Source organism: Lentzea sp. CA-135723 (genome assembly GCF_050936595.1).
Lineage (GTDB): Bacteria > Actinomycetota > Actinomycetes > Mycobacteriales > Pseudonocardiaceae > Lentzea.
On record NZ_JBNJMK010000002.1, the window covers coordinates 1,863,463 to 1,915,265 of the forward strand.

Genomic DNA, 51,803 nt, shown 5'->3' on the forward strand with positions numbered 1-51,803 from the left:
AAGGTGGAGACGACGTGCGGCGACGGGCGTTCCTGAAGACATCGGCGGCCGGGCTCTCGGTGACCGCGCTCCCACCGGGGGTGGCGGCGGCCGAGCCGGAGGGCAAGGCCGGCGGGGTGAGGGTCGAGCGCACGACCGTCGAGTACGCCGAAACGCTGCTGGGCACCGACGTGGCCAAGCCCAGACTGGCCTGGGTGCTCGCGGCGGAGGGCTCCGGTGCACGCCAGACCGCGTACCAGGTCGAAGTGGGAACGGCCCCCGGCCGGGCGGACGTCTGGCAGTCCGGCCGCGTGACCTCCGACCGCACCACCGGAATCGTGTTCGGCGGCAAGGAGCTGAAGCCGCGCACCCGCTACCACTGGCGCGTGCGGGTGTGGGACGGGGCGGGCAGGCCGTCGCCCTGGAGCACGACCTCCTGGTGGGAGACCGCGCTGCTGGGCACCCCGTGGCAGGCGCGCTGGATCGGTGCGACGGACACCGCGATCGACCTCACCGGCGCCCGCTGGATCTGGTCGGCGACGACACCGGCGGAGAGCAGGTGGTTCCGCGCGTCCCTCGACCTCCCGGCGGACGCGGTGAGCGCACGCCTGGTCGCGACGGCCGACGACGACTTCACGTTGTACGTCAACGGAACCGAGGTCGTGCACGTTCCCCAGCAGGTCGACGTCTGGAAGGTGGGCCAACGCGCCGACGTGACCCGCCTGGCAGGCCGCCGGATCGTGCTGGCCGCACGGGCGACCAACCGCTCGGAGGGCCCGGCCGGTTTGTTGCTGCGACTGGTGGTGGAGCTCGCTGACGGCCGGCGTGAACTGGTCACCGGCCCTGGCTGGAAGGTCTCCGACACCGAGCAGCCGGGCTGGCAGACCTCGGCGTTCGACGACTCGTCCTGGACCCCGGCGACCGTGCTCGACCCGTACGGCCAGGGCCCGTGGGGCGCGAACGTGACGGTCGAGGAACAGCCCGCACCGTTGCTGCGCCGAGAGTTCACGCTGACAAAGCCCGTCACGCGAGCAAGGCTCTACGTCAGCGGCCTCGCCTACCACGAGACCGAGATCAACGGCCGCCGCGTGGGCGACCGCGTCCTGGACCCCGGCTTCACCGACTACGACAACACCGTCCTGTACGCCACGCACGACGTGACGAGCCTGGTCCGGCGCGGCGCCAACGCGATCGGCGTGACGCTCGGCCGCGGCTTCTACGGCATGAAGACGCCGAACGTGTGGAGGTGGGAGCGCCCGCCGTGGCACGACGAGCCGAAACTCCTGGCCCAGCTGGAGATCGACCACCCGGACGGCTCGCGCACCACCGTCGACTCCGACGACCAGTGGCGCCTGACCGACGGCCCCACGGTCTCGAACTCGCTCTACACCGGCGAGACCTACGACGCCCGCCTGGCCCCGCGCGACTGGACCAGGCCGGGCTTCGACGACAGCACGTGGCAGCGGACAACCGTCCGCCCAGCGCCTCGGGGTGTGCTGAAAGCACAGGAGCACGAACCGATTCGCGTGATCGAGTCGGTGACACCCGCGGTGACCCAGCTCAGGCCAGGGGTGTTCGTCGCCGACATGGGCCGCACGATGTCCGGCTGGACACAGCTCACCGTCACCGCCGCGGCCGGCACCGTCGTCCGGCTCAAGCACGGTGAGACCCTGAACTCCGATGGCAGCGTTCACATGGAGAACGGCCACGTCAGCGGCGGCCGCATCCAGCTCGACGAGTACGTGTGCGCGGACGGCACCGGCACCTGGGAGCCGAAGTTCTCGTACAAGGGCTTCCGCTACGTCGAGGTCACCGGCCTGACCACCGCACCCCGCCTGGTGGGCCGCCTCGTGCACTCGGACGTGCCGCGCGCCAGCACGTTCCGCTGCTCCGAACCGCTCTTCGAGCAGTACGACGCCGCCATGCGCCGCACCGTCGCCAACAACCTGCACGGCATCCCGACCGACACCCCGACGTACGAGAAGAACGGCTGGACCGGCGACGCCCAGGTGGGCGCCCCGTCGATGCTGGCCGAGTTCGGCATGGCCCGCTTCTTCACCAAGTGGCTCGGCGACCTCGCCGACAGCCAGGACACCGCGGGCCAGCTGCCGGTGATCGTCCCGTCCGGCGGCTGGGGCTACCGCGAACTGGCGCCCGCGCCCGAGTGGACGACCGTGTACCCGTTCGTGCTGCGCGAGATGTACCGGATCTACGGCGACTCCCGCCTGCCAGAACAGCACTGGCCTGTGCTGACCCGCTATCTCGACTGGGAGATCGCCAGACTGCGCGACGGCCTGGCGATCACCGCCCTGGGCGACTTCCTCCCACCGGGCTCCGGCGGCATCCCGCCGGAGGACACCCGCCTGACCGCCACCGCCTACCTCTACCGAGCCCTGCTGCACACCGCCGAACTCGGTGACGTGATCGGCAAGCCGGTCCCGCACTACCGCACGACGGCCGCTTCTCTGCTGGCAGAGTTCAACAAGACGTTCCTCGACGGCTACTACCGCACCTCCCGCGACCCCGACTACCGCCAGACCTCCAACGCGATCCCGCTGGCGTTCGGCATGGTGCCCGCCGGCTCCGTCCAGACCGTCGCCGACAAACTCGCCACCGAGATCCGCGCCAACGGCAACCACGTCAACGTGGGCTGCCTCGGCGCCAGCGTGCTGCTCCAGGCGTTGAGCGACAACGGACACGCCGACGTCGCCCACGCCATGGCCGTCGAACGCTCGTACCCGAGCTGGGGCCACTGGTTCAGCAACGGCGCCGACACCATGTGGGAGATGTGGGACACCGGCACCCGCTCCCGCAACCACTACTTCAAGGGCACCATCGCCCACTGGCTCTACGAACACGTCGCCGGCCTCCGACCGGGCGACGAGGGCTTCCGGACGTTCGTGGTGCGCCCGACCGCGACCGCGCTGTCGTGGGCACGACTGGAGTTCGACAGCGTGCGCGGCCGGATCGTCGTGGCGTGGACCAAGGTCGACGGCAGGCTGCGCCTGACCGTGGAGGTGCCGGTGGGGTCGACGGCGGAGGTGCACGTGCCCGGCGGAGCGGTGCGAACCGTCCCACATGGACGGTGGGAGTTCTCCGGGCCGGCCGGCCCGCAACCTCGGTGAACACCTCGGCCGACGACTGAGGAGTGGCGCTGTCCCCCGTGAGAGCTACTTCGAGGTGTCCTCTCCGGCGGGATTCCCCGAACCGCCCGGCTTCCTAACGTTGCGGTGTCCCCACAGGCCACCTCAGGAAGTCGGAGTCATGGAGCTCAGTGCCTTTCGGTTGCGCAGGTTCAGGTTCCCGATCCTCTTCGTCGTGCTGTTCGCCGTGATGCTGGCGGTGGTCGGCATCGACACCCTCGTCGCGCCGGTGCCGCTGCTCGCGTTGCCGGTCGGGATCGGGCTCGCCGCGCTCGGGATCCTCTGCTACTGCAGGCTCGCCCGGTTCGTGGAGGGGAGGAGCGAGCTGCCGGAGCTGGCGGGGGACCGGTGGCGCGGGCTCGGCAAGGGCGCGGCGCTCGGGTTCGGGTTGTTCTGCTCGTTGATGGTGTTGATCGCGGTGTTCGGTGGGCTGGACGGCATGACGTGGCACTCGTTCCTGGGGTTCCTCGGGCTCGCCGGGATGATGTTCAGCGTCGCGACCATGGAGGAGTTGCTGTTCCGCGGGGTGTTGTTCCGCATTCTGGAGGAACGCGCCGGGACGGTGGTGTCGTTGGTCGTGTCGTCGTTGCTGTTCGGGATGACGCACCTGGTCAACGTCAACGCCACGTTCTGGGGTGCGCTGTCGATCGGGCTCACCGGTGGGGCGATGCTGGCTGCCGCCTACGTGGTGACGCGGTCGCTGTGGTTTCCGATCGGGCTGCACTTCGCCTGGAACTTCACCCACGCCGGGGTGTTCGGCATCGCGGTGTCCGGGTCTGACGACGTGCCGGACGGGTTGCTGCGCACGACGCTCGACGGGCCGACGGTGCTGACCGGTGGTTCGTTCGGGCCGGAGGCGAGCCTGTTCGCGTTGCTCGTGTGTTCGGTGGCCACGGTGGTGATGGTGCGCCGGGCGGTGCGGAGCGGGCAGGTATTGCGCCGAGGTGCAAAGGCTCGTTAGCGGGCGGGTTCGCGTTGTTAACTGCCGCCCATGGGTTCGAGACGCTTCAGCAAGCTGGTCAGCCGGGTCGCGGTCGCCGCGGTGGCCGCGCTCTCGGTTGTCACCGTGAACACGCCGTCCGCGGGGGCCGCGGCGCAGGAGTTCATCTACTCCGGGCAGGACTACGGGTACGCCGGGGCGACGTTCGACTGGACCGGGCGCAGCTCGGTCGGCAACATCGACCTGATCGTGTCCGACTGGGGTTGTGACGCCAAGCCGGTGTACGCGTACTTCCTGTTCTACAACGGGTCGTTGACGCCGGACTCGACGCCGACCCGCCGTTACGACCACTCCGGTTGTGACAAAGAGGACTACTCGACGTACAACAACCTCACGTGGTCGATCAGCGGCGACTCGATCACGTACATGGGTGTCGTCGTGTGCCGTGACGCGTTCAACGGGCCGTGCAAGGTCGGCGGGCTCTCGGGGCGCAACCCGTACGCGTGAGCGTTCACCTCGGGAGGTAGCGGCGCAGCGGCTGCGACTTCCTGACCATGGTCCTGAGGTCGGTCAGCGTGCCGTGCGCTCCCCCCACGGCACGTGCTTGCACCAGGACGTTGCCCAGCGCGGTGGCCTCCGCCGGTCCCGCGACCACGGGCAGGCCGCACGCGTCGGCGGTGAGCTGGCACAGCAGTTCGTTGTGCGAGCCGCCGCCGACGACGTGCACCACCTCGACCTCCTTGCCGGACAGGCTTTGCGCGTCGGCGATCGCGTCGCGGTGGGCCAGCGCCAGACTGTCCAGGATGGACCGGACGAGCTCCGGGCGGGTCAACGACCTTCCGCACGCGCGTTCGATGCGAGCCGGCATGTCACCGGGTGGGAGGAACGCCGGGTCGTTGGCGTCGAACACCACCCCTTCCGCCGTGGCGGCTTCGCGGAGCAGCGGGCTCAGGTCGGCGTTCCAGGTGCGCAGGCACTCCTGCAGCAGCCAGAGGCCCATCACGTTGCGGAGGTAGCGGATGGTGCCGTCCACACCGCCCTCGTTGGTGAAGTTCGCGGCTCTGCTCGCCTCGGTGAGCACGGGGGCGTCGAGCTCCACGCCCACCAGGGACCAGGTGCCGCACGAGATGTAGGCGAAACGGTCGTGCGCGGCGGGCACGGCGACGACAGCGGACGCGGTGTCGTGCGACCCCACCGCCGTCACCGGGATGCCCTTGAAGGTGCCGGCCGGGTCGCCGGGGCGGCGCAGGTCCGGGAGCAGACCGGGCGGGAGGTCGCTGGTCAGCTCTGGTGACCACTGTCCTGTTCGGACGTCGATCAGGCCCGTCGTGGTCGCGTTGGTGTACTCGGTGCCGCACTGGCCGGTCAGCCAGTAGGAGAGCAGGTCGGGGACCAGCAGGAGCCGGGACGCCTGGGGGAGCAGGGGTTCGGCCATCAGCTGGAACATCGTGTTGAACGGCTGGTGCTGCAGGCCGTTGACCTCGTACAGGCCGTCGGGCGGGGTGATGCCGTCGGTGCGGGGGTCGCGGTAGGCCACGGGGTTGGCCAGGAGCTCACCGGAGGCGTCCAGCAGGCCGTAGTCGACCGCCCAGCTGTCGAGGCCGATGCTCGACACGGTGCCCGCGCGTCTCAGCCCGGTCAGGACCTCGTGGTAGAGCGCGGGCAGGTCCCAGCGCAGGTGGCCGTCGCGGTGCACCGGGCCGTTGGGGAACCGGTGCACCTCCTCGATGTGAACGTTGCCATCGGCGACGGTCCCGCGCACCACCCGGCCGCTGGACGCGCCCAGGTCGACGGCTGCCACGGTTCTCATCGCAGGAACGCCGCTGCCACGCCGGCGTCGACCGGCACGTGCAGACCGGTCGTCAACGACAGTTCCCCTGCTGTTAGCGCGAACACCGCCGCCGCGACGTGGGACGGGAGCACCTCGCGCTTGAGCAGGGTGCGCTGGGCGTAGAACTCGCCGAGCTTCTCCTCGGGCACGCCGTAGACGGCGGCGCGCTGGGCGCCCCAGCCTCCCGCGAAGATGCCGGAGCCGCGCACGACGCCGTCGGGGTTGATGCCGTTGACGCGGATGCCGTCCCCGCCCAGTTCGGCCGCGAGCAACCGCACCTGGTGGGCCTGATCGGCCTTGGCCGCGCCGTACGCGACGTTGTTCGGGCCGGCGAAGACCGCGTTCTTGCTGGAGATGTAGACGATGTCGCCGCCCATGCCCTGGTCGCGCATGACCTTGGCGGCCCGTTGCGAGACCAGGAACGACCCCTTCGCCATCACGTCGTGCTGGAGGTCCCAGTCGGCCTCCGTGGTCTCCGCCAGCGGCTTGGAGATGGACAGACCGGCGTTGTTGACGACCAGGTCCACGCCGCCGAACGCCAGCACAGCCGCTTGGAACGCCTCCAAGATACCGTCGGCAGAGGTGACGTCCACCGTCACCGGGACCGCGACGTCCGAGGAACCGATGCCCTCGGCGACCTCGCGTGCGCTGTCGGCGTTGCGGTCGGCCACGACGACGCACGCGCCCTCGGCCGCGAGGCGCTCGGCCACGGCCCGGCCGATGCCCGATCCGCCGCCGGTCACGAGCGCGACGCGGGTGGCCAGCGGCTTCGGCTTCGGCATGCGCCGGAGCTTGGCCTCTTCGAGGGACCAGTACTCGATGCGGAACTTCTCGCGCTCGTCGATCGGCGCGTAGCGGGAGACCGATTCGGCGCCTCGCATGACGTTGATGGCGTTCACGTAGAACTCGCCGGCCACGCGCGCGGTCTGCTTGTCGCGGCCGAAGCTGAACATGCCGACGCCCGGGACCAGCACGATCGCCGGGTCCGCGCCGCGCATCGGCGGGCTGTCGGGCGAGGCGTTCCGGTCGTAGTAGGAGCGGTAGTCCTCGCGGTACGCGTCGTGGAGCTGCTCCAAGCGCGTGACCACGTCCGCCAGGGGAGCGGTCGGGGGCAGGTCGAGGACGAGCGGCCGGACCTTGGTGCGCAGGAAGTGGTCGGGGCAGGAGGTGCCGAGCGCGGCCAGCTCCGGATGCCGTTCGCGGGCCAGGAAGTCCAGCACCACGCCGGAGTCGGTGAAGTGACCGACCTGCGGGCTGTCGGTGGAGGCGAGGCCGCGGATCACCGGCGCCAGGTCGGCGGCCCGCACCCGCCGTTCACTCGCGGGCAGCGGCTCGTGCACCACCGGCCCGAACGGCTCCGCGCGGCCCTGCTCGTCCAGATACCGTTGCGCGGCTTGGATGATCTCCAACGAGTGCGCCTCGCACTCCTCGCTCGACGCGCCCCACGCCGTGATGCCGTGCCCGCCGAGGATCACGCCGATCGCCTGCGGGTGATCACGCCTGATCGCCGCGATGTCCAGCCCCAGCTGGAAACCGGGCCGCCGCCACGGCACCCACGCCACGCGGTCGCCGAAGCACGCCTTGGTCAGCGCCTCGCCGTCCGTCGCCGTCGCGAACGCGATGCCCGCGTCCGGGTGCAGGTGGTCGACGTGCGGGGCGTCGACCAGCCCGTGCATGGCCGTGTCGATCGACGGCGCCGCTCCTCCCCTGCCGTGCAGGCAGAAGTCGAACGCGGCGACCATCTCGTCCTCGCGCTCGACCCCCGGATACACGTCCACCAGCGCGTGGAGGCGGTCCAATCGCAGCACCGCGAGTCCCGACTCCTTCAGCGTGCCCAGGTCGCCGCCGGACCCCTTGACCCACATCAGGTCCACCGGCTGCCCGGTCACCGGGTCGACGGCGGACCCCTTGGCCGAGGTGTTGCCGCCCGCGTAGTTCGTGTTGCGCGGATCGGCGCCGAGCCGGTTGCTCCGTCCCAGCAACTCTTGGACCTGCTCCATCACGCACCCCACCCGGCGGCCTCGCCGCCGACTCGTTCCGCGACGATCCGCTCCGCGTACCCGGACCGCCGGTACGCGGCCGTCGGGTCGGGATCGAGGCCCATGTCCTCCCGCAGCTCGCGCAGGAGCGGCCGCACATCGGTGTTGTAGGCGTCCATCAGCACGGCGTTGGACTCCAGCACGTCACCGGCCCGTTGAGCGGCGTCCAAGGCGCTGTGGTCGACCAGGAGCGCCTTCGCGGTGGCCTCCTGGACGTTGAGCACCGACCGGATGATCGCCGGGATCTTGGGCTCCAGGTTGTGGCACTGGTCGAGCATGAACGCGATCCCGGCGGCCGGCCTCAGCGCGTCCGCCAGCACGATCTCGTGCATGATCCGGAACAGCTGGAACGGGTCGGCCGCGCCCACCATCAGGTCGTCGTCGGCGTAGAAGCGCGAGTTGAAGTCGAACGCGCCGAGCTTCCCCGCCCGCAGCAGGAACGACACGATGAACTCGATGTTCGTGCCGGGCGCGTGGTGCCCGGTGTCGATCACGACCTGCGCCCGTTCGCCCAGCTGCTGGCAGTGCGCGAACGCGGTGCCCCAGTCCGGCACGTCGGTCACGTAGAACGCGGGCTCGAAGAGCTTGTACTCCACCAACATCCGCTGGTCCGGCCCGAGCCGGTCGTACGTCTCGCGCAACGCCTCGGCGAGCCTGTCCTGCCGGGCGCGGATGTTGTCCTGGCCGGGGTAGTTGAGGCCGTCCGCGAACCACAGCTTGAGGTCGCGCGAGCCTGTCTGGTCCATGATGTGAACGCACTCGAGCAGGTGCCCGATCGCCTTGCGCCGCACCGCCGCGTCCGGGTGGCAGACGCTGCCGAGCTTGTAGTCGTCGTCCTGGAACACGTTGGAGTTGATGGCACCCAGCGCGACACCGCGGTCCCGCGCGTACTCCGCGAGCTTGCCGTAGTCGTCGACCCGGTCCCACGGGATGTGCAACGCGACCGTCGGCGCGACACCGGTGAGCCGGTGCACCACCGCCGCGTCGTCGATCTTCTCGTACGGCGTGCGCGGAACTCCCTGCTGCGCGAACACCTTGAAGCGGGTGCCCGAGTTGCCGTACGCCCACGACGGCGTCTCGATCCGCTGCTCGCGCAGCGCGTCCTTCACGCTCATGTCGTTCTCCCTGAACTCAATCGAGGTGGAAGACCTCGTCGAGGGGCCGCATCCGTTCGTCGGCGTTGCCGTCACCGACGAAGAACTCCGCCATCTCGTGCTGCCAGCGCGCGTTCACCTCGGTGCGGGCCATCTCCGCGAGCGCCGCGTCGAAGTCGTCGCACTCCAGGTAGCCGACGAGCAGGCCGTCCCCGGCGAGGAAGAGTGAGTAGTTCCGCCAACCCGCCTCGCTGAGGGCAGCCCGCATCTCCGGCCACACCTCGCGGTGCCGCGCCCGGTACTCGTCCAGACGATCGGCGCGGACCCGCAAGGTGAAGCAGACGCGCATGATCAGAAGTCGAACTGGTCGATGTTGTCCTTCGTGAACACCGTCGGCGGGCCGAGCACGACCTCGCCCTTGGCGCCGATCGTGTAGTCACCGAGGTCGCCCGCCTTGTACTTCTCGCCCTCGGCGCCGGTGATCTGCCCGGACGCGAGCGCCGCGGCGGTGTAGGTGGCGAGGTAGCCGAGCTTGCTCGGGTCCCACAGCGCGAACGACTTCACCGTGCCGTCCTGCACGAACTTGCGCATCTGGTTCGGCGTGCCCAGGCCCGTGAGCTGGACCTTGCCCTTGTACTCGCTGGAGCTCAGGTACCGGGCGGCGGCCGCGACGCCCACGGTGGTCGGCGAGATGATGCCCTTGAGGTTCGGGTGCGCCTGCAGCAGACCCTGCGTCTTCTGGAACGACGTCTGGTCGTCGTCGTTGCCGTACGCGGTCTCCACGAGCTTCAGCCCCGCGTACTCGGGCTTCGCGAGCTCGGTCTTCATGACCTCGATCCACGCGTTCTGGTTGGTGGCGTTGGGGGTCGCGGACAGGATCGCGATCTCCCCGCTGCCGCCGACCGCCTCGGAGATCAGCTTCACCTGCCCGGCCGCGATCTCGTTCGACGTCGCCTGGTTGATGAACACGTCCCTGGCGTCCGGCGCCGCGTCCGAGTCGAACGTGACGACCTTGAGGCCTTGTGAACGCGCACTCTTCAGCGCGGGCGCCACGGCGTTGGCGTCGTTGGCGGAGATCACCAGCGCGTCCTGCTTCTGCTGCGCGGCCGTGTTGATGTAGGTGACCTGGCTGCTCGCGGCCGCGTCGGACGGTCCGGTGGGCTTGACCTCGGCCTTGATCGCCGTGCCCGCCTGCTCCGCGCCCTTCTGCGCCACGGTGAAGTACGGGTTGTTGACCTGCTTGGGCAGGAACGTGATCTTCAGGCCTTCCTTGAGGGGCGCGTTGGGATCGCCCTTCGCGGCGTTGGTGGCGCCACCGGTGTCGTTGTTAGCGCTCTCCTTCGTGGTGCCACCGCAGGCGGTGAGCGCGACGGCCCCGGACATCACCAGGGCGAGCACTAGGCGTGTTTTCATGGCGAGGCCTTTCGCAGAGTTCCAACGCGACGGGTGATGGAAGGGGCGAGAACGCTCACGAGGAGCAGCAGTCCGGTGACGATCGTGAGGACCTCGGTCGAGGTGTCCCGGAGGATCAGGAGGTTGCGCAGGCCGCCCAGCAGCAGCACGCCCGCGAGCACGCCGAAGAGCGTTCCCCTGCCGCCGAAGATGGACACCCCGCCGAGCAGCACGGCGGCGACGACGGCCAGTTCGAGCCCGAGGCCGTTGTCCGCGCGGGCACTCGAGAAGCGGAACGTGTAGACGATGCCGGCGATCGCGGCCACCGCCCCGGCGAGCACGAACAGCGTCAGCTTCACCCGCTTGACCCGGATGCCCGAGAAGCGCGCACCCTCCTCGTTCGCGCCGATCGCGTAGACGGACCGGCCGAACGAGCTGGCGTGCAGCGCGACGCCGAACAGGATCGCGAGGACCGCGGCCAGCACGATCGGGTACGGGATGTCGGTGCCCGGCACCGGCGTCGTGCCGAACGACGTGTAGCTCGCCGGGAAGTCGGCGACGGCGGTGTCGCCCAGGACCACCAGCGCGAGGCCGCGGTAGAGGGCGAGCGTGCCGATCGTGACCGCGAGGCTCGGCAGGCCGAGCCGGGTGACCAGCAGGCCGTTGAACGCTCCGGCCAGCGCGCCCACGACGACCACGGTCGGCAGGATGGTCTCGAGCGGCCAGCCCGCGTTCCACAGCCAGCCGATCAACGCGCTGGACAGGCCCAGCACCGACGCGACGGACAGGTCGATCTCGCCAGCGACGATCACCAGGGTGAGCGGCAGGGCGATCAGCGCGATCTCGCCGATGTCGAGGCCGAGGTAGAAGAGGTTGCCGCCGGACAGGAACGACCCGTCGGTGCTGATCTGGCCTGTTAGCGCTACCACGATCAGCAGGAACACCAGTGCGGTCTCCCACCGCAGGAGGTTACGCATGGCTGGTCCCTTCCGTGCGGCGCAGGGCTTTCGCCAGCCGCAGCGCGAGGAGCCGGTCGACGGTGATAGCGCTCAACAACAGCGCGCCCGCGATGGCCTGCTGCCAGAACGCGGGGATCTGCAGCACCACCAGACAGCTGGTGATCGTGCCTAGCAGCAGCGCGCCGAGCGCGGCACCGGTGACCGTGCCCGAGCCACCGAAGATCGCGACACCGCCGACCACGACGGCGGCGACCACCTGGAGTTCCAGCCCGGTGCCCGCGGCCGCGTCGACCGTGCCGTAGCGGGCGACCCAGAGCGCGCCGGCCAGGCCCGCGATCAGTCCGGACAGGACGAACGTGGTGAGCGTTCGCTTCGCCACCGGGATGCCGGCGAGGGTGGCGGCCTCCGGGTTCGAGCCGATGGCGTAGAGCTCGCGGCCGGAACGGTAGGAGCGCAGGTAGACGGCGGCGACCGCGATGACCACGAGGGTGATCAGCACCAGGATCGGGACGCCGAGGATCCGGGCGCTGCCGAGGTTCAGCAGGGCGTCGGGGAGGTTGGAGGCGTTGACCTGCTCGCCTTGGGCCAGCGCGAAGTCGACGCCCCGGAACACGTAGAGCGTGCCGAGCGTGACCACGAGGCTGGGCACGTTGCCGAGAGCCACCAGCAGACCGTTGAGCAGACCGCACGCCGCGCCGATCGCGATACCCAGGCCGATGCCCAGCAGGAGCGGGGTGCCGGGGTGGTCGGCGAAGTGCTGGGCGGTGAGGAACGCGGACAGCCCGAGGACCGAGCCGACGGACAGGTCGACGTTGCGGGTGACGACCACGAGGGTCTGGCCGACCGCGAGGAGCGCGACGATCGAGGCGTTGAGGAGGAGGTCGCGCAGGCTCTGGGGCTGGACGAACCTCGGGTTCACGACCGCCGTGGGGATGACGACCAGGGCGAGGGCGACGACGATGCCGAGCTCGCGGACGCGCCCGACCCTGGTGGAGAGGCGGCGGGCGGCGGTGCGGCGCGAGGTGGGCGGGGTGGTGGGAGCGAGTTGAGTGGTCACCGGCGCACCTCCGCCCGGCCGAGGAGGGCGCGGCGTGCGGTGGCCGGGACGTCGCCGGTCCGGCTGAGGAAGGGGTGGCGTGTCGTCGGGCCACTGCCGGTCTGGCTGAGGACGGTGGGGCGGGCCTTCGGGCCGCCGGTCTGACCGGGGAAGGCTGGGCGTGCCGTCTGGTCGCCGCCGGCCTCGCTGAGGAAGGCGCGGCATGCCGTTGGGCCGCCGCCGGTTTGGCCGGGGAGGGTGAGGCGTGCGGTTGTCGTGGCACCGCCGGTTTGGCTGAGGAACGTGGGGCGTGCCGTGGTCCGGTCGCCGCCGGTCTGGCTGGGGAGGGCCGGGCGTGCCGTGGCCGGGACATCGCTGGTTTGGCCGGAGAACGCGTGGTGTGCCGTCATCGGGACACCGCCTGTCCAGCCGCCGCCAGCGCCACCCGTTCTTCCGTCGCCTCCGCGCGGTCGAGCTCCTCCACCAGCCGCCCCTCGTGCATCACCAGCACGCGGTCCGCCATGCCGAGCACCTCCGGCAGCTCCGACGAGATCATCAGCACCGCCACGCCCTGTCCGGCGAGGTCCGACAGCAGGCGGTGGACCTCGGCCTTGGTGCCGACGTCGATGCCGCGCGTCGGTTCGTCGACGATGAGCACGGAAGGGTTGCGCGCCAGCCACTTCGCCAGCACGACCTTCTGCTGGTTGCCGCCGGACAGGACGGCCACCGGGTCGCTCAGGCGCGCGAACTTCAGCCGCAGCTTCACCGCCCAGTCCTGGGCCAGGGCGCTTTCCGAGCGGCGGCGGAGCAGGCCGAACGTCGACAGGCGGCCCAGGGAGGCGAGGGCGGTGTTGCGTTCGATGGACGCGTCCATGACCAGGCCCTGCTGGCGGCGGTCCTCGGGCACGAAGCCGATGCCCGCGGCCATCGCGGCGGTGGGGGAGCCCGGCTTCAGGCGGCGGTTGTGAACGTGCACAGTGCCCGCGTCGGGGCGGTCGATGCCGAAGATCGCGCGTGCCACCTCGCTGCGGCCCGCGCCGACCAGGCCGGAGAGTGCGACGATCTCGCCCGCGCGGACGTCGAACGACACGTCGGTGAAGACGCCCTCGCGGGTCAGCCGAGCCACCGACAGCGCGACCTCACCCGCGGTGGTGGGTTCCTTGGGGTAGAGCTGGGAGAGTTCGCGGCCGACCATGCGGCGAACCAGGGAGTCCGGGGTCTCGTCGTCCAGGGTGCCGGACCACACGAACTCGCCGTCGCGCAGGACGGTGGCGCGCTGGCAGAGCTCGAAGACCTCGTTCAGGCGGTGCGAGACGAAGAGGACGGCGGCGTCCTGCGCGCGAAGTGCCTGGACGACGCCGAAAAGCCGGTCGACCTCGTGGGCGGAGAGGGCGGCGGTGGGCTCGTCCATGACGATCACGCGGGCGTCGAACGAGAGGGCCTTGGCGATCTCGACGAGCTGCTGGTCCGCAATGGACAGTCCGCGGGCCGGGCGGGCCGGGTCGAGGCGGACTCCCAGGCGGGAGAACAGGTCCGAGGTGCGGGTGTGCATCTCGGCGACGTCGATGCGGTGGCCGAAGCCGAGGGGCTGGCGGCCCATGAAGACGTTCTCCGCCACCGACAGGTCGCCGAACAGGGTCGGTTCCTGGTAGATGATCGCGATGCCCGCGGCCAGGGCGTCGGCGGGGCCGGAGAAGCGGTGCGGCTCGTCGTCGACGAGCACCTGGCCCGCGTCCGGGCGGTGGACTCCGGCCAAGGTCTTGATCAGGGTCGACTTGCCGGCGCCGTTCTCCCCGAGCAACGCGTGGGCCTCGCCGGGCAGCAGTCTCAGCGACACCCCGGACAGCGCGCGGACGGCGCCGAAGGACTTGCTCACCTCGTCCAGTGCCACCACGGGAGGTCGGTCCACGTCCGTGTCTCCTCGATGTTGAAACGTTTTAACGCCTGAGTTACGTGCACTCTGGGTGCGGCGGCGCGGCATGTCAAGATGCGAGAGGTACGATTCGTTGTCACGTTTCAACAAAGGAGCCGCCCGTGAAGCCGTCAGTGGGCATCCGCGAGGTCGCGCAGCACGCCGGGGTCTCCAACGCGACCGTGTCGAACGTGCTCAACCGGCCCGACGTCGTCGCTCCCGCCACGCGGCAACGGGTGCTGGCGGCGATCGAGGAACTCGGGTTCGTGCGCAACGAGTCGGCACGCCAGCTCCGCGCCGGCCGCAGCCGGGTGCTCGCCTACGTCGTGCTCGACGCGGCGAACCCGTTCTTCACGGACGTGGCGCGCGGGGTCGAGGACGCGGCGCGCGAGGCCGGCTTCGCGTTGTTCCTGTGCAACAGCGCCTCGGACGGGGGACGCGAACGTGAGTACTTGGAGCTGCTCCAAGAACAACGCGTCGAGGGCATCCTGATCACGCCCGTCGACGCCGAGAATGCCCAGGTCGCCGAACGCGGCACGCCCGTCGTGCTGGTCGACCGCGAGGCGACGGACGGCAGCAGGTGCTCGGTCGCCGTGGACGACGTGCTCGGCGGCGAGCTCGCGGTGACCCACCTGATCGAGAACGGCCACACCCGCATCGCGATGGTCGGCGGCCCGCTGTCTATCCAGCAGGTGCGCGACCGGCGCGAAGGCGCGATGCGAGCGCTCACCAACGCCGGCCTGCCCACGGACGCGCTGACGTTCCTCGAAACTCGCGGTCTGCGGGTCGCCGAGGGCCGGGGCGCGGGGGAGCGGCTCGTCGGACTGCCGGCGTCACGGCGGCCCACGGCGGCGTTCTGCGCGAACGACCTGCTCGCCCTCGGCCTGCTGCAGTCGATGACCCAGCAGGGCCTGCGCGTGCCGGACGACCTGGCCGTCGTGGGCTACGACGACATCGAGTTCGCCGCGGCCGCCGCCGTGCCGCTCACGTCCGTGCGCCAGCCACGCGACCAGCTCGGTCGCACGGCCGCGCAACTGCTGCTCGCCGAGAACGAGCCGGACCACGAGCACCGGCACGTGAAGTTCCAGCCGGAGCTCGTGGTCCGCGCGTCGACCGCGATCAGACGTTAACGGACGAGCATCATTTCGCGGTCTTCCTCGACCGCATTCGAACTGTCCGGCGCGAGGAACACGTTCAGCGCCGCGGAAGTGAACGCGACGCCCGGCCGAAATGCTTTCGTGCGCGACACCACGGTCACGTCGACCTTGTGGTAGTCGCCGGTGCACGGAACGCTCGGCGTGTACTTGTCACCGACCGCCAGCTCACCGCGCACGTTCTGCGTGACCTGCACCCACAACGACGCGGTGGCGCCGTTCGCGCACATCACACGGGTCGGCACGACGACGGCGACCCCGCGCGCCTCCAGCCTCGCCTGCGGCTGCAACGCCACCGCGGCCTCGACCTGCGCGGCCGACGCCGGCAATGCGGTGGCCAATGTCGCGGTCGCGGCCAGGACGATCGCGAAAATTGCACGCACGATTCTTCACCTCGTTCTCGTGGAAGGGCGGATGCGGCCGCGAACCGACATTAACGAGAACGACCGAAACGTAGCGAGGGGCCATTGGGTCCGTGTGGGTGATTGGAACGCCGACCGGGTGGGCACCCCTGGGCGGTCCTGCCCGCGCCGAAAGGTCCAGCCATGCCGACGGACAGTGTTCTGCTCGCCGACCGGTACCGGCTGGGCGAAGTGCTCGGCACGGGCGGCATGGCCGTGGTGCGCCGCGCCACCGACACCCTCCTCGCGCGCGATGTCGCCATCAAGCTCTTCAGCCACCCCGCGGACGCCCGCCGCTTCGACAGCGAGATCCGCACGCTGGCCGGCCTCTCCCATCCCGGCCTGATCGCGATCTACGACGCGGACCTGGAAGCCGAGACGCCGTTCGTCGTCCTGCAACTCGTCGAGGGCCGCACCGTGCGCGATCACATCGCCAAGGGCCCGGTGCCCGTGGACGAGGCACGCCACCTCGGCGCGGCGCTGGCCGACGCGCTTGCGCACGTTCACAACCGAGGGTTCATCCACCGCGACATCAAGCCCTCCAACATCCTGCTGGACGACGAGGACCTCCCGCGGCTGGCCGACTTCGGCCTGGCCAGGGTCGCCGGCGACGCTCACATCACCCTCACCGGCCAGGTCGTGGGCACCGCCGCCTACCTGGCACCGGAGCAGGTGCGCGGCGCGGAGGTCACCGCCGCGGCCGACGTCTACGCGCTGGGCCTGGTGCTGCTGGAATGCCTCACCGGCCGCCGCGAGTACGAGGGCGCGGAGATCGAGGCGGCCGTCGCCCGCCTGCACCGCCCACCCGTGATCCCGGACGACCTGCCGTTCGGCCTGGTGCGGCTGCTGTCGCTGATGACCTCGCTGTCCCCGGCCCGCCGCCCGACCGCCCAAGAGTGCGCGGAAGCCCTGCGCGCCGCGGAAGAACCGCCGACCGTCGTGACCGAACCGGCGACCGTGATCACCGAGCCGCCGACGCTGGTCACGGAACCGGTGTCCCGGCGCCCCCGAGGCATGACCGCGCTGGCCGTGAGCGCCGTCCTCCTCGCCGCGGTCAGCACGGGACTCCTCGCGACGGACCGGTCCTCACCGGCGACCTCTGAGGCACCCGCCCAGGCACCGGTCACGTCCGAGGCGAACAAGACCGAGCAGGCCGTCGTCCCGGTGGCCGACCAGTCGACCGTCGCACCCGCCGCGTCACCCGAGCAGGCCGCGCCTCCCGCCCACGCCGAGCCACCCGCGAAGGTCGCGCCACCCGCGAAGGCGGGGAGCAAGGGCGACAGCGACAAAGGCAAGCCCGACAAGGACAAGCCCGGCGAGGAGCACGGCGGCAAGGGCAAGGGCTGAGGGCTACTCCTTCTCCTCGCGGTGGCCGCGCAACGAGCCGGGGTGCGCCTTGGCCGACGGGTCGTTGCGGGTCTTGACGAGGCTGGCGACCGTCACCACGACCAGGATGCCGATGATCACGCCCAGGCTCAGCGGCGTCGGGACCTCCGGTACCGACGCCGAGATGTCCACGTGCGCCCAGTGCAGGATCAGCTTCACGCCGATGAACGCGAGGATCACCGCGAGGCCGGCAGACAGGTAGACGAGCCGGTCCAGCAGGCCCTTGACCAGGAAGAACAGCGCGCGCAACCCCAGCAGGGCGAACGCGTTGGCGGTGAAGACGATGTAGGGCTCCTCGGTCACGCCGAACACCGCGGGGATCGAGTCGAGGGCGAAGAGCAGGTCCACCCCGCCGATCGCGACCAGCACGACGAACAACGGCGTGGCGAGCCGGCGGCCGTCGACGCGGGTGAAGATCTTGCCGCCCACGTAGTCGTCGGTGACGGGCAGGAGCCTGCGGGCGGTCTTCACGACGACGTTGTTCTCGACGTCGGGGTCCTCGTCGCGGTGCCGGAACAGCTGCACGGCCGTGAAGATCAGCAGCAGGCCGAACAGCAGGAACATGAACGAGAACAAGGACAGCAGCGTCGCGCCCACCGCGATGAAGATGCCGCGCATGATCAGCGCGAGCACGATGCCGAACGTCAGCACCTTGTGCTGGTGCTCCTCCGGCACGAGGAACGTCGTCATGATGATCACGAAGACGAACAGGTTGTCGACCGAGAGGCTCTTCTCGACGATGTACCCGGCGAAGTACTCCGCGCCGAACGTTCCACCGTGGACACTCGCGAACCACACGCCGAAGCCGATCGCGACGGCGATGTAGAACACCGACCACAGCGTCGCCTCGCGGAACCCGATCCGGTGCGGCCGCCACGCCGCCAGCACCAGGTCCACCGCCAGCAGCGCGACGATCACACCGATCGTCAACGCCCACGTCACTCCGCTGATCTCCACGACACCCCTCCGGCGGCCCGGTCAGTCCGCAGTGGACGTTACCGGGCCGGGACGGGGGAATTCGCTAGGCGAACTCGGGTGTCGTCACCCGATCGAAGCCCACCCGGCGCGCAGGGCCGGTCATCGTGAGCTTCAGCGCCGTGTGGATGGTGGCGCTCGACGTGCCGACGTGCAGCTCGACGTCGCCCGCGTCGACCTGGCGGTGGCCCGCGCGGCCGGTGTAGGAGGTGAGGTCCGCGTGCAGCCGGGCCGTGACCGTCCTGGTCTGGCCGGGTTCCAGGTCCACCTTGAGGGCGCCGATCAGCTGCCGGACCGGACGGGCGACCTCGGCCACCGGGTCGTGCAGGTAGATCTGGACGACCTCGGTGGTGGCGATGTCCATGTCGTTGCGCACGACCACGTGCACGCCGGCGAAGCCGTCGGTCGGCCACTCGCGGGCCTCGCAGCCGGCGGTCACCCAGGTGGCCGGCGCGTAGGAGAGGCCGTGCCCGAACGGGAACAGCGGCGTCGGGTCCACCGAGCTGACCTCGGTCCGCCCGCCCAGCTGCGCGGCGAGGTACGTGGAGGGCTGGCTGGAACCGGCACCGGGGAAGCTGACCGGGAGCCTGCCCGACGGGTTCACGCGTCCACTGAGGACGTCCGCGAGCGCCCGCCCGCCCTCCTGGCCGGGGTAGAAGCCGCACACGACGGCGGCGAGCCGGTCCACCTGCCGGGACAGGTCGTAGGGCCTGCCGGAGAGCAGCACGAGCACGACCGGCATGCCGGTGCCGAGCACCGCTTCGAGCAGCTCCTCCTGCCGGCCGGGCAACGTCAGGTCGGCGACGTCGCAGCCCTCGCCGGACGTGCCGTTGCCGAACAGGCCCGCCTGGTCGCCGAGCACGACCACGCAGACGTCCGCCTGCCGGGCCGCGCCGACGGCCTCCGCGATCTCGTCGTCGGTGCCGCCGAGCACGGGACAGCCGCGCGCGAACACCACGTCGTGGTCCGCGCGCAACGCCTCCACCACGGTCACCACGTCGACGCCCATCTCGACGTCCGGGTGGTGCACGCCGACGTGCATCGGGAACGAGTAGCAGCCCATCATCGCGCCGGGTTCGTCCGCGCGCGGGCCCACGACGGCCAGCTTCTTGCCGGCCAGCGGCAGCACGCCGTCGTTGTGCAGCAACACGATCGACCGTTCGGCGACCTCGCGGGCGAGCGCGCGGGACTCGGCGTCGTCCAGGTCGAGGTCCGCGGCGGGCGCGGGGGAGTAGCCGGGGTCGAGCAGACCCAGCTCGATCTTCTGCGTCAGCACGCGGGTCAGCGCCCGGTCGACCAGCGCCACGTCCACGCGGTCGAAGTACAGGCCCTCCAGCAGAGGCTCGCCGTAGCAGTCCACTGTGGGCAGTTCGACGTCGATTCCCGCCGCCAACGCCTGCGCGGCCGCGTCCTCACGTCCGGCGGCCACCCCGTGCAGCTTGTGCAGGAACGCCACCGAGAAGTAGTCCGACACCAGGGTGCCGGTGAAGCCGTACTCGTCGCGCAGCCGGTCCGTGAGCAGCCCGGCGTCGGCCGCGGCGGGCACGCCGTCGTTGTCCGCGTAGGAGTTCATGACCGAGCGCGCACCGGCCCGCAGCGCCATCTCGAACGGCGGCAGGACCACGTCGGCGAACTCGCGCGGACCGATCGACACCGGGGCGTGGTTGCGTCCCGCCCGCGAGGCCGAGTAGCCCGCGAAGTGCTTGAGCGTGGACACGATCCCGGCCGACTCGAGGCCCGCCACGTAGGCGGCGCCGATGGTGCCGACCAGGTGCGGGTCCTCGCCGATGGTCTCCTCGACCCGGCCCCAGCGCAGGTCGCGGGCGACGTCGAGCACCGGCGCCAGACCCTGGTGCACGCCGAGGCGCCGCATCGAGCCGCCGAACCGCTCCGCCATGCGCCGCACCAGGTCCGGTTCGAACGTCGCGCCCCAGCACAGCGGCGACGGGTACACCGTCGCCTGCCACGCGGCGAGGCCCGTCAGGCACTCCTCGTGCGCGATCGCGGGAATCCCGAACCGGCTCGACTCGATGATCTGCCGCTGGGTGCGGGCGAGCGTGCGGGCGCCGACCTCCGGCGCGATCGGCCGCGTGCCGAACACACGGGTGAGCTGGCCGAGACCGTGTTGCGTCAGCACGTCGAAGTCCTGCGGTGCCACCGCGAACTCGTGCTGGTGCGGCGCCATCTCGCCACCGGCGTCGATGCCGGCCCAGATCCCTTGCAGCTGCGCGATCTTCTCCTGCGGCGTCATGCGCGCGACGAGGTCGCGCACGCGGTCGGCCACGGGGGCGTGCGGGTTGCGCCAGACCTCGTCCGGCGTGGTGGCTTCTGTCGTCACAGGAACAACCTCAGGGTGTCGGTGGACGTGTCGACTGCCGGACGACCAGTTCGGTGCCCAGGGTGATGTGGGTGTCGGCGGTTTCCTCGCCGTTGATGAGCCGCACCAGCAACTCGAGCGCGCGGTGGCCCATCTCGCGTATCGGCTGCTGCACCGTCGTGATCGGCGGCGCGCACAGCGCGGACTCGGGGATGTTGTCGAAGCCGACCACCGACAGGTCCTCCGGCACCCGCAGGCCGAGCTCGCGGGCTGCCTCGATGGCCGCGATGGCGGTGGTGTCGTTGGCGGCGAAGATCGCGGTCGGCCGGTCGGGACCGGCGAGCAGCTCCCGCGCCGACTCGGTGGCGACCTTGGCGTCGTAGTCACCCCTGCGGACGAGGTTCTCGTCCACCGGCACGCCCGCGCTGGCGAGCGCGCCGCGGTACCCGGTCTCGCGTTGCTGCGCGGACTTCAGGTCGGCGCGGCCGGTGAGCATCGCGATCCTGGTGTGCCCCAGCGAGAGCAGGTGCTCGGTCGCCAGCCGGCCGCCGTGCAGGTTGTCGGAGTCGACCGTCGGCAGCGCCGCCCGTCCGGTGTGCGGGTCGACGGCCACGACCGGGGTGCCCGGAATGCCTTCGAGGTCGACGGCGGGCGTGACCAGCACGGCACCGTCGACCAGCGTGCCGCTCAACCTGGTGAGGTAGCGCAGCTCCCAGCCCGTCGGGTCACCGGTCCTGCCGCCCGCCGAGTACACGACGAGCTCGAAACCCGTGCCGCGGATGGCGTCCGCCGCGCCCTTGAGCAGTTCGGTGCTGAACGGCTCGATGTCGGCGACGAGGATCCCGATGACGTTCGTGCGGCGGTTGCGCAGGCTCTGCGCGACGAGGCTCGCTTCGTACCCGAGATCCTTGATCACGGCCGTGACCCGCGCGAACGTGTCGGGCGAGACCCCGTACCGGTTGTTGAGGACCTTGGACACGGTGGCTACCGAGACGCCCGCCTGAGCGGCGACGTCCCTGATCGTGACGCGAGAACGAGGAGGCACCCGGCCAGGCTAGCCGTGTAAAACGTTATCGACAACGATTGACACGAGGTGGGTGCACGCGGGAGTCTCTGGCCCCAACACAGGCAGTCCAACTCGGCCGACGTCGTCAGGAGTGGACCCCAATGCGTTCGAGAAAGCCCCTTGCCCTCATCGCCGCCGCGGCGTTCGTGCTGGCCGGGTGCAGTGGCGGCGGCGGTGACGCCTCCGCCGACGGACCCGTCACGCTCACGTGGTGGCACAACCGGACCACCGAGCCGATGAAGTCGAAGTGGCAGCAGATCGCCGACGACTTCACCAAGACCCACCCGAACACGAAGTTCACGATCGAACCGCTGCAGAACGAGCAGTTCCAGACCAAGGTGCCGCTCGCCCTCCAGGGCAACACCCCGCCGGACCTCTTCCAGCAGTGGGGCGGCGGTGCGCTCGCCGACCAGATCAAGTCCGGCAAGATCGCCGACATCACCCAGGCGTCCTCCGGCTGGATCGGCCCGCTCGCCAAGAACGCCGACGGCTGGAAGGTCGGCGGCAAGCAGTACGGCGCGCCGTACCTGATGCACGCGGTCGGGTTCTGGTACCGCAAGGACCTGTTCACCAGCGCGGGCATCAGCACGCCACCGTCCACGATGGACGAACTGAACGCGGCGGTGGCGAAGCTGAAGACCGCCGGCGTCACGCCGATCGCCCTGGGAGGCAAGGACCGCTGGCCCGACGCGTTCTACTGGGCCTACTTCGCGGTGCGCCAGTGCTCGGTCGACACGCTGAAGAAGGCGGTCGAGAAGACCGAGTTGAGCGACCCGTGCTTCCTCAAGGCGGGGGAGAACCTCAAGAGCTTCCTGGACACGAAACCGTTCCAGGACGGGTTCGTCGGGACGCCCGCTCAGCAGGGGGCGGGCAGCTCGGCGGGCCTGGTGGCCAACGGCAAGGCGGCCATGGAGCTGCAGGGCGACTGGAACCCGGACGTCATGCAGGCCTTGACCGAGGACAAGGAGATCGGCTCGAAGATCGGCTGGTTCCCGTTCCCGAGCGTGCCGGGCGGTCAGGGCGATCCGAGCGTGCTGCTCGGCGGCGGTGACGGGTTCTCCTGCACCACCCGCGCGGCCACGGCGTGCGCGGAGTTCCTCGGCCACCTGGTCGGCGACGACGTGCAGAAGATCCTCGCCGAGACCAACTCCGGTCTGCCGGTGACCCCGGCGGGCGTGGCCGCTCTGAAGAGCGAGCCGCACAAGACGATCGCCGATGCCATGACCAAGGCGTCGTTCGTGCAGTTCTACTTCGACACCGCCTTCCCGACGAAGGTCGGTCAGGCCCTGAACGACGCCATCGCGAACTTCTTCGCGGGCCAGGGCGGACCGGACACGATCGTGAAATCGGTGAGTGAAGCAGCTGCCGGGAACAAGTGATGAGTGCCGCGATCTCCACGCGGCCGCCGACCGCCCCCGTGCCGCACGCGCCAGCGGCCGGGGGCACCCGGCGGCGGTCCCGCCTGCGCACCCGCCTCGAACTCGCCCTGCTGCTGACTCCGGCACTGGTGCTGTTCGCCGGGTTCGTGCTCATCCCGATCGGCGTCGCCGGCTACTACAGCCTCTACTCGTGGAACGGCTTCGGCCCGATCACGGACTTCGTGGGGCTCGACAACTACGTCGACGCCTTCTCCGGTGAGGTCTTCCAGGGCGCCATCGGGCACAACCTGATCATCGCGGTGCTGTCCGTCGTGGTGCAGCTGCCGTTGAGCATCGGGCTCGCGTTGCTGCTGAACAGAAAGCTGCGCGGGCGGACGTTCCTGCGCATGGTGGTCTTCGCGCCGTACGTGCTGTCCGAGGCCGTGACCGCGGTGATCTGGCTGCTGATGTTGCAGCCCGGAGGGTTCGTCGACGAGGTCCTGCGCGGTGTCGGGCTCGGCGGGCTCGTGCAGCTGTGGCTCGCCGACCAGTCGATCGTGCTCTACACGTTGTTCCTCGTGATCACGTGGAAGTACATCGGGTTCGGCGTGATCCTGCTGCTCGCCGGTCTGCAGGGCGTGCCGTCCGAGCTGCGGGAGGCCGCGGCGCTCGACGGCGCGAGCCCGTGGCAGATCACCCGGCACGTCGTGCTCCCGTTGCTGGGGCCGACGATCCGGGTGTGGATCTTCCTGTCGGTGATCGGGTCGTTGCAGCTGTTCGACCTGGTCTGGATCATGACCCTGGGTGGGCCGGCCAACGCGTCCACGACGATGGCGACCTACCTGGTGGACCACGGCTTCAAGCGCTACGAGTTCGGCTTCGGCAGTGCGGTCGCGGTGATCCTGTTCATCATCTGCTTCCTGTTCGCGTTGCTGTACCAGAGGTTCGCTCTGCGTCGCGACACCGAGGGCGCGTTGACGGGGGTGCGCTGAGATGTCACGTCGCAACGCAGTCGGGTATCTCGCCGCGTTCGCCGTCATCGGCGTGACGGTGGTGCCGCTGCTGTTCGTGGTGCTGGGCGGTTTCCGGACGACGGCGCAGATCAACAGCTCGCCCGCCGGGCTGCCCGGCCCGTTCGTGTGGGACAACTACGCGGAGGTGGCGGGCTCGCCGGTGTTCTGGCGGCTGCTGGGCAACAGCGCGTTGATCGCGGTGATCGCGACGACGCTGGCGGTCGTGCTGGGCGCGATGGCCGCGTTCGCGTTGTCCCGCTACCGGTTCTGGGGGCGCGAGGGCTTCTACACGTTGTTCACGCTCGGGCTGCTGTTCCCGCTGGGCGTGGCGACGCTGCCGCTGTACCTGTGGCTGCGTCAGCTCGGGCTGCTGGAGAACCCGCTCGGCGTCGCGATCCCGGAGGCGGCGTTCTCGTTGCCGGTGACGATCGTGATCCTGCGGCCGTTCATGCACGCGATCCCCGGTGAGCTGGAGGACGCGGCGCTGCTCGACGGCGCGGCCAAGCTCGGGTTCTTCTGGCGCATCCTGCTGCCGCTGTCCCGGCCGGCGCTGATCACGGTGTCCGTGCTCGCGTTCGTCACCAGCTGGAACTTCTACCTGTTGCCGTTGCTGGTGTTCAACGACTCGACCAACTTCACGCTCCCGCTCGGGGTGGCGATGTTCCAGTCCGAGCACACCCAGGACACCGCGAAGGTGCTCGCCTTCACGGCGTTGTCCATGATCCCCGCGCTCACGTTCTTCGTGCTCGCCGAACGCCGGATGGTCGGCGGACTGACCGGCTCCGTGAAGGGATGAGACCGTGCGAACCCGATTAGCCGTTGGTGTGGCCGTGCTCGCGCTGCTGGTTCAAGCCGCGCCCGCCTCGGCCGCAGGACCGTTGAAGAGCATCACGAAGAGGTACGTGGGCAGCGCGGTGGCCGTCCAGCACCTCAACGCCGAGGCGGACTACCGGGCGGTGCTGACGCGGGAGTTCGACAGCGTCACGCCCGAGAACGAGATGAAGTGGGGCACCGTCGAGGCGGTGCGCGGCCAGTACGACTGGTCGGGCGCGGACGCGATCGTCGACTACGCGCGGAGGACCGGGAAGTCCGTCCGCGGGCACACGCTGGTGTGGCACAGCCAGCTGCCGGACTGGGTCGGCGGGCTGGAGGCGCGAGAGCTGCGGAAGGTCGTCAAGAACCACGTCTTCACCGAGGCCGGGCGGTATCGCGGCAAGATCCGCGCGTGGGACGTCGTCAACGAGGCGTTCAACGAGGACGGCACGCGCCGGCCGACGGTGTTCCAGGAGAAGCTCGGCGACGACTACATCGCCGACGCGTTCCGCTGGGCGCACCAGGCCGACCCGAAGGCGAAGCTGTACATCAACGACTACAACATCGAAGGCCTCAACGCCAAGAGCGACGCCACGTACGAGCTGGTGCGGTCGTTGAAGCGGAAGGGCGTGCCGATCCACGGCGTCGGCATCCAGGCGCACCTCTCGCTGCTGTACGGGTTCCCGTCCGGGATGAAGGAGAACATCGCCCGGTTCGCGGCACTCGGCGTGGACGTGGCGATCACCGAGGCCGACGTGCGGATCCCGGTGCCGGTGACGCCGGAGAAGCTGGACGCGCAGGCCGGCTACTTCGAGCAGGTCTGGGACGCGTGCCACGCCGTGAAGCGGTGTGTCGAGTTCACCACCTGGGGCTTCACCGACCGGCACTCGTGGGTGCCCGGCGTGTTCCCCGGTGAGGACGCGGCCTGCCTGTTCGACGCGGAGCTGCGGCCCAAGCCCGCGTACACCCGGCTCAACCCGTAACGGGGAGTCCACTTGGGACAGTTCGAGAACCCGGTCCTGCCCGGCTCGCACCCCGACCCGTCGGTGTGCCGGGTGGGATCGGACTACTACCTGGTCACCTCGACGTTCGAGTACTTCCCCGGACTGCCGGTCCACCACAGCCGCGACCTCGTGCACTGGCGGCTGCTCGGCCACGTGCTGGACCGCCCGTCCCAGCTGCGGTTGCGGGGCGTGCGGCCGTCCGGCGGGCTGTACGCCCCCACGATCCGGCACCACGACGGCGTGTTCTACGTGGCGTGCACGCTGGTCGACGGCGTGGAGCGCAGCGGCAACTTCGTCGTCACCGCCACAGATCCGGCCGGTCCGTGGTCGGAGCCGCACTGGCTGCCCGAGGCGTCCGGGTTCGACCCGTCGCTGTTCTTCGACGACGGCAGGGCGTGGTGGACCGCCACCCGCGAGGTTCCCGGCGGGTCTCCTGGGCAGACCGAGGTGTGGCTGCGCGAGTTCGACCCGGTGACGGTGGAGCTGGTCGGCGACGAGCACGTGCTGTGGACGGGCGCGGTGCGGGACTCGGTGTGGCTCGAGGCGCCGCATCTGTACGAAGTGGACGGACGGTACGTGCTGCTGTGCGCGGAGGGCGGCACGGACTTCGAGCACTCGGTCGTCGTGGCGACGGCCGACGCGGTCACGGGCCCGTACCGCGGGTCGCCGCTCAACCCGGTGCTGACCCACCGCCACCTGGGCCGGGACCACCCGATCGCCGCCACCGGGCACGCCGACCTCGTGCGCACGCAGCGGGGGGAGTGGTTCGCGGTGCTGCTCGCGACCCGGCCGTACGGCGGCTACGTCTACAACCTGGGCCGCGAGACGTTCCTCGTGCCGGTGACGTGGGAGGCGGGCGGACCGGTGTTCAGCCCCGGCACCGGTCGCGTCGAGATGACCTACGACCTGCCGGACCTGCCGCCGTACCCCTGGCCAGAGCCGGGGGACGACTTCGGCGCGCTCGACCCCGCGTGGATGGTCCTGCGCACACCGGACGAGCGGTTCTGGTCGGTCACCGAGGGTCGTCTCCGGGTGCGGCTGCGACCGGACCCGATCACGGGCCTGGGCACGCCGGGCGCGGTCTTCCGGCGGCAGCAGCACCGGAGCTTCCACGTGTCCTGCGAGCTCGACTTCTCGCCCGCGGGACCGTCCGAGCTGGCGGGGCTGTTGCTGTGGCAGAACAACGACCACCACGTCCGGCTGCTGCTCGGCGCCGGGCGCGAGGTCACCCTGGTGCGCCGGGAGGGCGGCCGCGAGGAGGTGCTGGGGCGCACGTCGCCGGAGGAGGGCTTGGTGCGGTTGTGCTTCGAGGCTGCCGGCCAGGAGCACCGGGCACTCGTGGCGTCCGGTGCCGGTGAGTGGCAGGAGATCGGCGCGTTCGACGGCCGGATGCTCAGCACGCAGGCGGCGGGAGGGTTCACCGGCGTCCACATCGGACTGCTCGCCTCCAGTGAAGGCGAGCCGAGCACGTCGTGTGCGGACTTCGTGAGCTTCACCTATCGCGGTCTGGAGGGGTGACCGCCGGGCGGAGGTGGCCTCGGGGCGCGGGGTCACCTCCACAGCCCGAGCCCGAGGCCGGACTCGTTCTTGGCGGCGGCGCTCTCGGGAGAGTCCTTATCACCGCCGGACCATGGTCCGCTGCACCGCGATGAACACCAGCAGCAGCACGCCGATCACGATCTTCGTCCACCACGAGCTGAGCGTGCCCTGGAACGAGATCAGCGTCTGGATCGTGCCGAGCACCAGCACCCCGGCCACCCCGCCGAGCACGTACCCGACCCCGCCCGCGAGCAGCGTCCCGCCGATCACCACGGCCGCGATGGCGTCGAGCTCCATGCCGACGGCGTGCAGGCCGTAGCCGGAGAGCATGTAGAGGCTGAACAGCAGCCCCGCGAGTGACGAGCAGAGCCCGCTGATCACGTACACGCCCACCTTGACGCGTGCCGCCGGCAGGCCCATGAGCAGCGCGGACGACTCGTTGCCGCCGACGGCGTAGACGGTGCGGCCGAAGCGGGTGCGGTGCAGCACGTACATCGCGGCGGCGACCACGAGCAACGCGATCACGACGTTGTAGGTGATGGTCACGCCGCCGGGCAGTTCGATGGCGGCCGTGGCGACGTCGCGGAACGTCCTGTCCTTGATGGACACCGACTCCACGCTGATCAGGAAGCACAGGCCGCGAGCGAGGAACATGCCGGCGAGCGTCACGATGAACGGCTGCACGTCGAACCTGTGGATCACCAGGCCCATCAGCAGACCGAGCGTCGCGCCGATCAGCAGCACGGCGAGGACGACGAGCGGCACCGGCCACCCCGCCCGCAGACCCGAGGCCGTGACCATGGTCGACAGCGCGACGACCGAGCCCACGGACAGGTCGATGCCGCCGCTGAGGATCACGAACGTCATGCCGGCGGCGAGCACGATCAGGAAGGCGTTGTCGATGAACAGGTTCGCGACGACCTGGCCGGACGCGAAGCCGTCGTAGCGCGCCGAGCCGATCCCGAACGCGATCACGAACAACGCGACGGTGGCGAGGACGGGCAGGAACCGCGACGGCGGGGCGAGAGTGGTCATGACGGTACGGCCACCTTCCGGAAGCTGAACGCGGCACGGGCCTTCGGCGCCTGCACCAGGCAGACGGCGATGACGACGACGGCCTTGAACACCAGCGTCACCTCCGGGGCGACGCCGATCGTGTAGACGGTGGTGGTCAGGGTCTGGATGATCAACGCGCCGAGCAGCGTGCCGGTGAGCGAGTAGCGGCCGCCCGCGAGCGAGGTGCCGCCGATGACGACGGCGAGGATGGCGTCCATCTCGATCCACAGCCCGGCGTTGTTGGCGTCGGCCGCGCTGACGTTGGAACTGATCATCAGCCCGGCGATGCCCGCGCACACGGCGGCGAAGACGTAGACGGTCCAGATGATGGTCGTGGTGCGCACCCCGGCGAGGCGCGACGCCCGCGGGTTCACGCCGACGGCCTCGATCAGCATGCCGAGCGCGGTCCTCCTGGTCGCGAACGCCACGATCCCGAGCACGAGCAGGCTGATCAGGATCGCGGTCGGCAGCACCACGAACCCGGCGCCGACCTGGCGGTACGCCGAGTTGTTGACGGTGACGATCTGGCCCTCGGTCACCAGCATCGCGATGCCGCGGCCGGCCGTCATCAGCACCAGGGTCGCGATGATCGGCTGGATGCCGAGCTTCGCCACCAGGAACCCGTTCCACAGTCCGAGAACCACGCACAGCGCGAGGGCGATCGCCATGCCGGCGAACGCCGTGCCCGCGTCGGCCGACCCTCCGATGTGGACGCACGTCACGGCGCCCGCGATGGCCGCCACGGCGCCGACCGAGAGGTCGATGCCGCGGGTGGCGATCACCAGCGTCATGCCGAGTGCGATCAGGAGCGTCGGCGCGCCGTTCTTCAGCACGTCGACCAAGCCGCCGTAGAGGTGGCCGTCCTGCATGCGCAACGCGAAGAACTGAGGTGTGACAACGAGGTTGAGCGCCAACAGCGCGACGAGCGCGACCAGTGGCCACAGCAGCCGGTTCCTCACGAGACCACCTTCTCCGGCGCGGCTCCGCCCGCGATCAGCTCCACGACCTCGTCGACGCCGGTCGACCCGTCCAGCTCGGCGATCTTGCGCCGGTCGCGCAGCACGACGATCCGGTCCGCGATCCGCACGACCTCCTCCAGTTCCGCCGAGATGAACAGCACGGCCGTGCCGTCCGCGGCGAGCGTGGTGACGAGCTGCTGGATCTGCGCCTTCGCGCCGACGTCGATGCCTCTGGTCGGTTCGTCCAGGATCAGCAGCCGCGGTTCGGTGACGAGCCAGCGCGCCAGCAGCACCTTCTGCTGGTTGCCGCCGGAGAGCGTGCGGACCAGCGCGTCCGGGTTCGCGGGCCGGATGTCGAGCGCCTTGAGGTACTTTTCGACGAGCTGGTCCTTGGTCCTGCGCGGCAACGGCCGGGTCCAGCCGCGCGCCGCCTGCATCGCGAGGACCAGGTTGTCGCGGATCGAGAGGTCCGCGACCAGGCCCTCGCCCTTGCGGTCCTCGGAGCTGAACGCGATGCCGGCGGCGATCGCGGACCGCGGCCCGCGGAGCCTGAGTTGCCTGCCGTCGACGAGGAGCCTGCCGGTGTCCGCGCGGTCGGCGCCGAACAGCAGCCGCGCGAGCTCGGTGCGGCCGGAGCCCAGCAGACCGGCGAGGCCGACGACCTCGCCCGCCCGGATGTCGAGGTCGAACGGCTCGATCGCGCCGCGCCTGCCGAGGCCCGCGGCCTGGAGCAGCACCGGGCCGTGGGACGTGCGCTTCTCCGCCGCGTCCTCGATCGCCTCCAGCGCGCCGAGGTCGCGGCCGATCATCTGCGCGATCAGCGCGCGCCGGTCGACGTCGGCGGTGAGGTGCTCGCCGACGAGGATCCCGTTGCGCAGCACCGTCATCCGGTCGGAGATCTCGTAGACCTGATCGAGGAAGTGCGACACGAACAGGATCGCCACGCCCTCGTCGCGCAGCACCCGCATGATCCGGAACAGCTCCGCGACCTCGCCCGCGTCGAGGCTCGACGTCGGTTCGTCGAGGACGAGGACCCGGCAGTCGACCGCGATCGCCCTGGCGATGGCGACCAGTTGCTGCACGGCGATCGGGTGCTCGCCGAGGCTCGACGCGGGATCGACATGCACACCGATGCGCGCCAGCACCTCGGAGGCCCGCCGCCGCATCGCGGGGAAGTCGATGCCGCCGAGCCGCCGGGGTTCGCGGCCCAGCAGGATGTTCTCCGCGACCGTGAGGTTCGCGCAGAGGTTGACCTCCTGGTACACGGTGCTGATGCCGGCGTGCTGGGCCTCGCCGGGGGAGGAGAACGCGACCTCGTTCCCCGCGAGCACGACCCGTCCGGCGTCGGGGCGGTGCACGCCGGTCAGAGTCTTGATCAGGGTGGACTTCCCGGCGCCGTTCTCGCCCATGAGGGCGTGCACCTCACCGGAGAACAGCCGGAAGTCGACGTCCTGCAACGCCTTCACGCCGGGAAACGCGAGGCTGATGCCCCGCATCTCGACGACGGGCGGCGGCGACTCGGTCATGGGCTCTGGCTTTCGTCGCTGGGGCCGCGGGGCCCGTCACCCGGATGCGCGTCCACGACGGGCCCCGCGGGGCTTGGGGTTCAGGACCGGCGACCGCGGGCTGGTGCGCCCACCGGTACTGAGGCAGTTCGCTTGAAGGAATCGACTCAGTACTGGCGCTTGGGGAGTGCTTCCTTGGCCTGTTCCTGCGTGAACGTGCCCTCTTCGGTCACGACCCGCGCCGGCACGTCCTCACCCTTGACGACCTTCTTCGCGAGGTCCATCAACTGCTTGCCCAGCAACGGGTTGCACTCGACGATGAAGTTGATCTCGCCGTTCGCCAGCGCCTGCATGCCGTCCTTGACGGCGTCCACGGTGATGATCCTGATGTCCTTGCCGGGCACCTTGCCCGCCGCCTTGATCGCCTCGATCGCGCCCAGGCCCATGTCGTCGTTGTGCGCGTACACCACGTCGATCTTGGACTGGGACTTGAGGAACGCCTCCATGACCTGCTTGCCGCCGGAGCGGGTGAAGTCACCGGACTGCGACGCGACGACCTTGATGTCGGGCTTGGCCGCGATCTTCTCCTCGAAGCCCTTCTTGCGGTCGATCGCGGGCGCCGCACCCGTGGTTCCCTGCAGCTCCACCACGTTCGTCGGGCCGGAGGCGTTGGACACCATCCAGTCACCCGCCTTGCGGCCCTCCTCGACGAAGTCGGAACCGAGGAACGTCTTGTAGAGCGAGGTGTCGTCGGAGTCGATCGAGCGGTCGGTGAGGATCACGGGGATGTTGGCGCGCTTGGCTTCCAGCAGCACGGTGTCCCAGCCGGTCTCGACGACCGGGCTGAACGCGATCACCGACACCTTCTGCTGGATGTAGGAGCGGATCGCCTTGATCTGGTTCTCCTGCTTCTGCTGCGCGTCGGAGAACTTCAGGTCGATCCCGGCGGCCTTGGCCTCGTCCTGGACCGACTTGGTGTTGGCGGTGCGCCAGCCGCTCTCGGCACCCACCTGGGCGAAGCCCATCGTGATGGTGTCACCGGACGAGCCGGTGTTCGCACCGCCGCCTCCCGAACCGCACGCGGTGAGCGCGCTCAGCAGGACCACGCTGGCGACGGTCGTGATCTTCTTCAGCACTGGGGTTCCTCCGGAGTGACGACGGTGTCTCGGAGCTCGACCGCGTGTTCCGCGGCTGTCAGGTGGACAAGAGTGAACGCTCACAACTGCCGCGTCAAGGGGTTGCCCGTAACAAGTACGCAGCCCTATGTTAACGCTCACTTCCGAGCTTGGGAGGGAACCCCTGTGTCCCGCAAGCACGTACTGCTGAGCGCTGCACTCGCAGCGAGCCTCCTGGTCGCGGTCCCCGGATCCGGCGCGGCCGCCGAGACCGACTACACGCTCAAGATCGACGCCGCCGGGCGAGGTCCGTCGATCGACGATTCGATGTACGGCGTCTTCTTCGAGGACATCAACCGGGCCGCGGACGGCGGCCTGTACGCCGAGCTGGTGCAGAACCGCTCCTTCGAGTACGACCCGGCGGACAACGCGAGCTACCACGGCCTGACCTCGTGGGCTCCGCACAGCGGCACGGTCGACGTGGTCGACGACAGCGGCCGCCTGAACGAGCGCAACCGCCGTTACCTGAAGCTGGGCCTGCCCGCCGGCGTCATCAACTCCGGCTACAACAGCGGGATCGCCGTGCGCAGCGGCGAGCGCTACGACTTCTCCGTCTGGGCGCGCGCCGACCAGGCGGTTCCGCTGACCGCCACGATCACCGACCCGGCCGGAACCGCGCTGGGCGACCCGGTGAAGATCCAGGTGAGCGGCGGCTGGGCCCGTTACACCGGCACGATTCGCGCTCGTCAGACCAGCACCACCGGAAGGCTCCTGGTGACCGGCGGCGGCACCGGGACCCTGAGCCTCGACATGATCTCGTTGCTGCCGCGGGACACCTTCAAGGGGCACGGCCTGCGGCGCGACCTGGCCGAGAAGATCGCCGCCCTGAAGCCGGGCTTCGTGCGGTTCCCCGGCGGCTGCCTGGTCAACACCGGCAGCCACTACGGCTACGACGCGCCGAACTTCGAGCGCCGCCGTTCGTACCAGTGGAAGGACACCATCGGGCCGGTCGAGCAGCGCGCCACGAACTCGAACTTCTGGGGCTACAACCAGTCCTACGGCCTCGGTTACTTCGAGTACTTCCAATTCTCCGAGGACATCGGCGCCATGCCGCTGCCCGTCGTGCCCGCGCTGGTGACCGGCTGCGGCCAGAACCGCGCCACCGACGATCCCGTGCTGCTGCAACGGCACATCCAGGACACGCTCGACCTGATCGAGTTCGCGAACGGTCCCGCCGACTCCGTCTGGGGTCGCAAGCGCGCGGAAATGGGCCACCCCAAGCCGTTCAAGCTCACGCACCTCGCCGTCGGCAACGAGGAGAACCTGCCCGACGAGTTCATGGCGCGCTTCACCCGGTTCCGCGACGCGATCAACGCGCGGTACCCGGAGATCACCGTCGTCAGCAACTCCGGCCCCGACGACGCGGGCGGCACGTTCGACCGGCTGTGGCAGCTGAACCGGCAGGCCGGCGTGAAGATGGTCGACGAGCACTACTACAACAGCCCGAGCTGGTTCCTGGAGAACAACAACCGCTACGACACCTACGACCGCAACGGCCCCAAGGTGTTCCTCGGCGAGTACGCCTCGCAGGACAACAGGTTCTCCAACGCGCTGAGCGAGGCGGCGTTCATGACTGGCCTCGAACGCAACGCCGACGTCGTGAAGCTCGCCTCCTACGCGCCGTTGCTGGCCAACGAGGACTACGCCCAGTGGCGCCCGGACATGATCTGGTTCAACAACCACGCGTCGTGGGGCTCGGCGAGCTACGAGATGCAGAAGCTCTTCATGACGAACGTGGGCGATCACGTCGTGCCGAGCACCGCGTCCGCCACGCCGTCGACGCAGGCGCCCATCACCGGTGCGATCGGGCTGTCGACCTGGGCGACCGCTGCCAGCTATGACGATGTGAACGTGACCAACGCGGCCGGGGAGACGCTGTTCCGCGACGACTTCTCCAGCGGTGACTCGAGGTGGACCAAGTCCGGCCGCGGCGCTTGGAACGTCGTCAACGGCGCGTACGTGCAGTCCGACGCGGCCGCCGAGGACACGCTCGTCACGGCGGGGGACCGGACCTGGCGCGACTACACCCTGAACGTCAAGGCGGTGAAGCAGTCCGGGCGCGAGGGCTTCCTCATCGCGTTCGGGGTGCAGGACACCGGCAACTACTACTGGTGGAACCTCGGCGGCTGGAACAACACCCAGTCGGCCGTGGAGAAGGCGGTCGGCGGCGGCAAGAACACCTTGCTGAGCAACGGAACCCGCATCGACACCGGCCGCACCTACGACGTGCGGGTCGAGGTGCGAGGGCGCCACGTCGCGCTGTTCCTCGACGGGCAGAAGTGGGGCGAGTTCACCGACGACAAGGTCGCCGAGCCGTTCCGGCAGGTCGTCACCCGCGACCTCGCGACCGGCGAGCTGATCGTCAAGGTGGTCAACGCGCAGGCCGACACGGCCCGCACGCGGATCGACCTCGGGGTCCCGGTGGCCTCGACGGCGCGGGCGACCGTGCTGCAGGGACGGCCCGACGACGTGAACACCGAGTTCACCCAGCCGATCCGCGCCGTCGCGTCGCAGGTCCGCGTGGCGAGCAGTTTCACGCACACCTTCCCGCCCCACTCCGTCACGTTCCTCCGGATCAGGAGCCGCTCGTGATCACCAGACGAACCCTGCTGGCCTCGGGCGGCGTGCTCGCCGCCGGCACCGCCCTGACGTCCGCCGCGCCCGTCGTCGCCGCCGAATCTCCGGTGGAACTGCCGACTCGCAACCCTCTTGTCGAGCAGCGCGCCGACCCGTTCATCACGCCGCCGACCGACGGCATGTACTACCTGACCGGGTCCGTGCCAGAGTACGACAGGGTGGTGATCCGCGGGGCGTCCACACTGGACGGTCTGGCGGCCGCCCGTGAACGCACCGTCTGGCGGCGTCCCGCCTCGGGTGCCATGGGCGGCTACATCTGGGCGCCGGAGCTGCACCGCATCGACGGCAAGTGGTACGTGTACTTCGCCGCCGGGGACAAGGACGAGCCGTTCCGCATCCGCACCTACGTGCTGGAGTCGCCTCACCCGGATCCGCGTGAGGGCGGCTGGGTGCTGCGCGGGCAGATGGTGACGGCTTGGGACACGTTCACACTCGACGCGACCACGTTCGCTCATCGGGGGAAGCGGTACTTCCTCTGGGCGCAGAGCGAGCCCGGCATCGCCACCAACTCGAACCTGTACATCGCCGAGATGGCCTCGCCGCTCGCGTTGAAGAGCGCGCCGGTGCGGATCGCCGTGCCCACGTTGCCGTGGGAGGTGCAGGGCTTCAAGGTGAACGAGGGACCGGCGGTGCTGATCCGCAACGGGCGGGTGTTCGTGACGTACTCGGCGAGCGCCACCGACGCGCGGTACTGCATGGGCCTGCTGACCGCCGATGAGAACGCGAACCTGCTGGACGCGCGGTCGTGGACGAAGTCGCCGTCGCCGGTGTTCGCCACGTCCGCGGCCACCTCGCAGTACGGGCCTGGGCACAACTCGTTCACCACGGTTGGGTCTTTGGACGTGCTCGTTTATCACGCACGCGACTACCGCGACATCGTCGGAGATCCGCTGTTCGACCCGAACCGGCACACGCGCGTGCAGCGGTTGTACTGGAACACGGACGGCACGCCGTCGTTCGGGGTGCCGGTGGGGCGGGGCGGTCCGGTGGTGCGGTTGTCGCCTTTGGACGCGCCTTCGCTGGTGGTGCGGCACTACGAGTACCGGTTGCGGGTGGACGGCGATGTGCGCACGGTGGCGGACGCCCAGTTCCGGTTCGTGCCGGGCTTTCTGGGCGCGGGCACGGTGGCCGTGCAGTCGGTGAACTTCCCCGACCGGTACGTGCGGGTGGACGGGGACACGTTCCGCGTCGACCCGTTCGAGGACACCGACGCTTACGGGCGTGCGGCGAGCTTTGTCCGGGTGCCGGGACTATCGGAGAGCGGGGCGGTTTCGCTGCGTGTCGGAACGGACACATATCTCGCTCATGACAATGGCCGGGTGGTGTTGTCGAGGCCCGGTAATGACCGCGACGCGCGGCGACGTGCCACATTTCGCCTCGAATGAGTGGAGAATGAGCACTGCATCGAAGCCGGCCTGGTGTTATCGCTAACATCACCGGCGCAGATCAAGGATCGGAGACCGCTCGTGGAGAAGACCTCGCGTGACCCCGCGATGACCGATGTCGCACGACTCGCCGGGGTGTCGCACCAGACGGTCTCGCGTGTGCTCAACAACCACCCGAACGTCCGCGAACAGACCAGGTTGCGCGTCCAGGCGGCCATCAAGGAGCTCGACTACCGGCCCAACCGCGCGGCGCGCGCGCTCGTCACCGGCAAGTCGCAGCTCATCGGCGTGGTGGCGCAGAACTCGACGCTCTACGGCCCGGCCTCGCTGCTGTCCGCCTTCGAGGAGGCGGCGGGCGAGGCCGGGTTCGCGGTCAGCGTCGGCAGGGTGAAGGTGCTCGACCGCGACTCGATCGCCGCCGCCGTGGAACGGCACCGCGACCAGCGCGTGGCGGGCATCGTCGTGATCGCGCCGAACTCCTCGGCCGCCGACGCCCTCGCCGACGTGCCGGCGGGCGTGCCGCTGGTGACCGTGGACGGCGACCCGTCCCGCCCGACCCCGCTGGTGACCGTCGACCAGGCGATGGGCGCGTACGAGGCGACGAGGCACCTCCTCGCGATGGGCCACGAGACGGTGTGGCACGTCTCCGGCCCCGCGGACTGGTTCGACGCGGCGGGCCGCGTGGAGGGCTGGCGCATGGCCCTCGACACGACCGGCGCCGAGATGCCCCCGGTCGTCGCGGCCGACTGGAGCGCGGCCTCCGGCTACCGCGCCGGGCAGATGCTCGCCAGGATGCCCGAGGTCACGGCCGTGTTCTGCTCGAACGACCACCTCGCCCTGGGCGTGCTGCGGGCGATGAGCGAGCGCGGCAGGAAGGTGCCGCACGACGTGAGCGTGGTGGGCTTCGACGACGTGCCGGAGGCCGCGTACTTCATCCCGCCGCTGACGACCGTGCGCCCGGACTTCGCCGCGGTGGCGAGGGAGACGCTCGGGCTGCTGCTCGAGCAGGTGAGCGACGGCGAGACGACGCAGCCGCGGCGGACGGTGGCGCCGACGCTGGTGAAGCGCGAGAGCGTGGCACCGCCGCCGAAGTAGCCGCCGGCAAAGGGGCCGCCGCTGGTGAGGGCGCGCTGGTGAGGGCGCCGCTGGTAAGGCGCTGCCTGTGGGGGCGCCGCTGGTGAGGGCGCTGCTGGTGAGGGTGCCGTTGGTGGGGGCGCTGCCGGTGAGGGGAAGCACCGGCTGAGGCGCCGCCGGAGAGGCTGCCGGTGGAGCGAGTAGTCGCTGGTCGGGGCGCTGTCGACCGGGCTGGTGGCAGGAGCTGGGTGACGCTGGGCCGCGTCGTGGATGCCCATCGCGGGCTCGGCTCGTGCGGCTGTCGGTCGGCGAGTTCGGTGTCGGTCGGCCTGGAGAGGTTTCCGAGGGCCTGGGCACCTCGTCGGCGATCCATTTGGCGTGTTCGTGGCCGCCGCCCGCCACGTGCCCCGCAAGCGTGGCCCAACCCCTCGCTGCCGTCCAGGATGCCCGCCGCCCCGCCCCGCCCCGCCCCGCCCCGTCCCGCGCCGCCCCTCCCTCCGCCCCGCCCCTCCCTCCGCCCCGCCACTCCCGCTGCCCGCCACTCCCGCTGCCCGCCCTCCCGCTGCCCGCCCTCCCGCTGCCCGCCCTCCCTCCGCCCCGCCCTCCCTCCGCCCCGCCCTCCCGCTGCCCGTCCTTCCCTCCCGCCCGGACCGCTCATCCGCGCGGGGCACGTTGTCGTGCGTTCACGTTTGGCCCATTTCGCGCGCTCCCAACGGAATCACGATGTATCGGGCACATCTTGACTCGCGGAATGTTAGCGATAACACTCAGGTCGTGACTGACATGACGATCGGCCGGGACGCGTGCGTGGTGGGTGTCGACTTCGGCACGCTGTCCGGTCGCGCCGTGGTCGTGCGCGTTCGCGACGGGGCCGAGCTGGGCACCGCCGTCCACGATTACCGGCACGGCGTGGTGGATCGGGTGTTGCCCGCCACCGGCGCGCCGTTGCCGCCGGAGTGGGCGTTGCAGGTGCCGTCCGACTACCTCGACGTCTTGCGGACCGCCGTCCCGCAGGCCGTCGAGGCGGCCGGGATCGGCGCGGACCAGGTGATCGGCATCGGGACCGACTTCACCGCCTGCACGATGGTGCCGGTGACGGCGGACGGCACGCCGTTGTGCGAGTTGGTGGAGTTCGCTGAGGAGCCGCACGCGTACGTGAAGCTGTGGCGTCACCACGCCGCGCAGCCGCAGGCGGATCGCATCAACGCGCTCGCCCGGCAGCGCAAGGAGCCGTGGCTAGCGCGCTACGGCGGGCTCATCTCGTCGGAGTGGGAGTTCGCCAAGGGGTTGCAGCTGCTGGAGGAGGCGCCCGAGGTCTACGCGGCGACCGAGCGCTGGGTCGAGGCCGCCGACTGGATCGTCTGGCAGCTCAGCGGCACGTACACCCGCAACGCCTGCACGGCCGGGTACAAGGGCATCCACCAGGACGGCGGCTACCCGAGCGCGGAGTTCCTCAGGGAGCTCAACCCCGCGTTCGAGCGGTTCGTGCAGGACAAGCTCGAGCACCCGCTGTCGGCGTTGGGCGCCAGGGCGGGCGCGCTCACGAAGCAGGCCGCCGAGTGGACCGGGCTCAACGAGGGCATCGCGGTCGCGGTCGGCAACGTCGACGCGCACGTCACGGCACCGGCCGCGCAGGCCGTCGAGCCCGGTCAGATGGTCGCGATCATGGGCACGTCCACCTGTCACGTGATGAGCGGCACCGAGCTGAGCGAGGTGCCGGGCATGTGCGGCGTCGTCGACGGCGGCATCGTGCCGGGGCTCTGGGGGTACGAGGCGGGGCAGAGCGGCGTCGGCGACATCTTCGCGTGGTTCCTGCGCAGCCAGGTGCCGCCGGGCTACCACCGGGAGGCCGAGGAACGAGGCCTCGACGTGCACGAACTGCTCACCGAGCTGGCCGCGCACCAGGCCGTCGGCGAGCACGGCCTCGTCGCGCTCGACTGGCACAGCGGCAACCGGTCCGTGCTGGTCGACCACGAGCTGTCCGGTGTCGTCGTGGGGCAGACCCTCGCCACCAGGGCCGAGGACGTCTACCGCGCGTTGCTGGAGGCCACCGCGTTCGGCACCCGCGTCATCGTCGACACCTTCACGAAGGCAGGCGTCCCGGTCACCGAGCTGGTGATCGCCGGCGGCCTCACCAAGAACGCCCTGCTCATGCAGATCTACGCCGACGTCGTGAACCTGCCGTTGTCGGTGATCGGCTCCGCGCAGGGCCCGGCGCTCGGGTCCGCGATGCACGCCGCCGTGGCCGCCGATGCGCACGTGAACATCCGCGAGGCAGCGAAGGCGATGGGGTCGGTGCGCCGCAACGTCTACCAGCCGATTCCGGAGAACGTCGAGGCGTACCAACGGCTCTTCGCCGACTACCTCGAGCTGCACGACTACTTCGGCCGCGGTGCCAACGATGTCATGCACCGGCTGCGCGGTTACCGGCGTGCCGCCCTGGAGGGGAAGAGCTGATGTCACCCACGGCAGAGCTGCGCCGCACGGTCGCCGACCTGCACCGCGAGCTGACCCGCTACGAGCTCGTGAGCTGGACCGCCGGCAACGTGTCGGCGCGGGTGCCCGGCCACGACCTGATGGTCATCAAGCCGTCCGGGGTGTCCTACGACGAGCTCGGGCCGCACGCGATGGTCGTGACGGACCTGCACGGCGAGCTGGTCGAGGGCGAACTGGCGCCGTCCAGCGACACGGCGGCGCACGCGTACGTGTACCGGCACATGCCTGAGGTCAACGGCGTCGTGCACACGCATTCTCCTTATGCCACAGCGTGGGCGGCGCGCGGCGAGCCCATCCCGTGCGTGCTCACCATGATCGCGGACGAGTTCGGCGGCGACATCCCGGTCGGCCCGTTCGCGCTGATCGGCGACGACTCGATCGGCAAGGGCATCGTCGACACGCTGAGCACCAGCAGGTCGAAGGCCGTGCTGATGCGCAACCACGGCCCGTTCACCGTGGGGGAGACGGCGGTGAAAGCGGTCAAGGCCGCGGTGCTGCTGGAGGACGTCGCCCGCACCGTCCACTTCGCACGCCAGCTCGGCACGCCCGACGTGATCGACCCGCGGCACGTCGACCGGCTCTACGAGCGCTACCAGAACGTTTACGGCCAGTGAGCCCAGAAGGAGAGCACATGCCGGACAAGCCCCAGATCTGGTTCCTCACCGGCAGCCAGCACCTCTACGGCCCCGAGACGCTCGACCAGGTCGCGGCCCAGTCCCAGCAGATCCGGCGGATGCTCGCCGACTCCGGCCGGATCAGCGCGGAGATCGTGTGGAAGCCGGTGCTCACCGACTCCGGTGCGATCCGCGCGGTCATGCAGGAGGCGAACGCCGACCCGTCGTGCGTCGGTGTGATCGCGTGGATGCACACGTTCTCCCCGGCGAAGATGTGGATCACCGGGCTGGACCTGCTGCGCAAGCCGTTGCTGCACCTGCACACGCAGCTCAACGAGGCGCTGCCGTGGTCCAGCATCGACATGGACTTCATGAACCTCAACCAGGCCGCGCACGGCGACCGCGAGTTCGCCTACGTGCAGACGCGGATCGGGGTGGCGCGCAAGACCGTCGCGGGGCACGCGAGCGACCCGGTCGTGGCCGAGCGGATCGACGGCTGGGCGCGCGCGGCGGCGGGGCTCGCGCACCTGCGCGGGTTGAAGCTCGCGCGGTTCGGCGACAACATGCGCGACGTCGCCGTGACCGAGGGCGACAAGGTGGAGGCGGAACTGCGCTTCGGCGTCTCGGTCAACACCTACGGCGTGAACGACCTGGTGGCCGTGGTCGACGCGGTGCCGGACGCGAGCATCGACCTGCTGGTCGCCGACTACGCGGACACGTACCGGCTGAGCCCGGAGCTCACCCGCGGGGGAGAGCGGCACGAGTCGCTGCGCTACGCGGCCAGGATCGAGATCGGCCTGCGGTCCTTTGTGGACGACGGCGGGTTCGGCGCGTTCACCACGAACTTCCAGGACCTCGGCGGGCTGCGGCAGCTGCCGGGCCTCGCCGTGCAACGGCTGATGGCGGACGGCTACGGCTTCGGCGGCGAGGGAGACTGGAAGACGTCCGCGCTGCTCGCGGCCGTGAAGGCGATGGGCGCCGGGACCGGCCGCGGCACGTCGTTCATGGAGGACTACACCTACCACTTCGGGCCGGGCGTGCCGAAGATCCTCGGCGCGCACATGCTGGAGGTCTGCCCGACGATCGCCGCCGGGCAGCCGTCGTGCGAGATCCACCCGCTGGGCATCGGCGACCGGGAGGACCCGGTGCGGCTGGTGTTCGACGCCGCGCCAGGACCCGCCGTGGTGGTCGGCCTCGCGGACATGGGCGACCGCTTCCGCTTGGTGGCCAACGAGGTCACGGTCGTGCCGCCGGACGAGCCGTTGCCGAAGCTCCCCGTCGCTCGGGCCGTGTGGCAGCCCGCGCCGTCGCTCTCGACGTCCGCGGAGTGCTGGCTCACCGCCGGCGGCCCGCACCACACGGTGATGACGCAGGCCGTCGGTGCCGAGGTGCTGCGGGACTTCGCGCAGATGGCCGCCACGGAGCTGGTGCTGATCGACTCCGCGACGACCCCGGCGTCGTTCGCCGACCGCCTGCGCTGGAACTCCGCCTACCACCGCCTGGCCGCGGGAATCAGCTGACGGGCGTGGAAATCGCCTATCTGCCGCCACGTCGCGACGGGGTTGGAGTACATCGGGAGCTGCCCGCTGTGGGGGATCTCGGCGAGCTCCACCCCGTTCGCGTCCAGCAGCGGCAGGTAGGACAGGCCCGCGCACTGCTCGCCGTAGAGGTACATCCGCGGGCACGGCAGCGCCAGGAACTTCCGCAGCAGGTCGCCGTGGTCGGCGAGCTCGACCATGGAGCGGAACAGGGTCGGGATCGCGCCGCGCCGGACCTTCGCCGGGAGGTTCGCGGCGTACAACCCTCCGCCGTAGCAAGGGGTCTCGCGGCTGCGTTCGGCGAGCGCGAACACGAAGCCGCCGGGGTCGGGGTGCCGCAGCGCCTCCCTGCTCAGCACGCAGTCCTCGGGGGCCAGGACGCCCTTGATGTTCACGAAGCTCAGCACGCGGCCGGGTTCGGCGTGGGCGAGCAGGAGTGCGGCGAGCGCGCCGGTCAGGTGCCCGACGACGTGGAACTGGCCGATGCCCGCCCGGTCGAGCAGGGCGCGGGCGGTGTCGGCGAGGAACGGCAGGTCGACCTGCCCGAGGTCGGCGCACTCCGTGGCGCCGGCGCCGGGCGCGTCGTAGGCGAGGAACGAACGCCCGGTGAAGTCGTGCCGCTGCAGGACGTCGAGGTAGTCCTCCTTGCTCGTGCCGAACCCGTGCAGGAAGACGACGGGGGCGTCGGAGCCCTCCCGGCGCAGGACCGACGCGACCCGGAGGTTCACCCCCTGGACGCGCAACGGGATCTGCTCGTGGACGACTCTGGCGGCCGATGGCATGGCTGTTCCCCGGTTCTTCGCAGGTGCAGGGACTGCGGAATGAATCGTGAGCATGCCACCCGCTGTGAACGCTCACAAGTAGTTGAACCTTTCACTTTCCCGGTACGTATCCCGGAATGCCGGCACAAACGTCCCCTAGTCGTGAGGTTCGAACATGTCGAGAGCTCATGCACGACCGCAGCGGAACAAACGGGTGATCGTCGCCGGAATCGCCGTTGCCGCCACGCTGACGGCGGTGACCGCGGCCGTCGCTTTCGCCGGCGGGGAGACCGCGACCGGCTCGATCGTGTGCCCACAGCCGGTCGTCCCTGCGGTGCCGGCCGCCGCGCAGGCGGAGGTGCGGCGGGAACTCGCCGGGCTCGACCGGCAGATCGCCGAGGCCAACGAGCGGCTGCGCACGTCGGCCGGTGAAGGCGGCCCGAACTTCGTGCAGAACGCGATCCTCGGCCCGTTGGCGAGCAAGCGGGTCGCCGCGCTGAACCGCATCGAGACCGCCATCGGCAGGGTCGCGGCGAAGCCGGAGGGCCTGGAGAGGTTCGCGACCTGCGGACTCGGGCAGGCTCCCGCCGTCTCGGCGCCACCGAGCACGTCTCGGCAGGCGGCCACCGGCACCCCGGCCGCGGGCGCGATCGAGTGTCCGCTTCCCGTGCTGCCGAACGTTCCCGCGGCCGCGCGGTCCGAAGTGGACCGTGAGCTCGCCACCCTCGGCAAGCAGCTCGCCGAGGCGAACGACCGGCTGCGCACGTCGGCCGGTCAGGGCGGCCCGAACTTCGTGCAGAACGCGATCCTCGGTCCGCTGGCGAGCAAGCGGACCGCCGCGCTGGACCGGATCGCGATCGCCATCGGCCGGGTGGAAGCCCGGCCTCAGGGGCTGGAGCGCTTCGCCACCTGTTCGCTGCGGTAACTCTCCTCGGGGTTCGAGCGGACAGGCCCGTCTCCTCGGGGGCGGGCGTTCCCAGGGTCCTGCCGGGCGGGCGCGCCCCCGCCCGGCAGGACTTGACTCGTCAGTAGGTTGTCGATAGTTGTTAGCGTGAACATCGCCTGTTCAACGGAGAACCGATGACCAGACTCGCTGCTCTGCTCGCCGCTTCGACGCTCCTGATCTCCACCGCGGCCCCCGCCACCGCCGCCGCCGAGACAGTCGCGGTGAGACCGGATCCGACCTACCAGCAGGAGCCGTTCCAGGGCTGGGGCACGAGCCTCGTGTGGTTCGCCAACGCCACCGGCGGCTACCCGGACGAGATCCGCGACCGGCTGGCCGAGCTGCTGTTCGGCGCGGACGGGCTCGACCTGAACATCGCGCGCTACAACATCGGCGGGGGCAATGCCCCGGACGTGCCGCCGTACCTGCGGGCCGGAGCCGCTGTCCCCGGCTGGTGGAAGGCCCCGGCCGGCACCACGCGCACGGACACCGGCTGGTGGCGGCCGGGCGACCCGCGGTTCTTCGACGCCGCTGCCGATCCCCGGCAGCGGTGGTGGGTGGACCGGATCAAGCACGACGTGACGCGCTGGGAGGCGTTCAGCAACTCCCCGCCGTGGTTCCAGACCGTGAGCGGGTACGTCTCCGGTGGCTTCGACCCGAACGCGGACCAGCTGCGCGAGGACCGGATCGGCGACTTCGCCGCCTACCTCGCCCAGGCCTCCGCCGAGCTGGAACGCTCACACGGCATCAGGTTCGCGACGGTCGACCCGTTCAACGAGCCCAACACCCCGTACTGGCGCACGACTCTCGGCCCGGACGGCAACCCGACCGGCGGCCGTCAGGAGGGCGCCCACCTCGGCCCCGGCCTGCAGGCGAAGGTGGTGCCCGCGATGGCGGAGGCGTTGCGGGCTCGTGGGGTCGGGGCTGTCGTCTCCGCGCCGGACGAGACCAATCCCGGCCTCTTCGCCGACGACTGGGCGGGCTATCCGGCGTCGGTGCGCGCCCAGGTCGGCCAGGTGAACGTGCACACCTACGGCACGGGCCGCCGGACATCCGCACGTGACATCGCCAAGGGCTCCGGCAAACCGTTGTGGATGAGCGAGGTCGACGGGCACTGGGGCACCGGCCAGAGCTTCACCAGCATGGACCCCGGCCTGGGCATCGCCGAGCGCGTGATCGACGACCTGCGCGAACTCGAACCGCGCGCCTGGCTGCTGTGGCAGGCCGTCGAGGACTACAACAACATGAGGCCGGGTGCCGAGTCGCCGGACGGGATGAACTGGGGTGTCGTCCAGATCCCGTTCGACTGCGGACCGCAGGACACGCTGGAGACGTGCCCTGTGCGCGCTAACACGAAGTTCCACACCCTGCGCAACTTCACCCACTACGTGCGGCCCGGCGACCGGCTGGTCGAGGTCAACACCACCACCGACGTGGCGGCGGTGCGCGGAGGCGAGCTGAAGTCGTTGGTGCACTTGAACAAGAGCGCTGCGGCACAGTCGGTGGTGCTGGACCTGTCGGCGTTCGCGTCGGTGCGGCCAGGAGCCTCCGTTCGCCCGGTCGTGACGGACGAGCACGGCGCCTTGGTGAAGGGTGCCGCTGTGCGCGTGCGGGACCGCAAGGCCACGCTGTCCGTGCCCGCGCGGTCGGTCACGACCTTCGAGGTGAACGGTGTCGGCGGGGTGGACCCGGCGGCCGCGCTCGGCGGCGACCACCGGCTGACCGGGGTGCAGAGCGGCAAGTCCCTGGCACCGTCGGGTACCTCGCTCGTCCAGCGCACCACCTCTTCGGCGGCGGACCAGGTGTGGCGGGTGGAACGCCGCAGCGGCGGCTACGACAGCCGGGCCCAGTTCTCGATCACCAACCGTGCCACGGGGCAACGGATCGCGGCCGGCGGAGGTGACGTCGTGCTCAGTTCGGCGGACGGTCCTGCCGCCCGGTGGGTGCTGTCGTCCACAGGGGACGGGACGTGGACGTTCGTCAACGCGCAGAACGGAAGTCTGCTCGACGTGATCGGCGAGTCGCGTGAGGACGGTGCGCGAATCGGGCTGTACCAGGCGACATCGGGTGCGAACCAGCGCTGGTCGGTGTCCGTTGCGGGCAGGTAGCGGGTTGCTGGTGGTGGTTCTGCTGGCCGGAGCGTGCTCGGCGGAACCACCTGTGCCGGCGCCGGTCACCACCATGCCTTGGCGGCCGCCCACGCTGGTCAACGAGCAGGTGCCCTACGAGAGGGTGCTGCACGTCGTGCGGGACGTGGTCGACGGCAGGACAGTCGAGCTGGCGGACGGCAGGAAGGTGCAGATCGCGCAGCTCGCGGCTCCGGTGGGGTGTTGGGCCGAGGGGGCGCTGGCGTTCGCCCGGACCACCTTGCTGGCGAGCGCTGTCCGGATCAGCCCGGTTCGGTCCGGGGACGTGAGGCTGGAGCTGGAGGACGGCACGGACTACGCGGTGCTGGCGGTGCGGCAGGGCGTGGTGAGAGCGCAGGGGGTGGACGGTGGGCCGCTGTCGACGGCTGAATCCGGGACAGCCGCGAACGCCCAGCCTCTCCCGACTGCGGGGTCCGAGTCCGCCGCGAACGCCCAGGTCGCGCCGACCGCGGGATCCGAGGCCGCGGCGAACTCTCGGCCGTTGCTGATCGCGCAGGCCGAAGCCGCGGCGGCGGGCAGGGGAGTGTGGGGGCCGCCCTGCGACACCTCCACCCCCGCCACACCGGGACTCGCGGACCCCGGCCATCTCAACCCCGGCCATCCCGACCTGGGCCAGCCGACCCCCAGACAGCCGACTCCTGGCCAGCCAGCCCCCGGCAACACCTCTGGAACCACCACCAAGGCTCCCGCGCCGACCAATGCCCGTCCGCCGGCCCCGCCGTCTCAGGCCTGCGTGGTCGCCTACCGCGTCACCGGGCAGTGGCCGGGTGGGTTCCAGGCGAGTGTGAGCGTGCGCAACACCGGGTCCTCCTCGGTGGACGGCTGGACGTTGCGGTGGACCTTCGCGAACGGCCAGTCCGTCACCGACATGTGGAACGCGCGGGCGCGGCAGTCCGGTGCCGTGGTGAACGCGCTCAACGCCGACTACAACCCGCACATCGCTCCCGGCGGTGAGGTCGTGATCGGGTTCAACGGCGCGACGCGGGCCGGGAACTCCGCTCCTGGCGCCTTCACGCTCAACGGCCTGCCGTGCGGGGCCGGATGATCAGGCGCTCTCCCGCACGACGAGCGAGGACGGGTAGAAGGTCGCCCCGGAGGTGTCGCGGCGGTCGAGGACCGAGCGCGCCGCCGCCGTGGCTATCTCCTCCACCGGGTGCGTGCTCGTCGTGAGGGCTGGGCGGCTCAGGCCCGCGAAGGCGATGTCGTCGAAGCCCGCCACCGCCACGTCGGCCGGCACCCGCACGCCGAGCGAGTGCAGTCCGTCCAGGACGCCCAGCGCGGTCAGGTCGCTCAACGCGAACACGGCGTCGGTGTCGGGCCAGCGCGCCATGATCTCGACGGCCGCCTGGGCGCCGCGCACCGCCGTGAAGTCGCCGACCACGACCCTCGGCTCGCCACCGGCCTCGCGCAGGACCTTCCGGTACGCCTCGACGGCGCGGTCGCCGCAGGGCAGCCACGACGGTCCGGTGACCATCGCGATGCGCTGCCTGCCGGTGCGCACGAGGTGCCGCACCACGCCGTCGGTGCCGGAGCGGTTGTCCACGTCGAACGACGGCACGTGCCGCGCGCCGACCCCGACCGCGGCGACCCGGCCGCGCAGGGATCGCGGCACTGTCTCGAGCGCCGGCCGCGTCGGGTTCACCACGACCAGCCCGCCCAGGCCGCGGCCCTCGGCCAGCCGCGCGAGCGATCCGGGGTCGTTGAGGGGCAGCCAGTGCAGGGAGACGCCGACCTCGCGTGCGGCGGCGACGTTCGCGGCGGAGGTGAGCACGCGGCCGACGTACGGGTCGTCGAGCACCGCGGCCGTGTGCCCGATGACGGCGATCGCGAGCCGCGTGCCCGTTCGGGTGACCAGCGCGCGGGCGGAGGCGTCCGGGACGTACCCGAGCGCGGTGACCGCCGCGGCGACCCGGTCCCTGGTGTGTTGTGATGCCGGTCCGTGTCCCGTGACGACACGTGAGGCGGTCGCCCGGGACACGCCTGCGGCCCTGGCCACGTCGTCCAGCGTCACGGTGCGTTCTGCCGTCATCTGAACAGTATTGCGGTGGAAGCGCTTCCATGTGTGGGGTAAGAACTTCGGTATCGAGAAAGGGAGGGACCGGGATGTCGGTCACGGTGTCGCGCAGTCAGATCCGAGCCGCCGCGGCGGGTGTCGCGGTCACGTTCGGGCTCAACGGCGTGGCGGTGGCGACGTGGTTCGCCAGGGTCCCCGCCGCCCGCGACGCGCTGGGCCTCACCCCGGCCGCGCTCGGCCTGCTGCTGCTCGCCATGTCCCTCGGCGCCTGCCTGGCGATGCTCACCGCCGGCGAGGTCACCCACCGCCTGCGGCCCCGCCGCACGGTCTCCGTCTCGGCCGTCACCGTCGCATGTGGTCTCGCGCTGGCCGGCTTCGGCATCGGCGCGAGCCCCTCCGTGTGGCTCACCGCGATCGGCATCTTCACGCTCGGCTACGGCTCTGGCCTGTGCGACGTGGCGATGAACGTCGAGGCCGCCGAGGTCGAACGCGCCCTCGACAAGACGGTGATGCCGCGCTTCCACGCCATGTGGAGCCTCGGCACCGTCGCCGCCGCCGGCCTCGCGTCGTTCGCGGCCTGGGCGGTGCTGCCTGTGAGCGCTCACCTCCTCGTCGTGGCCGCCATCGTCGCCGTGGGCACGCTGGTCGCGGCCCGCACCTACCGGTTCGCGGGCGCGTCGGAGGCGCACGGCACGGGCAGCGGCGTCCTGGCCGCCTGGCGCGAACCTCGCACGCTGCTGATCGGCCTGCTGGTGCTGGTGTTGGCGTTCACAGAGGGCACCGCGAACGACTGGGTGGCGGTGGCGTTCATCGACGGCCACGCGTTCGCCCCGGCGATGGGCGCGGTGGTGTTCGGCGTGTTCGTCACGACGATGACGTTCGGCCGCATCTTCGGCACCCTCGCCCTGGACCGCTGGGGCCGGGTGCCGGCGATCCTCGTGTCCATGGTGCTGGCGGCGTCCGGCGTCACGATCGCCGTGTTCGCCGAGTCGTCCGCGGTGGCCGTCGCCGGCGTCGCGGTGTGGGGGCTGGGCACGGCGCTGGGGTTCCCGGTCGGGATGAGCGCCGCCGCCGACGACCCGGCCAGGGCGGCCGCACGGGTCAGCGTGGTCGCGGTGATCGGGTACACGGCGTTTCTCGCCGGGCCGCCGCTGGTCGGATTCCTGGGCAACGAGGTGGGCGTGCTGAAGGGGCTGCTGGTGGTGCCGCTGCTGTTGTTGCCGGCGCTGCTGCTCGTGCCGATGTTGAGGCCGGTCAAGAACTGACGCCTCATTCGACGGCATTCGATTCGAACAACCGTCGAATTCCGGGTCGAATCGTCGAATGAATTCACTTCGTTGACGCGTGGCGAACACATTCGTATTCTCGGTTCACGATCGTGGACCCTGTTCAAGAATGTGAATCCTTTCCGAAGGGTATTTCGCCATGCGGCTTTTCGCCTGCGGGCTGGTTCTCGCCTGCGCGTTCACCGGTACAGCGCACGCCGGCCACGACCCGGCGAGGCAGGTGCTGCCGGCGGGTGACGGCTGGGCGTCGGCCGGGCCGGGCACGACCGGGGGATCGGCGGCGGCCACGGTGCACGAGGTGCGCACGAAGGCGCAGCTCGTCGCCGCCCTCGCGGCGCCGGGGCCGCGGCTCGTCAAGATCAGGGGCGTGATCGACGCGAACACCGGCGTCGACGGGAAGCCGTTGCGGTGCACGGACTACGCGACGGACGGCTACACGCTCGCCGGGTACCTCGCCGCCTACGACCCGGCCACCTGGGGGTGGGAGAAGGAGCCGGAAGGGGCGCTCGAGGAGGCGCGGAAGGCGTCGGCGAGGAAACAGGAAGCCGCGATCGCGCTCACCGTCAACCCGGACACCACGATCATCGGTGTCGGCAAGAACGCCGGCATCGCGGGCGGGAGCCTGCGGATTCATGGCAGCCGCAACGTGATCGTGCGCAACCTGACGTTCCGGGACACGCACGACTGCTTCCCGCAGTGGGATCCGACGGACACCAGTCCCGGGGCGTCGCCGGGCAACTGGAACTCGCTCTACGACTCGGTCTCGATCCAGCGCTCCGAGCACGTCTGGATCGACCACAACACGTTCACCGACGCGCCCAACCCGGACAGCAGCCAACCGCTCCACTTCGGACGGCCCTACCAGGTCCACGACGGCCAGCTCGACATCACCAACGGCGCCGACCTCGTCACGGTGGAGCGCAACGTCTTCGCGGAGCACGGCAAGACGATGCTGATCGGCTCGTCGAACACCTCCACCACCGACCCGGGCAAGCTGCGGGTGTCGGTGCACCACAACGTGTTCCGCAACGTCCTCGAACGCGCGCCGCGAGTGCGGTTCGGGCAGGTGCACGTCTACAACAACCTCTACGAAGGCGCGCAGACCTACAGCTGGGGTGTGGGGGTGAAATCCCAGATCTACGCCCAGAACAACTACATCAGGGGCATCGACCCGGCGAAGGTCGTCTACAACTGGGGCGGCACGGCCATCACCGACGTCGGCAACCTGGTCGACGGCAGGAGCACCAGCCTCGTCGAGGCCCACAACGCGGCCAACCCCGGCAAGCCGCTCGCCACCGACGCGGGCTGGACGCCCGCGCTGAACCGCGGTCTGGAGCCCGCCCACCGGATCAGGCACCTGAAGGCAGGCGCGTGAAGAGCCGTTGGGCGCCGTACGCCCTGATCGCCCCGACGCTCCTGCTGATGGCCGTGTTCCTGGTGTACCCCATCGCGAGCGTCGGGTGGTTCAGCCTCCGCCAGCACACGGTCACGCAGCCGTGGAAGAACGGCTTCATCGGGCTGGAGAACTTCCGCAGGATGCTCACCGAGGACCCGCTCTTCTGGCAGAGCCTCGTGTTCAGCGCCAAGTGGGTGGCGGTGGAGGTCGGGCTCCAGCTCCTCTTCGGCCTGGCCCTCGCGCTCATCGTCAACGAGACGTTCGTCGGCCGGGCGGTGGCGAGAGCACTGGTGTTCTCGCCGTGGGCGGTGTCCGGGGTGCTGACGACCGGCATCTGGATCCTGCTCTACAACCCGTCGACCGGGATCTTCCAGCAGCTGGCGCAGTGGGGGATCGGCGACCCCGGCACGTCGGTGCTCGGCAACCCCGCCACCGTCTTCGAGGCCACCGTCGTCACCGAACTCTGGCGCGGGGTGCCGTTCTTCGCGATCTTGCTGCTGGCCGACCTGCAGACCATCCCGAACGACCTGTACGAGGCGGCGTCCGTCGACGGCGCGGGGCGGTGGCGCCGGTTCCTCAGCGTCACGCTGCCGCACCTCAAGGACGCCATCGTGCTGTCGACGCTGCTCAGAGCCGTGTGGGAGTTCAACAACGTCGACCTCATCTACACGCTCACCGGCGGCGGCCCGGCGAACCAGACCACGACGCTGCCGCTCTACGTGGCGCGCAAGGCCGTCGACTCGCACGACTTCGGCTACGGCTCCGCGCTCACCACGGCCGGCTTCGTGATCCTGCTGTTCTTCTCGATCCTCTACCTGAGGCTGTCCAAGTTCGGGAGCCGGGCATGACCCAGACGATCAGCCGGATCGCGCGGCTGCACCTGCCGCTGGCGCTGTACCTGTTGTTCACGCTCATCCCGTTCTACTGGATGCTCGTCTTCGCCCTGAGGCCACCGGGGAACACGTCGCTCGTGCCGTGGCCGATCACGTTCGAGCACTTCGACACGGTGTGGAACGGCGTCGGGTTCGGCTTGTTCTTCCAGAACAGCCTGATCATCGGCATCGGCACGCTGGTCACCGTCACGATCTTCGCGCTGATGGGCGGCTACGCCCTGGCGCGGTTCAGGTTCAAAGGCCAAAGGGTCTTCCTGCTGGCGTTGCTGTGCACGCAGTTCATCCCCGGCGCGATGATGCTGATCCCGTTGTTCGTGATCTTCAAGAACACCGGGCTGCTGAACAGCCTCACCGGGCTGGTGATCGCGGACACCGCGTTCCAGCTGCCGCTCGCGCTGATCCTGATGAGCGGGTTCGTGCGCAACGTGCCGGTGGAGCTCGAAGAGGCCGCGATGGTCGACGGCTGCACGCGGTTGCGCGCGTTCTTCGCGGTGACGTTGCCGCAGCTGAGACCCGCGCTGGTGGCTGTCGGGTCGTTCGCGTTCATCGGTGCCTGGAACAACTTCCTGTTCG

At 70.3% G+C, this 51,803-nt stretch carries 42 protein-coding genes; 23 read left to right on the forward strand and 19 right to left on the reverse strand.

Translation table 11 applies throughout. From position 1 onward, the window contains the following. Positions 1-14: 14 nt before the first annotated feature. The 3 genes from ACQEU1_RS44590 (at position 15) to ACQEU1_RS44600 (ending at position 4,569) form a co-directional block, all read left to right on the forward strand. Entirely contained in the window at positions 15-3,104 is a 3,090-nt protein-coding gene (locus tag ACQEU1_RS44590; protein ID WP_433216827.1) for a family 78 glycoside hydrolase catalytic domain, read from the forward strand. Positions 3,105-3,243: 139 nt separating this feature from the next. Then, positions 3,244-4,083, forward strand: coding sequence for a lysostaphin resistance A-like protein (locus tag ACQEU1_RS44595; protein WP_433216830.1), 840 nt, complete (start codon positions 3,244-3,246; stop codon positions 4,081-4,083). Between the two features lie 30 nt (positions 4,084-4,113). Then, complete coding sequence (locus ACQEU1_RS44600) at positions 4,114-4,569, forward strand: hypothetical protein (RefSeq protein WP_433216833.1); 456 nt, start codon at positions 4,114-4,116, stop codon at positions 4,567-4,569. Positions 4,570-4,573: 4 nt separating this feature from the next. Here the strand turns inward: ACQEU1_RS44600 and ACQEU1_RS44605 are convergent, their stop codons facing one another. The 9 genes from ACQEU1_RS44605 to ACQEU1_RS44645 are packed head-to-tail and all read right to left on the reverse strand — an operon-like array spanning position 4,574 to position 14,322. Beyond that, the gene (locus ACQEU1_RS44605; protein WP_433216836.1) at positions 4,574-5,872 is read right to left on the reverse strand and encodes a rhamnulokinase; all 1,299 of its coding nucleotides are present in this window, start codon (positions 5,870-5,872) and stop codon (positions 4,574-4,576) included. Next, on the reverse strand, positions 5,869-7,893 hold the full coding sequence (locus ACQEU1_RS44610; protein ID WP_433216839.1) for a bifunctional aldolase/short-chain dehydrogenase: 2,025 nt from the start codon (positions 7,891-7,893) through the stop codon (positions 5,869-5,871). The genes ACQEU1_RS44605 and ACQEU1_RS44610 overlap by 4 nt, the downstream gene beginning before the upstream one ends. Beyond that, positions 7,893-9,047 (reverse strand): L-rhamnose isomerase, encoded by a 1,155-nt coding sequence (gene rhaI, locus ACQEU1_RS44615; RefSeq protein WP_433216842.1) that lies wholly within the window; start codon positions 9,045-9,047, stop codon positions 7,893-7,895. The genes ACQEU1_RS44610 and rhaI overlap by 1 nt, the downstream gene beginning before the upstream one ends. A gap of 16 nt (positions 9,048-9,063) precedes the next feature. After that, the gene (locus ACQEU1_RS44620) at positions 9,064-9,375 is read right to left on the reverse strand and encodes an L-rhamnose mutarotase (protein ID WP_433216845.1); all 312 of its coding nucleotides are present in this window, start codon (positions 9,373-9,375) and stop codon (positions 9,064-9,066) included. Between the two features lie 2 nt (positions 9,376-9,377). Further along, positions 9,378-10,439, reverse strand: a complete 1,062-nt coding sequence (rhaS, locus tag ACQEU1_RS44625; RefSeq protein ID WP_433216848.1) for a rhamnose ABC transporter substrate-binding protein — start codon at positions 10,437-10,439, stop codon at positions 9,378-9,380. Beyond that, positions 10,436-11,395 (reverse strand): ABC transporter permease, encoded by a 960-nt coding sequence (locus ACQEU1_RS44630; RefSeq protein ID WP_433216851.1) that lies wholly within the window; start codon positions 11,393-11,395, stop codon positions 10,436-10,438. The genes rhaS and ACQEU1_RS44630 overlap by 4 nt, the downstream gene beginning before the upstream one ends. Then, positions 11,388-12,434: an ABC transporter permease gene (locus tag ACQEU1_RS44635; protein ID WP_433216854.1), complete on the reverse strand. Its 1,047-nt coding sequence runs from the start codon at positions 12,432-12,434 to the stop codon at positions 11,388-11,390. Before ACQEU1_RS44635 ends, ACQEU1_RS44630 begins: the two co-directional genes overlap by 8 nt. Then, on the reverse strand, positions 12,431-12,823 hold the full coding sequence (locus ACQEU1_RS44640) for a hypothetical protein (protein ID WP_433216857.1): 393 nt from the start codon (positions 12,821-12,823) through the stop codon (positions 12,431-12,433). The genes ACQEU1_RS44635 and ACQEU1_RS44640 overlap by 4 nt, the downstream gene beginning before the upstream one ends. After that, positions 12,820-14,322, reverse strand: coding sequence for a sugar ABC transporter ATP-binding protein (locus ACQEU1_RS44645; RefSeq protein ID WP_433216860.1), 1,503 nt, complete (start codon positions 14,320-14,322; stop codon positions 12,820-12,822). Before ACQEU1_RS44645 ends, ACQEU1_RS44640 begins: the two co-directional genes overlap by 4 nt. Positions 14,323-14,447: 125 nt before the next feature. On the opposite strand from ACQEU1_RS44645, the gene ACQEU1_RS44650 reads away from it, so the two are divergent. Beyond that, positions 14,448-15,455, forward strand: a complete 1,008-nt coding sequence (locus tag ACQEU1_RS44650) for a LacI family DNA-binding transcriptional regulator (RefSeq protein ID WP_433216863.1) — start codon at positions 14,448-14,450, stop codon at positions 15,453-15,455. On the opposite strand, the gene ACQEU1_RS44655 is transcribed toward ACQEU1_RS44650, so the two are convergent. Continuing rightward, on the reverse strand, positions 15,452-15,862 hold the full coding sequence (locus ACQEU1_RS44655) for a hypothetical protein (protein ID WP_433216866.1): 411 nt from the start codon (positions 15,860-15,862) through the stop codon (positions 15,452-15,454). The two genes, ACQEU1_RS44650 and ACQEU1_RS44655, sit on opposite strands and share 4 nt — an antisense overlap. A gap of 162 nt (positions 15,863-16,024) precedes the next feature. Between ACQEU1_RS44655 and ACQEU1_RS44660 the strand changes: the two genes are divergently transcribed. Next, complete coding sequence (locus ACQEU1_RS44660; protein ID WP_433216869.1) at positions 16,025-17,227, forward strand: protein kinase domain-containing protein; 1,203 nt, start codon at positions 16,025-16,027, stop codon at positions 17,225-17,227. A 3-nt stretch (positions 17,228-17,230) separates the two neighbouring features. Here ACQEU1_RS44660 and ACQEU1_RS44665 read toward each other — a convergent pair whose 3' ends face one another. The 3 genes from ACQEU1_RS44665 to ACQEU1_RS44675 form a co-directional block, all read right to left on the reverse strand. Next, entirely contained in the window at positions 17,231-18,223 is a 993-nt protein-coding gene (locus ACQEU1_RS44665) for a TerC family protein (RefSeq protein WP_433216872.1), read from the reverse strand. Between the two features lie 64 nt (positions 18,224-18,287). Then, on the reverse strand, positions 18,288-20,579 hold the full coding sequence (locus ACQEU1_RS44670) for a glycoside hydrolase family 3 N-terminal domain-containing protein (RefSeq protein ID WP_433216875.1): 2,292 nt from the start codon (positions 20,577-20,579) through the stop codon (positions 18,288-18,290). Positions 20,580-20,589: 10 nt separating this feature from the next. After that, on the reverse strand, positions 20,590-21,603 hold the full coding sequence (locus ACQEU1_RS44675) for a LacI family DNA-binding transcriptional regulator (RefSeq protein ID WP_433216878.1): 1,014 nt from the start codon (positions 21,601-21,603) through the stop codon (positions 20,590-20,592). A 122-nt stretch (positions 21,604-21,725) separates the two neighbouring features. Here ACQEU1_RS44675 and ACQEU1_RS44680 point away from each other — a divergent pair, with 122 nt between their 5' ends. The 5 genes from ACQEU1_RS44680 to ACQEU1_RS44700 are packed head-to-tail and all read left to right on the forward strand — an operon-like array spanning position 21,726 to position 27,330. After that, positions 21,726-23,003, forward strand: a complete 1,278-nt coding sequence (locus ACQEU1_RS44680) for an ABC transporter substrate-binding protein (RefSeq protein ID WP_433216881.1) — start codon at positions 21,726-21,728, stop codon at positions 23,001-23,003. After that, on the forward strand, positions 23,003-23,974 hold the full coding sequence (locus ACQEU1_RS44685; protein WP_433216884.1) for a carbohydrate ABC transporter permease: 972 nt from the start codon (positions 23,003-23,005) through the stop codon (positions 23,972-23,974). Before ACQEU1_RS44680 ends, ACQEU1_RS44685 begins: the two co-directional genes overlap by 1 nt. 1 nt (position 23,975) lies before the next feature. Further along, positions 23,976-24,791 carry a carbohydrate ABC transporter permease gene (locus ACQEU1_RS44690; protein ID WP_433216887.1) on the forward strand — a complete coding sequence of 272 codons (816 nt, stop codon included), beginning with the start codon at positions 23,976-23,978 and terminating at the stop codon, positions 24,789-24,791. 4 nt (positions 24,792-24,795) lie between these two features. Next, a complete protein-coding gene (locus ACQEU1_RS44695) occupies positions 24,796-25,791 on the forward strand; it encodes an endo-1,4-beta-xylanase (RefSeq protein WP_433216890.1) in 996 nt (331 codons plus the stop codon). A gap of 12 nt (positions 25,792-25,803) precedes the next feature. After that, positions 25,804-27,330, forward strand: a complete 1,527-nt coding sequence (locus tag ACQEU1_RS44700) for a glycoside hydrolase family 43 protein (RefSeq protein ID WP_433216893.1) — start codon at positions 25,804-25,806, stop codon at positions 27,328-27,330. Positions 27,331-27,429: 99 nt separating this feature from the next. Here the strand turns inward: ACQEU1_RS44700 and yjfF are convergent, their stop codons facing one another. The 4 genes from yjfF to ACQEU1_RS44720 form a co-directional block, all read right to left on the reverse strand. Beyond that, positions 27,430-28,386 carry a galactofuranose ABC transporter, permease protein YjfF gene (gene yjfF / locus ACQEU1_RS44705; protein WP_433216896.1) on the reverse strand — a complete coding sequence of 319 codons (957 nt, stop codon included), beginning with the start codon at positions 28,384-28,386 and terminating at the stop codon, positions 27,430-27,432. Then, positions 28,383-29,366, reverse strand: coding sequence for an ABC transporter permease (locus tag ACQEU1_RS44710; protein WP_433216899.1), 984 nt, complete (start codon positions 29,364-29,366; stop codon positions 28,383-28,385). Before ACQEU1_RS44710 ends, yjfF begins: the two co-directional genes overlap by 4 nt. After that, positions 29,363-30,892 (reverse strand): sugar ABC transporter ATP-binding protein, encoded by a 1,530-nt coding sequence (locus tag ACQEU1_RS44715; protein WP_433216902.1) that lies wholly within the window; start codon positions 30,890-30,892, stop codon positions 29,363-29,365. Before ACQEU1_RS44715 ends, ACQEU1_RS44710 begins: the two co-directional genes overlap by 4 nt. 146 nt (positions 30,893-31,038) lie before the next feature. Beyond that, the gene (locus ACQEU1_RS44720) at positions 31,039-32,007 is read right to left on the reverse strand and encodes an ABC transporter substrate-binding protein (RefSeq protein WP_433216905.1); all 969 of its coding nucleotides are present in this window, start codon (positions 32,005-32,007) and stop codon (positions 31,039-31,041) included. A gap of 165 nt (positions 32,008-32,172) precedes the next feature. On the opposite strand from ACQEU1_RS44720, the gene ACQEU1_RS44725 reads away from it, so the two are divergent. The 6 genes from ACQEU1_RS44725 (at position 32,173) to araA (ending at position 41,772) form a co-directional block, all read left to right on the forward strand. After that, positions 32,173-34,638, forward strand: a complete 2,466-nt coding sequence (locus ACQEU1_RS44725; RefSeq protein WP_433216908.1) for an alpha-L-arabinofuranosidase C-terminal domain-containing protein — start codon at positions 32,173-32,175, stop codon at positions 34,636-34,638. After that, a complete protein-coding gene (locus tag ACQEU1_RS44730; RefSeq protein WP_433216911.1) occupies positions 34,635-36,068 on the forward strand; it encodes a family 43 glycosylhydrolase in 1,434 nt (477 codons plus the stop codon). Before ACQEU1_RS44725 ends, ACQEU1_RS44730 begins: the two co-directional genes overlap by 4 nt. A gap of 108 nt (positions 36,069-36,176) precedes the next feature. Continuing rightward, a complete protein-coding gene (locus tag ACQEU1_RS44735) occupies positions 36,177-37,163 on the forward strand; it encodes a LacI family DNA-binding transcriptional regulator (protein ID WP_433217098.1) in 987 nt (328 codons plus the stop codon). A 762-nt stretch (positions 37,164-37,925) separates the two neighbouring features. Next, positions 37,926-39,599, forward strand: a complete 1,674-nt coding sequence (gene araB, locus ACQEU1_RS44740) for a ribulokinase (protein WP_433217101.1) — start codon at positions 37,926-37,928, stop codon at positions 39,597-39,599. Then, on the forward strand, positions 39,599-40,252 hold the full coding sequence (locus tag ACQEU1_RS44745; protein ID WP_433216914.1) for an L-ribulose-5-phosphate 4-epimerase: 654 nt from the start codon (positions 39,599-39,601) through the stop codon (positions 40,250-40,252). Before araB ends, ACQEU1_RS44745 begins: the two co-directional genes overlap by 1 nt. A 17-nt stretch (positions 40,253-40,269) precedes the next feature. Then, positions 40,270-41,772, forward strand: coding sequence for an L-arabinose isomerase (gene araA / locus ACQEU1_RS44750; RefSeq protein ID WP_433216917.1), 1,503 nt, complete (start codon positions 40,270-40,272; stop codon positions 41,770-41,772). Here araA and ACQEU1_RS44755 read toward each other — a convergent pair. Further along, on the reverse strand, positions 41,742-42,572 hold the full coding sequence (locus tag ACQEU1_RS44755; protein ID WP_433216920.1) for an alpha/beta fold hydrolase: 831 nt from the start codon (positions 42,570-42,572) through the stop codon (positions 41,742-41,744). The genes araA and ACQEU1_RS44755 overlap by 31 nt on opposite strands. 193 nt (positions 42,573-42,765) lie before the next feature. Here ACQEU1_RS44755 and ACQEU1_RS44760 point away from each other — a divergent pair, with 193 nt between their 5' ends. The 3 genes from ACQEU1_RS44760 (at position 42,766) to ACQEU1_RS44770 (ending at position 46,686) form a co-directional block, all read left to right on the forward strand. After that, positions 42,766-43,476 carry a hypothetical protein gene (locus ACQEU1_RS44760; RefSeq protein WP_433216923.1) on the forward strand — a complete coding sequence of 237 codons (711 nt, stop codon included), beginning with the start codon at positions 42,766-42,768 and terminating at the stop codon, positions 43,474-43,476. Between the two features lie 155 nt (positions 43,477-43,631). Further along, positions 43,632-45,602 carry an RICIN domain-containing protein gene (locus tag ACQEU1_RS44765; protein ID WP_433216926.1) on the forward strand — a complete coding sequence of 657 codons (1,971 nt, stop codon included), beginning with the start codon at positions 43,632-43,634 and terminating at the stop codon, positions 45,600-45,602. Between the two features lie 10 nt (positions 45,603-45,612). Then, complete coding sequence (locus ACQEU1_RS44770; protein WP_433217104.1) at positions 45,613-46,686, forward strand: cellulose binding domain-containing protein; 1,074 nt, start codon at positions 45,613-45,615, stop codon at positions 46,684-46,686. On the opposite strand, the gene ACQEU1_RS44775 is transcribed toward ACQEU1_RS44770, so the two are convergent. Further along, a complete protein-coding gene (locus tag ACQEU1_RS44775; RefSeq protein WP_433216929.1) occupies positions 46,687-47,670 on the reverse strand; it encodes a LacI family DNA-binding transcriptional regulator in 984 nt (327 codons plus the stop codon). Positions 47,671-47,744: 74 nt separating this feature from the next. Here ACQEU1_RS44775 and ACQEU1_RS44780 point away from each other — a divergent pair, with 74 nt between their 5' ends. The 4 genes from ACQEU1_RS44780 to ACQEU1_RS44795 form a co-directional block, all read left to right on the forward strand. Beyond that, on the forward strand, positions 47,745-48,920 hold the full coding sequence (locus ACQEU1_RS44780) for an MFS transporter (RefSeq protein WP_433216932.1): 1,176 nt from the start codon (positions 47,745-47,747) through the stop codon (positions 48,918-48,920). A 160-nt stretch (positions 48,921-49,080) separates the two neighbouring features. Next, positions 49,081-50,316, forward strand: coding sequence for a pectate lyase family protein (locus tag ACQEU1_RS44785; RefSeq protein WP_433216935.1), 1,236 nt, complete (start codon positions 49,081-49,083; stop codon positions 50,314-50,316). After that, positions 50,313-51,185 (forward strand): carbohydrate ABC transporter permease, encoded by an 873-nt coding sequence (locus ACQEU1_RS44790; RefSeq protein WP_433216938.1) that lies wholly within the window; start codon positions 50,313-50,315, stop codon positions 51,183-51,185. The genes ACQEU1_RS44785 and ACQEU1_RS44790 overlap by 4 nt, the downstream gene beginning before the upstream one ends. Continuing rightward, a partial coding sequence (locus tag ACQEU1_RS44795) for a carbohydrate ABC transporter permease (protein WP_433216941.1) occupies positions 51,182-51,803 on the forward strand: 622 nt, incomplete at its 3' end. The genes ACQEU1_RS44790 and ACQEU1_RS44795, both read left to right, overlap by 4 nt.

What these genes read in the sequence shown, in the direction of transcription:
- ACQEU1_RS44595 (WP_433216830.1), top strand. Translation starts at nt 3,244, where the DNA reads ATGGAGCTCAGTGCCTTTCGGTTGCGCAGGTTCAGGTTCCCGATCCTC.
- ACQEU1_RS44600 (WP_433216833.1), top strand. Translation starts at nt 4,114, where the DNA reads ATGGGTTCGAGACGCTTCAGCAAGCTGGTCAGCCGGGTCGCGGTCGCC.
- ACQEU1_RS44605 (WP_433216836.1), bottom strand. Translation starts at nt 5,872, where the DNA reads ATGAGAACCGTGGCAGCCGTCGACCTGGGCGCGTCCAGCGGCCGGGTG.
- ACQEU1_RS44610 (WP_433216839.1), bottom strand. Translation starts at nt 7,893, where the DNA reads ATGGAGCAGGTCCAAGAGTTGCTGGGACGGAGCAACCGGCTCGGCGCC.
- rhaI (WP_433216842.1), bottom strand. Translation starts at nt 9,047, where the DNA reads ATGAGCGTGAAGGACGCGCTGCGCGAGCAGCGGATCGAGACGCCGTCG.
- ACQEU1_RS44620 (WP_433216845.1), bottom strand. Translation starts at nt 9,375, where the DNA reads ATGCGCGTCTGCTTCACCTTGCGGGTCCGCGCCGATCGTCTGGACGAG.
- rhaS (WP_433216848.1), bottom strand. Translation starts at nt 10,439, where the DNA reads ATGAAAACACGCCTAGTGCTCGCCCTGGTGATGTCCGGGGCCGTCGCG.
- ACQEU1_RS44630 (WP_433216851.1), bottom strand. Translation starts at nt 11,395, where the DNA reads ATGCGTAACCTCCTGCGGTGGGAGACCGCACTGGTGTTCCTGCTGATC.
- ACQEU1_RS44640 (WP_433216857.1), bottom strand. Translation starts at nt 12,823, where the DNA reads ATGACGGCACACCACGCGTTCTCCGGCCAAACCAGCGATGTCCCGGCC.
- ACQEU1_RS44660 (WP_433216869.1), top strand. Translation starts at nt 16,025, where the DNA reads ATGCCGACGGACAGTGTTCTGCTCGCCGACCGGTACCGGCTGGGCGAA.
- ACQEU1_RS44680 (WP_433216881.1), top strand. Translation starts at nt 21,726, where the DNA reads ATGCGTTCGAGAAAGCCCCTTGCCCTCATCGCCGCCGCGGCGTTCGTG.
- ACQEU1_RS44685 (WP_433216884.1), top strand. Translation starts at nt 23,003, where the DNA reads ATGAGTGCCGCGATCTCCACGCGGCCGCCGACCGCCCCCGTGCCGCAC.
- ACQEU1_RS44690 (WP_433216887.1), top strand. Translation starts at nt 23,976, where the DNA reads ATGTCACGTCGCAACGCAGTCGGGTATCTCGCCGCGTTCGCCGTCATC.
- yjfF (WP_433216896.1), bottom strand. Translation starts at nt 28,386, where the DNA reads ATGACCACTCTCGCCCCGCCGTCGCGGTTCCTGCCCGTCCTCGCCACC.
- ACQEU1_RS44715 (WP_433216902.1), bottom strand. Translation starts at nt 30,892, where the DNA reads ATGACCGAGTCGCCGCCGCCCGTCGTCGAGATGCGGGGCATCAGCCTC.
- ACQEU1_RS44735 (WP_433217098.1), top strand. Translation starts at nt 36,177, where the DNA reads ATGACCGATGTCGCACGACTCGCCGGGGTGTCGCACCAGACGGTCTCG.
- araB (WP_433217101.1), top strand. Translation starts at nt 37,926, where the DNA reads ATGACGATCGGCCGGGACGCGTGCGTGGTGGGTGTCGACTTCGGCACG.
- ACQEU1_RS44745 (WP_433216914.1), top strand. Translation starts at nt 39,599, where the DNA reads ATGTCACCCACGGCAGAGCTGCGCCGCACGGTCGCCGACCTGCACCGC.
- araA (WP_433216917.1), top strand. Translation starts at nt 40,270, where the DNA reads ATGCCGGACAAGCCCCAGATCTGGTTCCTCACCGGCAGCCAGCACCTC.
- ACQEU1_RS44755 (WP_433216920.1), bottom strand. Translation starts at nt 42,572, where the DNA reads ATGCCATCGGCCGCCAGAGTCGTCCACGAGCAGATCCCGTTGCGCGTC.
- ACQEU1_RS44765 (WP_433216926.1), top strand. Translation starts at nt 43,632, where the DNA reads ATGACCAGACTCGCTGCTCTGCTCGCCGCTTCGACGCTCCTGATCTCC.
- ACQEU1_RS44775 (WP_433216929.1), bottom strand. Translation starts at nt 47,670, where the DNA reads ATGACGGCAGAACGCACCGTGACGCTGGACGACGTGGCCAGGGCCGCA.
- ACQEU1_RS44780 (WP_433216932.1), top strand. Translation starts at nt 47,745, where the DNA reads ATGTCGGTCACGGTGTCGCGCAGTCAGATCCGAGCCGCCGCGGCGGGT.
- ACQEU1_RS44785 (WP_433216935.1), top strand. Translation starts at nt 49,081, where the DNA reads ATGCGGCTTTTCGCCTGCGGGCTGGTTCTCGCCTGCGCGTTCACCGGT.